The organism is Vibrio sp. B183 (genome assembly GCF_000740665.1).
In the GTDB taxonomy this organism is placed as follows: Bacteria; Pseudomonadota; Gammaproteobacteria; order Enterobacterales; family Vibrionaceae; genus Vibrio; species Vibrio coralliilyticus.
The window spans coordinates 173015-230685 of the sequence record NZ_JPQB01000026.1 but is presented as its reverse complement, the minus strand read 5'-3'; the positions used below and the strand labels follow the sequence as shown (position 1 = coordinate 230685).

General features: G+C 46.9%; 49 protein-coding genes (2 of these 49 running past the window's edge). 33 read left to right on the top strand and 16 right to left on the bottom strand.

Annotated features, from left to right (window positions below; all coding sequences use genetic code 11):
• The 4 genes from IX95_RS23020 to IX95_RS23005 all read right to left on the bottom strand — a co-directional run.
• A protein-coding gene (locus tag IX95_RS23020) for an aspartate aminotransferase family protein (protein ID WP_038164319.1) crosses the window boundary here: on the bottom strand, positions 1-837 show its 5' portion. It extends 378 nt beyond the left edge of the window; the window shows 837 of its 1215 coding nt (coding positions 1-837); its start codon is at positions 835-837; its stop codon lies off the left edge, out of view.
• 391 nt (positions 838-1228) lie between these two features.
• Positions 1229-1807: an aminodeoxychorismate/anthranilate synthase component II gene (locus tag IX95_RS23015; RefSeq protein ID WP_038164317.1), complete on the bottom strand. Its 579-nt coding sequence runs from the start codon at positions 1805-1807 to the stop codon at positions 1229-1231.
• 268 nt (positions 1808-2075) lie between these two features.
• Entirely contained in the window at positions 2076-2771 is a 696-nt protein-coding gene (locus IX95_RS23010; RefSeq protein ID WP_235202662.1) for an Imm49 family immunity protein, read from the bottom strand.
• Between the two features lie 454 nt (positions 2772-3225).
• A complete protein-coding gene (locus IX95_RS23005) occupies positions 3226-4083 on the bottom strand; it encodes an immunity 49 family protein (RefSeq protein WP_038164312.1) in 858 nt (285 codons plus the stop codon).
• A gap of 411 nt (positions 4084-4494) precedes the next feature.
• Here IX95_RS23005 and IX95_RS23000 point away from each other — a divergent pair, with 411 nt between their 5' ends.
• Positions 4495-4875, top strand: coding sequence for a hypothetical protein (locus tag IX95_RS23000; protein ID WP_038164311.1), 381 nt, complete (start codon positions 4495-4497; stop codon positions 4873-4875).
• A 53-nt stretch (positions 4876-4928) separates the two neighbouring features.
• On the opposite strand, the gene IX95_RS22995 is transcribed toward IX95_RS23000, so the two are convergent.
• The gene (locus IX95_RS22995; protein WP_038164309.1) at positions 4929-7526 is read right to left on the bottom strand and encodes an ExeM/NucH family extracellular endonuclease; all 2598 of its coding nucleotides are present in this window, start codon (positions 7524-7526) and stop codon (positions 4929-4931) included.
• Between the two features lie 348 nt (positions 7527-7874).
• A complete protein-coding gene (locus IX95_RS22990) occupies positions 7875-8384 on the bottom strand; it encodes an FxsA family protein (protein ID WP_038164307.1) in 510 nt (169 codons plus the stop codon).
• 319 nt (positions 8385-8703) lie between these two features.
• Here IX95_RS22990 and aspA point away from each other — a divergent pair, with 319 nt between their 5' ends.
• The 15 genes from aspA to IX95_RS22915 all read left to right on the top strand — a co-directional run bounded on the left by aspA (position 8704) and on the right by IX95_RS22915 (position 26468).
• On the top strand, positions 8704-10155 hold the full coding sequence (aspA, locus tag IX95_RS22985) for an aspartate ammonia-lyase (RefSeq protein WP_006963249.1): 1452 nt from the start codon (positions 8704-8706) through the stop codon (positions 10153-10155).
• 169 nt (positions 10156-10324) lie between these two features.
• Positions 10325-11632, top strand: coding sequence for an anaerobic C4-dicarboxylate transporter (locus IX95_RS22980; RefSeq protein ID WP_038164305.1), 1308 nt, complete (start codon positions 10325-10327; stop codon positions 11630-11632).
• Between the two features lie 477 nt (positions 11633-12109).
• Positions 12110-13558: a YfcC family protein gene (locus tag IX95_RS22975; protein ID WP_038164303.1), complete on the top strand. Its 1449-nt coding sequence runs from the start codon at positions 12110-12112 to the stop codon at positions 13556-13558.
• Between the two features lie 608 nt (positions 13559-14166).
• Complete coding sequence (gene arcA / locus IX95_RS22970) at positions 14167-15387, top strand: arginine deiminase (protein WP_006963252.1); 1221 nt, start codon at positions 14167-14169, stop codon at positions 15385-15387.
• A 59-nt stretch (positions 15388-15446) separates the two neighbouring features.
• Complete coding sequence (gene arcC, locus IX95_RS22965; RefSeq protein ID WP_038164301.1) at positions 15447-16358, top strand: carbamate kinase; 912 nt, start codon at positions 15447-15449, stop codon at positions 16356-16358.
• Between the two features lie 124 nt (positions 16359-16482).
• Positions 16483-17493 (top strand): ornithine carbamoyltransferase, encoded by a 1011-nt coding sequence (locus tag IX95_RS22960; RefSeq protein ID WP_006963254.1) that lies wholly within the window; start codon positions 16483-16485, stop codon positions 17491-17493.
• Between the two features lie 489 nt (positions 17494-17982).
• Positions 17983-18912, top strand: coding sequence for an aspartate carbamoyltransferase (gene pyrB, locus IX95_RS22955; RefSeq protein WP_006963257.1), 930 nt, complete (start codon positions 17983-17985; stop codon positions 18910-18912).
• A 16-nt stretch (positions 18913-18928) separates the two neighbouring features.
• Positions 18929-19393: an aspartate carbamoyltransferase regulatory subunit gene (pyrI, locus tag IX95_RS22950; protein WP_038164298.1), complete on the top strand. Its 465-nt coding sequence runs from the start codon at positions 18929-18931 to the stop codon at positions 19391-19393.
• Positions 19394-19679: 286 nt separating this feature from the next.
• Entirely contained in the window at positions 19680-20168 is a 489-nt protein-coding gene (locus tag IX95_RS22945; protein ID WP_038164296.1) for an arginine repressor, read from the top strand.
• A 149-nt stretch (positions 20169-20317) separates the two neighbouring features.
• The gene (locus IX95_RS22940; RefSeq protein WP_038164294.1) at positions 20318-22108 is read left to right on the top strand and encodes a protein-disulfide reductase DsbD; all 1791 of its coding nucleotides are present in this window, start codon (positions 20318-20320) and stop codon (positions 22106-22108) included.
• Positions 22109-22285: 177 nt separating this feature from the next.
• Positions 22286-22921 (top strand): response regulator transcription factor, encoded by a 636-nt coding sequence (locus IX95_RS22935; RefSeq protein WP_006963261.1) that lies wholly within the window; start codon positions 22286-22288, stop codon positions 22919-22921.
• A gap of 106 nt (positions 22922-23027) precedes the next feature.
• Positions 23028-23654 carry a MarC family protein gene (locus IX95_RS22930; protein WP_006963262.1) on the top strand — a complete coding sequence of 209 codons (627 nt, stop codon included), beginning with the start codon at positions 23028-23030 and terminating at the stop codon, positions 23652-23654.
• Between the two features lie 220 nt (positions 23655-23874).
• Positions 23875-24138, top strand: a complete 264-nt coding sequence (locus IX95_RS22925; RefSeq protein ID WP_006963263.1) for a DUF4212 domain-containing protein — start codon at positions 23875-23877, stop codon at positions 24136-24138.
• 12 nt (positions 24139-24150) lie between these two features.
• Positions 24151-25878 (top strand): sodium:solute symporter family protein, encoded by a 1728-nt coding sequence (locus tag IX95_RS22920; protein ID WP_038164292.1) that lies wholly within the window; start codon positions 24151-24153, stop codon positions 25876-25878.
• Between the two features lie 107 nt (positions 25879-25985).
• Positions 25986-26468 (top strand): hypothetical protein, encoded by a 483-nt coding sequence (locus tag IX95_RS22915; RefSeq protein ID WP_006963265.1) that lies wholly within the window; start codon positions 25986-25988, stop codon positions 26466-26468.
• Between the two features lie 100 nt (positions 26469-26568).
• On the opposite strand, the gene IX95_RS22910 is transcribed toward IX95_RS22915, so the two are convergent.
• Together IX95_RS22910 and IX95_RS22905 are read right to left on the bottom strand one after the other, a co-directional pair.
• Positions 26569-29997, bottom strand: a complete 3429-nt coding sequence (locus tag IX95_RS22910) for a PAS domain-containing hybrid sensor histidine kinase/response regulator (protein ID WP_038164290.1) — start codon at positions 29995-29997, stop codon at positions 26569-26571.
• Between the two features lie 113 nt (positions 29998-30110).
• Positions 30111-31286, bottom strand: a complete 1176-nt coding sequence (locus tag IX95_RS22905) for a 3-phenylpropionate MFS transporter (protein ID WP_038164288.1) — start codon at positions 31284-31286, stop codon at positions 30111-30113.
• Between the two features lie 195 nt (positions 31287-31481).
• Between IX95_RS22905 and IX95_RS22900 the strand changes: the two genes are divergently transcribed.
• The 10 genes from IX95_RS22900 (at position 31482) to IX95_RS22855 (ending at position 42516) form a co-directional block, all read left to right on the top strand.
• On the top strand, positions 31482-33308 hold the full coding sequence (locus IX95_RS22900; RefSeq protein ID WP_038164286.1) for a DUF294 nucleotidyltransferase-like domain-containing protein: 1827 nt from the start codon (positions 31482-31484) through the stop codon (positions 33306-33308).
• A gap of 2 nt (positions 33309-33310) precedes the next feature.
• Positions 33311-33943: a 3'-5' exonuclease gene (locus IX95_RS22895; protein ID WP_006963269.1), complete on the top strand. Its 633-nt coding sequence runs from the start codon at positions 33311-33313 to the stop codon at positions 33941-33943.
• A 202-nt stretch (positions 33944-34145) separates the two neighbouring features.
• A complete protein-coding gene (gene acs / locus IX95_RS22890) occupies positions 34146-36098 on the top strand; it encodes an acetate--CoA ligase (RefSeq protein ID WP_038164284.1) in 1953 nt (650 codons plus the stop codon).
• 293 nt (positions 36099-36391) lie between these two features.
• Positions 36392-36841: a type II 3-dehydroquinate dehydratase gene (gene aroQ / locus IX95_RS22885; protein ID WP_006963271.1), complete on the top strand. Its 450-nt coding sequence runs from the start codon at positions 36392-36394 to the stop codon at positions 36839-36841.
• Positions 36842-36923: 82 nt separating this feature from the next.
• Positions 36924-37391 (top strand): acetyl-CoA carboxylase biotin carboxyl carrier protein, encoded by a 468-nt coding sequence (gene accB / locus IX95_RS22880; protein WP_038164282.1) that lies wholly within the window; start codon positions 36924-36926, stop codon positions 37389-37391.
• A gap of 15 nt (positions 37392-37406) precedes the next feature.
• On the top strand, positions 37407-38750 hold the full coding sequence (gene accC / locus IX95_RS22875) for an acetyl-CoA carboxylase biotin carboxylase subunit (protein WP_019276812.1): 1344 nt from the start codon (positions 37407-37409) through the stop codon (positions 38748-38750).
• Positions 38751-38887: 137 nt separating this feature from the next.
• Positions 38888-39775 carry a 50S ribosomal protein L11 methyltransferase gene (prmA, locus tag IX95_RS22870; RefSeq protein WP_038164279.1) on the top strand — a complete coding sequence of 296 codons (888 nt, stop codon included), beginning with the start codon at positions 38888-38890 and terminating at the stop codon, positions 39773-39775.
• Between the two features lie 139 nt (positions 39776-39914).
• The gene (dusB, locus tag IX95_RS22865; RefSeq protein ID WP_038164402.1) at positions 39915-40877 is read left to right on the top strand and encodes a tRNA dihydrouridine synthase DusB; all 963 of its coding nucleotides are present in this window, start codon (positions 39915-39917) and stop codon (positions 40875-40877) included.
• Between the two features lie 72 nt (positions 40878-40949).
• Positions 40950-41246 carry a DNA-binding transcriptional regulator Fis gene (fis, locus tag IX95_RS22860; RefSeq protein ID WP_000462885.1) on the top strand — a complete coding sequence of 99 codons (297 nt, stop codon included), beginning with the start codon at positions 40950-40952 and terminating at the stop codon, positions 41244-41246.
• Between the two features lie 283 nt (positions 41247-41529).
• Positions 41530-42516 carry a sensor domain-containing diguanylate cyclase gene (locus tag IX95_RS22855; protein WP_019276815.1) on the top strand — a complete coding sequence of 329 codons (987 nt, stop codon included), beginning with the start codon at positions 41530-41532 and terminating at the stop codon, positions 42514-42516.
• Here the strand turns inward: IX95_RS22855 and zntR are convergent.
• A complete protein-coding gene (gene zntR / locus IX95_RS22850; RefSeq protein WP_038164274.1) occupies positions 42513-42947 on the bottom strand; it encodes a Zn(2+)-responsive transcriptional regulator in 435 nt (144 codons plus the stop codon). The two genes, IX95_RS22855 and zntR, sit on opposite strands and share 4 nt — an antisense overlap.
• Before the next feature lie 273 nt (positions 42948-43220).
• Here zntR and purH point away from each other — a divergent pair, with 273 nt between their 5' ends.
• Together purH and purD are read left to right on the top strand one after the other, a co-directional pair.
• A complete protein-coding gene (gene purH / locus IX95_RS22845; protein WP_038164272.1) occupies positions 43221-44813 on the top strand; it encodes a bifunctional phosphoribosylaminoimidazolecarboxamide formyltransferase/IMP cyclohydrolase in 1593 nt (530 codons plus the stop codon).
• A 280-nt stretch (positions 44814-45093) separates the two neighbouring features.
• Positions 45094-46383 carry a phosphoribosylamine--glycine ligase gene (gene purD, locus IX95_RS22840; RefSeq protein WP_038164271.1) on the top strand — a complete coding sequence of 430 codons (1290 nt, stop codon included), beginning with the start codon at positions 45094-45096 and terminating at the stop codon, positions 46381-46383.
• 46 nt (positions 46384-46429) lie between these two features.
• Here the strand turns inward: purD and IX95_RS22835 are convergent, their stop codons facing one another.
• Positions 46430-47125: a DUF1481 domain-containing protein gene (locus tag IX95_RS22835; protein WP_038164401.1), complete on the bottom strand. Its 696-nt coding sequence runs from the start codon at positions 47123-47125 to the stop codon at positions 46430-46432.
• Positions 47126-47170: 45 nt separating this feature from the next.
• Complete coding sequence (gene hupA / locus IX95_RS22830; protein ID WP_006963283.1) at positions 47171-47443, bottom strand: nucleoid-associated protein HU-alpha; 273 nt, start codon at positions 47441-47443, stop codon at positions 47171-47173.
• A gap of 352 nt (positions 47444-47795) precedes the next feature.
• Here hupA and IX95_RS22825 point away from each other — a divergent pair, with 352 nt between their 5' ends.
• Positions 47796-48896, top strand: a complete 1101-nt coding sequence (locus tag IX95_RS22825) for a CNNM domain-containing protein (protein ID WP_038164269.1) — start codon at positions 47796-47798, stop codon at positions 48894-48896.
• Between the two features lie 32 nt (positions 48897-48928).
• Here the strand turns inward: IX95_RS22825 and IX95_RS22820 are convergent, their stop codons facing one another.
• Positions 48929-49516: a YjaG family protein gene (locus IX95_RS22820; protein WP_006963287.1), complete on the bottom strand. Its 588-nt coding sequence runs from the start codon at positions 49514-49516 to the stop codon at positions 48929-48931.
• A gap of 70 nt (positions 49517-49586) precedes the next feature.
• On the opposite strand from IX95_RS22820, the gene IX95_RS22815 reads away from it, so the two are divergent.
• The 4 genes from IX95_RS22815 to IX95_RS22800 all read left to right on the top strand — a co-directional run bounded on the left by IX95_RS22815 (position 49587) and on the right by IX95_RS22800 (position 54861).
• On the top strand, positions 49587-50507 hold the full coding sequence (locus IX95_RS22815) for a D-2-hydroxyacid dehydrogenase (protein WP_038164267.1): 921 nt from the start codon (positions 49587-49589) through the stop codon (positions 50505-50507).
• Entirely contained in the window at positions 50507-51088 is a 582-nt protein-coding gene (locus tag IX95_RS22810; protein ID WP_038164265.1) for a uracil-DNA glycosylase family protein, read from the top strand. The genes IX95_RS22815 and IX95_RS22810 overlap by 1 nt, the downstream gene beginning before the upstream one ends.
• Positions 51089-51287: 199 nt before the next feature.
• Positions 51288-53921: a phosphoenolpyruvate carboxylase gene (gene ppc, locus IX95_RS22805; RefSeq protein WP_038164399.1), complete on the top strand. Its 2634-nt coding sequence runs from the start codon at positions 51288-51290 to the stop codon at positions 53919-53921.
• 400 nt (positions 53922-54321) lie between these two features.
• A complete protein-coding gene (locus IX95_RS22800; RefSeq protein WP_006963298.1) occupies positions 54322-54861 on the top strand; it encodes a PadR family transcriptional regulator in 540 nt (179 codons plus the stop codon).
• Positions 54862-54926: 65 nt separating this feature from the next.
• On the opposite strand, the gene cysE is transcribed toward IX95_RS22800, so the two are convergent.
• The 4 genes from cysE to IX95_RS22780 form a co-directional block, all read right to left on the bottom strand.
• A complete protein-coding gene (gene cysE / locus IX95_RS22795) occupies positions 54927-55748 on the bottom strand; it encodes a serine O-acetyltransferase (RefSeq protein WP_006963300.1) in 822 nt (273 codons plus the stop codon).
• A 59-nt stretch (positions 55749-55807) separates the two neighbouring features.
• Positions 55808-56842, bottom strand: coding sequence for an NAD(P)H-dependent glycerol-3-phosphate dehydrogenase (gpsA, locus tag IX95_RS22790; protein WP_038164262.1), 1035 nt, complete (start codon positions 56840-56842; stop codon positions 55808-55810).
• A 150-nt stretch (positions 56843-56992) separates the two neighbouring features.
• Positions 56993-57460, bottom strand: coding sequence for a protein-export chaperone SecB (gene secB, locus IX95_RS22785; protein WP_019276827.1), 468 nt, complete (start codon positions 57458-57460; stop codon positions 56993-56995).
• 152 nt (positions 57461-57612) lie between these two features.
• Positions 57613-57671, bottom strand: partial view of a rhodanese-like domain-containing protein gene (locus tag IX95_RS22780; RefSeq protein ID WP_038164260.1) — the 3' portion only. The gene runs 376 nt beyond the window's last position; 59 of the gene's 435 nt are visible here — the last part of the coding sequence; its start codon lies beyond the right edge, outside the window; its stop codon occupies positions 57613-57615.

Below are 57671 nucleotides of genomic sequence, written 5' to 3'. Positions count from 1 at the left end.
AGTTCCTACTTTCAGGTGCTTAGACAGTTCAGTGGTGGTTAGCATTGCGCCGATAGGGAAACCGCCACCGAGCGATTTTGCTGTGCTTAGGATATCTGGAGTGACACCCAGACCTTGGTAAGCGTAGAAGTGACCCGTACGGCCGTTACCTGTTTGAACTTCATCAAAGATAAGCAGTGCATTGTGCTTGTCACACAGTTCACGAACCGTTTGAACAAACTCATCTGTTGGAGAAATGATACCGCCTTCACCTTGAAGAGGTTCCATCATGATGGCACAAGTACGGTCAGAGATATGTTCGCGTAGCGCTTCTACATCGTTGTAAGGCAAATGAGTAACATCACCAGGTTTAGGACCAAAACCATCAGAATAAGCCGCTTGGCCACCAACCGTTACCGTAAAGAAAGTACGACCGTGGAAGCCTTGTTTGAAAGCGATGATTTCAGATTTCTCAGGACCAAACTTGTCAGCTGCGTAACGACGCGCCAGTTTCAGAGCTGCTTCGTTTGCTTCTGCACCTGAGTTAGCGAAGAACACTTTTTCTGCAAAGCTAACGTCTGTCAGCTTCTTCGCTAGGCGAAGTGCAGGTTCGTTTGTCATGACATTACTTAGATGCCATAGTTTTTGGCCTTGCTCCGTCAGAGCATTAACCATTGCAGGGTGACAATGACCCAAACAGCTCACGGCGATACCACCAGCAAAGTCGATGTACTCTTTGCCTTCCTGATCCCAAACACGAGCGCCTTCGCCCTTGACTGGAACCATTTCCATTGGGTTATAACAAGGTACCATCACCTCATCAAACAAACCGCGTTCTACTTTATTTTCGACTGTCATTGCACATTCCCTCTCGATACCGCATGCCAGGTAATTTTTGCATCCTTGCTTTCATTAAACGAAAGCACATATTGTTTTGCATTTAAGCAATTTCGGCATTGTATTTACATTTAATTAACCATTTCAATAGTGAATTATTCTTTTTACTTCACTGCTGAAAGTCTGTTCTGCATTAGCTTTGAGTATTTATGCATTAAGCCACTGCTTTTATGAAGCAATATATTCTTATAACAAAGATAAGCTGTAGTTAAGCATAGTAATAACAAGGGCGGAGAGTTAGGCAGGACAACGCCTGCGAATAGTTTTTCACATAATATCCGCACGCAAGAATATGAAAGAAATGTTAAAAAAAGTGATCCCAGTCAGGATTTATTGAGGCAATAAAAGAGGATTAGCGACGTAAAAAGTTGGCAAGTAACTCATGCCCTTGCTCAGTTTTGATCGATTCTGGGTGAAATTGCACCGCATCAATAGGCAAGGTTTTGTGCTGATAGCCCATGATTTCATCCATCGAGCCATCTTCAAGCTCCGTCCAAGCGGTGAGCTCAAAACACTCTGGCAGTGTGCCGTGTTGTACCACCAGTGAATGATAGCGCGTTACTGTGAGAGGGTTATTCAAGCCAGCAAAAACGCTGCGGCCGTTGTGTCGGATTGGGGATGTTTTCCCATGCATCACCTGACGAGCACGCACCACTTCGCCACCAAACACCTGAGCAATCGCCTGATGGCCTAAGCACACTCCCAGTATCGGCAGTTTACCGGCAAAGTGTTCTATCACCTCTAAGGTTATCCCCGCTTCATTAGGTGTACACGGCCCCGGAGAGATCACCAGATGGCTAGGTTTCATCGCTTCAATCGCTGCAATATCTGTTTCATCGTTACGCACAACCTTTACCTCTGCACCCAACTCGCAAAAGTACTGGTACAGGTTATAAGTAAAGGAATCGTAGTTATCGATGATTAACAGCATGGGTCTGGATTGGTGTTGATAAAATTGCTTGTCAGGGGCGGTATTGTGCAATACCAAGACGGAAAGGCAAGCAATAACTCCGCAAACGATAAAAATAACGCCAGCATAAGCTGGCGTTATGGGTTTACAGTACGTAATTAATCTCTATGTAAATTGATTCGCACATATATGGGGCAATCTAGTATTATACCGATTCCAAATTCTACCGCTGTACACCTAGCAACACTGCCTGTTGCTTGGCCGTATTTTCCATTCCATTTACTGACAATCAAAATTCATCATTACTACCAAAAACTTCCGCTTTGCTCTTAAAATCAGGGCTTATGTCCCCTTTTACCATCCACTCTGGCATATATAGAGTATCGACGCTTGGCTCAAGCCCCCAACGGTGATAAGCCAAAGAAGCAAGAGCAGTGATTAGCATGGCAATCCATTGCTCAGAGGCATAGGCATTGTCATGTTGCGGTTCATCCCTCATCCAGTATGTTTTATGATCCTTTAGGGCTTCTTTTAGTTTCTCCGGGTATAAGGTTTCCCTGTCAGAACTGTACATCGCATGAATCAAAGAGATTAGCGGCAAGTAGCGATATTGCACCTCTTCGACTCTGTGATCGACTCCTTTTCTGGTGGAACCAATTGCCTGAGGGTCAAAGACTTTTTGTGCCGCATCCTTTAGTAGCGTTTCTATATCAGATTCTGGATGCAAGACACCTTTCAATAACCGTAACATGGCTTTATCAAATTGCTTGTCTGCAGAGCTTGCGGTAAAAATATCCGCATCAATGAAAGAATCATTCATTTCGCATAGCTCAAAGGCACCATTGTAATCTTGAAGAATTAATGCCGCTGAGAATGGGATGACCCAATCATCTAAGCCTAAGCCGCTATCGTAAACCTTACCAACCGCAGAATAACAATGCTGGTTGACATTGATTGGTACCTGCGTGCCTGAATTAAATGTCATTCGAAAATATGCTTGCCCTAAGTGGTAGATGAGTTTCAGGTGCCACTCTAAATACGACTTTGGCTCCCCCTTAAGAAGGCGTTTTCCCAATACTTCTAGGTGCCACCCCTGCTGAGTAATGCAATTAAACTGATATCTTCCCGGTTCTAGACCCTCAAGGTCATCCCTGCACGGGGTCATATTTATCAACGGTTCTAACCACTGCCCTAATTTTATTGGGGAGTAATCATCTCCCCAATCTCGTTGACAGTACTCAATCACATGGTGATCTAATGTACATTTATTCATCTGGTTTAAATGCCTTCTCTTTATACTGTATCCGAGTTCCATTGCCTTTATTAAAAGCCGTCATCGATGAGCTTATACGAGCGATTAATAAATGAGGTTTGTCATTTGCTAATACTCAATCCTTAGACTTTTAGCTGGCTTACTTAGCGCTCAAACATTGAAGCAGCTAACTCAGGTATATGTAGCTAGGGAGATAACCGCACTCAAAATCTAGCGTCAAGCCATACTTCTCATATGCATACTTGGCCGCAGCCAGTAATGGCATAGCAACATAACCTTGAGCTCTTTGACTAAAGTCCTTGTCATGAGTCCACCATTCTTTGTGCATTTCCAAAGCACGATACATAGCGTTACGATAGGCGTCTTGATCTTGCTGGTGCACGTTTTTCATCACATCAAAAAAGCCAAGCGTGATCGTAATAGCATGAAAAGGTGCCCATTTACCTTGAATTAAGCTCTCTTTACTATCAACAAGAGCGGTCAGTTGATTGATTGCACCAGAAATATCTTCACTGTCTTTTAGCCCCAGCATATGCAAGACAATTTCACAATGGTGTGATTGCAGTTCAGCACGATGGAACACCTGATCACTGTTAAGTAAGCCCATGAGCAAGTTTAAATCTTGGTGACGCCCCGTAACAATCGCTAAATAGATCATTTCTAGCCATTCCGGAGAAGGGATCGATTGTATTTTCCCACTCGCAGGGATAGCGAAATCTACCCCTTGATAAGTGAAAGGAACGATCTCTCCCGCTGGCTGAACAAAAGTACGTTGCCATAACATTAAGTATTGCTGAGCAGTAAATAAATGATCGCTGACTTCTAGCTTGGAAACTGAAGGTAAGTGGTGGCCTATAGCAAATAGTTTAACAAAGTTGCTGTAACCCGTTTCAAAACCAAAATAGCTCTTGTCAGTATCGTCTAATGCCGACTGATTTGTTTTTAAAAGGCGCTTTAATGTAGCGTTATACACCCTTTCCTCACCTTTTAGGTTGTTTACATGAACTTTCAATTTATTTTTCATAATGGTGATACAATCTCAAATTTCACATTATTCGAACGTTTTATACTACCGTGTGTATTAAAGATAAGCTCAGTACTTCGATATTCTAAAATAATTACAGTCTCCGCTCATTTTGTAATCATTCAGTAGCGCTAAAGTCTCTCCTAACTCATCAGCTTGCTCCTTATAAGCTTTATCATTTTGATATTTCTTGCTTTTCAATGCACTGTTATACCACTTCTACATATGTGACCAAATCGCTTTATGGTAAACATCACACCATTGTTGAACAGCAATGATGATGCCTTATAACATCCAAGTTCACACTTATTTTAGTTTTATAAAATTATCACTACACATTGATATGACTTATAAATAAAATCCACTCTTCCTTAAGGTTTATCCTTAATTTCATATCAGCTGAGAACAATAATGAAACTAAAACATATCGCAGTGGCTTGCCTTTCAGCATTGGCTTTGAGCGCTTGTCAAACCACTAAAATCGAAGACTTAAAGACTACTGCAGACCAAAAAACTATTAATAAAGCAAAAGAACGGCTAAGTGAATACGAATGGTTAGAAGTCAGCGACAATGGTGTAATAAGCTACACAGAGGCATTGAGTGGGGAAGGTGGCAGATGGAAAACTTCACACGTTAAAGAGTTAGGTTATCGTTTGGCATGTGAAGACCTGCGTTGGTTTGTTGAATCCGGAATGATCGTCCGTGTTTATTACCGCGGTTCAGGTGGATACCTTGGCGATTATGATAAGGAACGATGTGAAACAGAAATTCCCTCCAATATATACGAATAAAAAAACCGCCACTGAATGTGGCGGTTTTTACTTGGTCTCTATAAAAGATTAGCTTATTTACGACGACGCCATAATGCTAAGCCAAACAATGACATTAGCGCACCAAAGCCGAACGAACCTGCCATGTTCAGTTCTAGGACTGCTGGATCGTGGTCAGAAGAGCGGAAGTGATCGTTGTATTTTGGCAAGTCACCTTTGTACTCGTCGTTGTAATCAAATAGCGTCGATTCGCCGCCATTGATATGCCAGTCTGTCGCATCCACAAAGTGCTTCTTCAGACTTGGGCTGATTAGCAGGTGGTCTAGCGCGCCCACTTCATCATTGTACGAGTAGCTCCAGCTATTTGGGTGCTTCGTCGCAACAGCATTGATGTAGTTGTACCCTTCAGTAATCACCGCACCGTTGTCACCAAACTGCTCTGTGTCACCAATGAAGGTATTACGTGCCGCTTTGATCTGCTTACCGTATTTCTCTTCACTGTAATCCGTCAGAACTAGCATCGGATCTTCCATACCGTAAGAATTCAAGTCACCAAGAATCACTTTATGACCTTTGATCTCTTTCAGCGCGTCGCCCAGTGCAACCGCCGCTGCAACACGGAAGTTTTCACAAGAACCTTGTTGGTCAGCATCGACACCGCCCTGACCACCTTGGTCAACAGGTGCTGCGTCTTCCCAACATTTAGAACCTTTCGATTTGAAGTGGTTGATGGCAACCGTGATCTTCTCATTAGTTCCTTTGATCTTGAACGTTGGCGCTAGAGAGTTACGCTGATAGTTCTTACCATCTTCGATCACTTTACCGTCGTCATCTAGTACTTCAGGCGCTTGCTGACTTGGCATCTCGATAACGCGTACTTCTTTCAGCTTCGCTACTTTAGAACGGTAAATAACGCCTGTTGTGATAACGTCAGTACCAATTGAGTCGTTCTCATCCGTCACTTTATCGCCATTGCTGTCAACGGCAACGAAGTCGTAACGGTCTTTCTTCTTATCGATACGCTGGTTTAGCTGCTCAACAAGCTGACGAATAGCACCACTGTCACCAAAGCCATTGTTTTCGATTTCCATCAAACCAATGATATCAGCGTCAAGGCGTAGAATTGCGTTAACAATCTTCGCCTGTTGAACTTCAAACTCTTCAAAGCTGTCTGCACCACGGTTGTCGCCGTGCTGGTTAGCGTCACCACCAAATGGGGAGTTGAAGTAGTTGAGTACATTGAATGTCGCGATACGAAGATCGCCTTCTTCCATATCGATGCCTTCAGTACGAGGATCGTTACGTACGAAGTTATCGTTAGTTAGCGTGTTAGTGGCAATCAGACGGTAATCACCGTAGCTGTAGCTTAGAACACCTTCTAGGCCAACGATGGTATCGTCGATGCGGATGTAGTCTTCTGTGGAACCATTCTGGTCAGCATCAGTGCGGCCAAAGTCTGGGTAGTAAGGAACCGTGCCGTTAGCTGCTTTTGCATCAGACTCAATGAACAGGCGACGCTCTGCGTTTTCAGTGCTCTGCTGTTTCGCTTCGTCAGAACCTGCTGCAAAGTTCTGGTTAGGGTGCATGTTGATGCGGCCTTGAGCTACAACCATGTTGTTACGACGCGATGCGTAATCGTAACCAAAGGTGCGAGTCACGCGCATATCCAACGCTTCAGTCGTCTTAACCAGCATGCCTTCATAGCGCTCTAGCGTCTGATCGAAGTTAGCGTCATCTGCCATCACTTCAATCGCCGTCGCTGCTGGAGCAGATTGCTCACCTTGCTTAACCCAGTTGTTGTTTTCCGCTTTTAGTTGCGTCAGGTTGTAGTTCTCTTGAACTTTACCTTTCACACAAACCACATCACCAGGCTGAAGATCAGAGCTTGACTGGTTAGTATGAACGAACAAACCTTCCGATGTTTTCGGGTTGTAGTCATCTTCCAGTGCTTGTAGATAGAAGCCCTTTGTTAGACCTGTGGTCACTGCACTAACCACACCTTTGACGAAGAAGTCTTCATCTGTGATGTATGGGTAGCCATTGATGAATGGAGACGTATCACCTTCACCTTGAATTTCTTGAATCGATGTAAAGACAGGTTCAGCACCATCTCGAGTACAAGCGAACGGCTCTGGAGTCTCACCGCCATCTAGTACACCTAGACCTTCGATGCTGTCTTTTGCCAGCGATGACCATTGAGAAGCGTCATAAGTAGAAGAAGGCGTCATCGCATCAACATTACGTACTAGAGTGACATCTTTTGCGAAATCTGAGCCGCCCATGTTACCCAATACGTCATGTACGTTGCCGTCTTTAAGTAGCGCAACCGGATCATTACCGTTAAATCCGATTACTGAACCATTTAGGATGTCGCTTACTGCTTTGATTTCATCACTTGAACTTGTGTGTGCAACAACCAGAACGCTTTGCGCTTCCAGTACACGACCATCTAGAGCCAGTTTGCTGCCCCACTCACCGCCGCCGTTGGTCGATTTCGCTAGCTCATAGCCATCCAGCGTCACTGCTGAATCGCCAGTGTTGGCAATCTCAATAGCTTTATTGTTACTGCTACCTTCAACGTACTGAGAAATTACGATATCCGCCATTGCTGGAGCGGAGAGAGCACTTGCGACCACTGCTGCAAGTAAGGTTGGGGTTAGTTTTTGTTTCATTCTGTCCACCTTGCATCGCTTTCCGTGTTGTATAGGGTTGAGAAAGCGTGTTCCAAATCACCTTTTCTATTGAGAAAAGACTTATAAAGCACGACAAGTGTTTATCTTTTTCATGAAACTAAAAACAACATTCAGTGACAGTGAGATTTCGATCTCATAGATATGCTGAATATTTGAAGAGACTTCAAAGTTTAAACATAAGGTGAAACGTTTGTTGCACAAATGAGAATAGATCGCTGATTTAGTTTAGCTTTTGCTTATAAATAGAATTAAAGCTCTAGAGGCAAATACAAATAAAGGCGCTGCGATTGCGCCTTTATTGATCAAGTGTTCGCGAGGTTTTATCCGTTAATTGAGGCGATTATTATCGTCTCCATCCTTACGCTCATATTCCCCTTCAAACGTATTACCGTCTTTAGGTTGTTGATTAAACGGATCTTGATCAAAAGGGCCTTGGAAGTTTCCAGAACCGAAACCACCTTGAAAGCCACCACCAACAGACTGCACCGTCATCTTACTCATAAGGTATTTTGCCATCGCAGCGCGTGGTGCCGGTAATAACACCAACATGCCGAGCGCATCGGTCATAAAGCCCGGTGTCAGCAGTAGTACCCCTGAGACCGCTAGCATCACACCTTCAAGAATTTGCTGAGCAGGCAGCTCGCCTTGCTGCAAGCGGTTTTGCACTGACATTAAGGTCTGCAAACCTTGGCTACGTACTAAAGACGCACCGACAAACGCGGTGATCAGTACCAGTGCGATCGTCGGCCACAATCCTAAGTAACCGCCAACCGAAATAAACAGGCCTATTTCAATAATAGGAACGAAAATAAACATCAATAATAAGATAGGAAACACGCGCCCTCCTTTGTTAAGCCCAGTGTAAGCCCAAAGCTGATTCAAGCTCAAATTAAAGCTGTAAAAAAGAGTGATAGAAACCTCAATAAACCACTACTACTTTGTGGTTATTAATACCCTGTTCATATCTTGCAAAAGTTTAACTAAACAAAAGCAAAAAAGGTGATCAAGCTACTATTTTTATCCGCTGGGTGCAGTATCATGAGCCCCATAAGTCAGGACGGATTTTACAGCCAAAAATTCTGACGAAAGGATTCTTACACTGCAGAATGGCTAGCATTTTACTTTATCATCAGAATAATTATCTAAGGATCCTGTGATGGCTACCCTAACTGATACTCCAAGCACTGCAGCTGCAGCCACTCGTATCGAAGAAGACCTACTTGGCGAACGCCACGTTCCTGCCGACGCTTACTACGGCATCCACACGCTACGCGCTATCGAAAACTTCAATATCTCTAATGTTACGATTTCAGACGTACCTGAATTTGTCCGTGGCATGGTTATGACCAAGAAAGCCGCGGCGTTAGCGAACAAAGAGTTAGGCGTTATTCCTAAAGATGTAGCGAAATACGTGGTTGAAGCGTGTGATTTGATCCTTGAAACAGGTAAGTGCATGGATCAGTTCCCTTCAGACGTCTTCCAAGGCGGTGCAGGCACATCAGTCAACATGAACACCAACGAAGTGATCGCCAACGTCGCACTTGAGCTGATGGGCAAGGAAAAAGGTCAGTACGAATTCGTTAATCCAAATGACCATGTTAATAAGAGCCAGTCGACTAACTGTGCTTACCCAACAGGTTTCCGTATCGCCGTTTACAACAGTGTTCACACTCTGATTGAAGCGATTGAATACCTGAAAGGTGCATTTGAGCTTAAGAGCCAAGAGTTCAAAGACGTGCTTAAAATGGGTCGTACTCAGCTTCAAGACGCGGTACCAATGACCGTAGGTCAAGAGTTCCACGCATGGGCTGTGACTCTGAATGAAGAAATCCGTGCCCTTGAGTACACTTCAAAGCTACTGCTTGAAATTAACTTAGGTGCCACTGCGATCGGTACCGGTTTGAACGCAGCTGAAGGCTATCAGAAACTGGCAGTGAAACACTTAGCTGACGTGACTGGCCTAGACGTAGTCCCAGCAGAAGATCTGATTGAAGCAACTTCAGACTGTGGTGCTTATGTAATGACACATGGCGCGCTGAAGCGTTTGGCGGTCAAGCTGTCTAAGATCTGTAATGACCTGCGCCTGCTATCTTCTGGCCCACGTTCAGGTCTAAACGAACTTAACCTCCCAGAGCTTCAAGCAGGCTCTTCTATCATGCCAGCTAAAGTTAACCCTGTGGTACCAGAAGTGGTCAACCAAGTCTGTTTCAAAGTACTGGGTAATGACAACACTATCTCATTTGCCGCAGAAGGTGGTCAGCTACAGCTAAACGTGATGGAACCTGTCATCGCGCAAAGCATGTTCGAGTCCATTTCTCTACTGTCTAACGCGTGTGTCAACTTGCGTGATAAATGTATCGATGGCATCACGGTCAACAAAGAGATCTGTGAAGGCTACGTTTACAACTCAATCGGTATCGTAACTTACCTGAACCCATACATTGGCCACCACGAAGGTGACATCGTCGGTAAGATTTGTGCAGAAACGGGTAAAAGCGTTCGTGAAGTAGTGCTAGAGCGTGGCTTACTGACCGAAGAAGAGTTGGACGATATCTTGAACGTTGAAAACTTTATGCATCCTAAGTATAAAGCGAAACGCTACGAATAAGATTGCTACCAAGGAGGGCCCAATAGGGCCCTTTTTTAGGCACTAATACGGTTAACCACAACTTTATCAGGGTTAACTCATTCAGTGGCTCCCTCCTTCCATTATCTAAACGTTTAGACACTGAGTGTTTAGATAATCGAATTTAAGTTAACAATATGAGGTATCTATTATGGTAGCGGTCGAACTGTTAGTCGTTCTGCTCTTTATCTTTTTAGGAGCAAGAATCGGCGGTATTGGCATCGGCTTTGCGGGCGGTGCAGGCGTTATCGCATTGTCATTAATACTTGGCGTACCGACCAGTCAGGCATACATTCCTGTTGATGTTATTCTGATCATTATGTCGGTTATCACAGCAATTGCTGCAATGCAAGTTGCCGGTGGTATGGATTGGTTAGTACAACTGGCAGAAAACTTCTTGCGCAAGAACCCTGAGCGCATCACCTTTTATGCGCCTATCGTCACTTTCCTAATGACATTAATGGCGGGTACAGGCCACACGGCATTTTCAACGCTACCGGTTATTGCGGAGGTCGCAAAAGGTCAGGGCGTTCGTCCATCTCGCCCTCTCTCTATTGCTGTGGTCGCATCACAAATCGCGATTACCGCTTCACCTATCTCAGCGGCGGTAGTGGCATTCGCTGCGATGCTGGCACCAATGGGGGTTGACTACCTGACACTGCTTGCGGTGTGCATCCCAACCACCTTCATCGCTTGTATGATTGGCGCCTTTGTCGCTAACTTCATGGGCAGTGAACTGAAAGACGATCCGATTTATCAAGAGCGTTTAGAGAAAGGCCTGATCAAACTCGCAACGGAAAAACAGCGCGACATTTTACCAACCGCGAAAACAGCTACGTACATTTTCCTTGCGGCAATTGGCTTCGTGGTTTGCTATGCGGCAGCCATCTCTAAATCAGTAGGTCTGATTGTTGACCCAGCACTTGGGCGTAACGAAGCCATCATGACAGTGATGCTAGCAGCGGCAGCAGCTATCGTTCTATTCACTAAGATTGACGCTTCAAAGATTCCTAACGCCTCGACTTTCCGTTCGGGCATGACCGCTTGTGTATGTGTTCTAGGTGTGGCTTGGTTAGGTTCAACCTTCGTCAATGCACACGTGGATGGCATTAAAGAGGTCGCAGGTGCGTTGCTGGCTGATTACCCATGGATGCTGGCCATGGTTCTGTTTTTTGCCTCTATGTTGCTTTACTCACAAGGCGCAACCACGGTCTCTCTGATGCCTGCTGCCCTTGCAATTGGTGTTGCTCCACTAACAGCAGTCGCGTCTTTCGCCGCAGTTAGCGCTCTGTTCGTTCTACCTACTTACCCAACGTTGCTTGCTGCAGTAGAAATGGATGACACAGGTTCAACTCGCATCGGTAGCTACGTATTTAACCACCCATTCTTCATCCCAGGTGTGGTAACCATTGCGTCAGCCGTTGCATTAGGCTTCACTTTCGGTGGCCTACTGATCTAATTAAAACGGTAAAAATAAAGGGAGCTTGTGCTCCCTTTTTTTAATTTTGTTCTCAATAAAAAATCTCACATCACAGTTTTATTTTGACTTTAATCAAAAGATCTTCCAAAAAATGCTCCTGAATGAAAATCCGAATCAATGAATAAAATTCCTTATTTTATTTATTCATCATCAATCATGACCCAAATAACTTGCCCTTACCTCTGGTAAAGGAATAGAAATCCATTTTAATTAAACAAATACCCTTGCGTTCTGAACTTGTTTAAAAACCAACAAAATAACACTGAATATTTTTGTGAAGATCACCAAAGTTAGAAAACTCATCAATAATTAAAATAACCTCCAAGAGCTATTCGTAATCAGCTCAAAATAATTATCACAATTCCAATAACTTAATATTTGTGAGTTTATATTTATAACTCTAGTCGCTGATTCACTTTTATTTGTTATTCAACAAGTAAGAGTAAGGAGATCACCATGACCACCCAAACTGTACCTACCGAAGAAAAAAAAGGCGGCTTCTTTGCCAACTTTAAGTTCCCTTCCGCTTACACGATTCTGTTTATTTTAATTGCACTGGTCGCGATGCTGACCTGGATTGTACCTGCTGGCCAGTATGATCGCGCAATGAATGAAGATTTGGGTCGAGAAGTCCCTGTAACTGGTACTTATCAAGCTGTAGAAGGCAACCCTCAAGGTGTCATTGACGTACTACTAGCACCGATTGACGGCTTCTATGACCACAATAGCTACGAAGCCGCCGCAATTGATGTTTCTCTGTTCATCCTTGTCATTGGTGGCTTCCTAGGGCTAGTGACAAAAACGGGCGCCATCGATGCTGGGATTGAGCGCGTAACACAGCGTCTTCAAGGCCGAGAAGAGATGATGATTCCCATTCTAATGGCTCTGTTTGCTGCCGGGGGAACCGTCTACGGCATGGCCGAAGAATCCTTGCCATTCTACACCCTGTTAGTACCGGTGATGATGGCTGCGCGCTTCGACCCACTGGTTGCCGCAGCCACTGTGCTACTTGGCGCGGGCATTGGTGTATTGGGCTCCACCATCAATCCATTTGCCACCGTCATTGCTGCTAACGCTTCTGGAATTCCGTTTACCGATGGCATCATGCTACGTGCCTTAATGCTGGTGATCGGCTGGGTCATTTGTGTCGCCTACGTGATGCGCTATGCCCGTATGGTGCGTGAAGACCAGAGCAAATCGATTGTTTACGATAAATACGAAGAGAACAAAGCGCATTTCCTTGGTAATCAAACTGGCGAATCTCTTGAGTTCACCACCACACGTAAAGTCATTTTAACCATCTTCGGCGGCTCATTCGGTGTGATGATCTATGGTGTCTCTGTTGCTGGTTGGTGGATGGCAGAAATCTCAGCCATGTTCTTAGCGGCAACAATTTTAGTCGGACTCGTCGCACGTATGAGCGAAGAAGAGTTCACCAACAGCTTTATTGATGGTGCTCGTGACCTACTTGGCGTAGCGCTGATCATCGGTATTGCGCGCGGGATTGTAGTTGTCATGGACCGCGGCATGATCACTGATACCATCTTGTACTCAGCGGAGCAGATGGTGACCGGTCTGTCGTCGGTCGTGTTCATTAATGTCATGTTCTTCCTTGAGATATTGCTATCTTTCCTTGTGCCTTCCACCTCTGGTCTGGCAGTACTCACTATGCCGATTATGGCTCCACTCGCAGACTTTGCTGGTGTCGGACGCGACCTAGTCATCACGGCTTATCAATCGGCTTCTGGCTTGGTCAACCTCGTTACTCCCACTTCGGCAGTCGTTATGGGCGGCCTTGCCATTGCCCGGGTGCCTTATGTGCGCTGGGTGAAATGGGTGGCACCATTGCTAGCCATTCTGACGCTATTCTGTGTTGTGATGATCAGCATTGGTGCGCTTATCTAACCTGCTCTTTTCCTTACACTCGCTCACAGGATGTGAGCCCCCAAAGCCGCCTTAGTGCGGCTTTTCTTTTGTCTGTTCAGCTGAAAATTAGAAAAACTATTCCTATCTATAATTTTCATTTATCCAATATTAATTCCCTCAAACAATCCTAGGCATTTAATATGTGATCGACATTAAATTTATTATCAAAAGTTTTGTTATAAAACGAATAGTTCAACACTTAAAAGCAATTATCTAGAAAGTTAGAGTGCATAATTTCAATCTAATATACTCTTTGTAAATAATTTATATTTGAATATTTTTCCTTGGTAAGGATATTAATCAGACACTCAACCTCAACTTATGCATAAACTTCCCTTTTAAATGGTTAAATAGGGGGTTCACATACCAATAACAACTGCATAGATATTGTTAATCCCCTTGAAAACACTGGCTTTAGGCATAAAAAACGAACTGTGATTGATCTCTAAGATTCCTACCCAGACAAGCGTAATATGAATTCCAGAAACAAAATAAGTGAATAAATAAATTCGCTCTTCTATTCCCTACAAATTAAATATTAGTTTTTAAGTTTTAAAACTAATTAAAAATATAAGAGAGATACGATCATGAGTAAGTTATACGTAGGTTCTGAAATCGGTCAATTACGTCGCGTTCTGGTGCATCGCCCAAGACGAGCACTGACTCACCTGACGCCTTCCAACTGCCACGATCTGCTATTTGATGACGTACTTGCCGTCGAGCGAGCAGGTAAAGAGCACGATGTGTTCACTCAAACTCTGCGCGACCAAGGTGTGGAAGTGTTACTGCTTACTGACTTACTTGCAGACACGCTGGCGGTAGCAGAAGCCAAAGACTGGCTGCTAAGTCGTCAGGTATCGGATTACCGTTTAGGTAAAACTTTTGCCAATGACGTTCGTTGCTACTTAGGTGACTTACCCAATGTTGAGCTGGCTAAGATTCTTACCGGTGGTCTTTCTTATGCTGAAATGCCGATGAAATCCTCATCTATGATGCAGGGGCTTCATGCACCAACAGATTTCATCATTGAGCCATTACCAAACCACCTATTTACCCGCGACACTTCTTGCTGGGTCTATGGCGGTGTCTCTATCAACCCAATGGCTAAGCCAGCCCGTCAACGTGAAACCAACCACGTTCGTGCTATCTACCGCTGGCACCCAAGCTTTGCTGGTCAGGACTTCATCAAATACTTCGGTGATGAAGAGAAAATCTACGACAACTCCACCATTGAAGGCGGCGATGTCTTAGTCATTGGTAAAGACGCCGTGCTGATTGGTATGTCAGAGCGCACAACCGCTCAAGGTGTTGAGCATCTTGCTTCTGGCTTGTTCAAACATGGTCAAGCTAAACAAGTGATTGCGATGGAGCTGCCAAAACATCGTTCATGCATGCACTTAGACACAGTCATGACTCATATGCGTGAAGATACCTTCTCTGTTTACCCAGAAGTGATGCGCAAAGATGTCAAGTGCTGGAGCCTGACTGGCGATGCATCTGGCGCTGTGAATGTCAAAGAAGAAGGTTACTTCGTGACGGCTATCGAGAAAGCACTTGGCGTCGACCAACTCAACCTTATCACCACTGGCGGTGACAACTTCAACGCAGAGCGTGAACAGTGGAACGATGCTAACAACGTTCTCACCGTTAAGCCTGGTGTCGTGATCGGATACGAAGGAAATACCTACACCAACGAGAAGTACGACAAAGCAGGCATCACAGTATTGCCAATTCCTGGCGATGAGCTGGGTCGTGGCCGCGGCGGTGCACGCTGCATGAGCTGCCCAATCGAACGTGATGGTATTTAAGTAACGGATAAGTTGGCGAGAGCGACTTAGCTCTCGCCCTCAGCAGAGAGATTAAAGCAATGACAAAACAAACTGTAGTTGTCGCACTTGGTGGAAACGCCCTACTTCGCCGCGGTGAACCATTGGAAGCCGAAGTACAGCGTCAGAACATCGAAATTGCCGTCAAAACCATTTCGGAAATTGCTCAGGAATACAACGTCGTACTTGTACACGGTAATGGCCCACAGGTTGGCTTACTGGCGTTACAAGGTTTGGAGTACAAGAAGGTAGCACCATACCCACTTGATGTTCTGGGCAGTGAAACGCAAGGCATGATTGGTTACATGTTGATGCAAGAGTTCAAAAACCAAATGCCGAACATCAACGCCACTTGCATGCTAACTCAGATGACAGTGGACCCCAATGATCCGGCATTCGCTGACCCAACCAAACCCATCGGCCCGATTTATGAAGAAGCCGAGGCACGTGAACTGGCAGAGAAGTACCACTGGACCATCAAACCAGACGGTCAGCACTTTCGCCGCGTCGTGCCTAGCCCACAACCAACAGGCATCATCGAACACGAAGCGATCACCAAGCTCATCGACGAAGGCCACTTAGTGATTTGTACTGGCGGTGGCGGCATCCCAGTCAAAAAAGAGAATGGCAAACTGGTCGGTGTCGAAGCGGTGATTGATAAGGATATGTCCGCAGCATTCCTTGCCAAGCAGCTAAATGCAGACGCCCTGCTCATCCTCACTGACGCAGATGCGGTTTACCTCGATTGGGGCAAGCCTACTCAACATGCGCTGCGCAGCACTAACCCAACCGAATTAGCACAGTACCAATTTGACGCTGGCTCAATGGGGCCAAAAATCGAAGCGTCATGCGAGTTCGTCAAGCAAGGTGGCAAAGTGGTCGGTATCGGCTCACTGGAAGATGGTTTACGCATTCTTCAGGGCACGGCAGGCACCAATATCACCAAAGGCTAATTACCAGCAGTCCTGACTTGAGTCAGGGCTGAGATGAAACAAACAATCACTCAAATTCATTACTGCACTTTCTTACCTCTTTCCCTGCAACGAGAAAGTGCACATCGATAAGAAGGAAAACATCATGGCTTTCAACCTACGCAACCGTAACTTCCTAAAATTATTAGACTTTACTCCGCGTGAAATTCAACACATGTTGGACCTATCCGTGGAGTTGAAAAAAGCGAAATACAACGGCTACGAGCAACCTCGTCTGAAAGGTAAAAACATAGCTCTGATCTTCGAGAAAACGTCGACTCGTACCCGTTGTGCCTTTGAAGTTGCGGCTTTTGACCAAGGCGCTCAAGTATCTTACTTAGGCCCAACAGGCTCTCAGATTGGTCACAAAGAATCGATGAAAGATACTGCACGCGTTTTAGGCCGCATGTACGATGGCATCGAGTACCGCGGATTTGGTCAGGAAATTGTCGAAGAGCTAGGCGCTTACGCAGGTGTACCAGTATGGAATGGCCTGACCGATGAGTTCCACCCGACGCAAATTCTCGCTGACTTCCTAACTATGATGGAACATGGCCGTGGCAAACAGCTACACGAAATGAAGTTTGCCTACCTAGGTGATGCGCGCAACAACATGGGCAACTCTCTGATGGTTGGCGCCGCTAAGATGGGCATGGATATTCGTCTCGTCGCGCCTAAGCAGTTCTGGCCAGAAGAAGCACTTGTCGCACAGTGCCGTGAGATTGCTGAAACAACCGGTGCGAAAATTACCCTGACTGAAGATGTTCAAGAAGGCGTTCAAGGTTGTGACTACTTGTACACGGATGTGTGGGTATCGATGGGCGAAGCAAAAGAAGCATGGGCAGAGCGTATCAACCTCATGCTGCCTTACCAAGTCAACATGGAAATGATCAAAGCAACAGGTAATCCTCATGTGAAATTCATGCACTGCCTACCTGCCTTCCACGGCGAAGATACCACGGTAGGTAAACAGCTTGCTGAAGAATACCCAATGCTTAAAAACGGCTGTGAAGTGACTGATGAGGTGGTTGAATCTGACTACTCTATTGTGTTCGACGAAGCTGAAAACCGTATGCACACCATCAAAGCGGTGATGGTAGCTACACTAGGTGACTAATATCATCGATTAAAAGTAATCATACTCAAATTAGACTGAGTATTGTTTGCAGGGAAATGCGGGTGGCGTTCATCATGTATCAAAAAACATGCTGAATAAAGCCCGCATTTTTTTTCACACTTAAGGACTCATCATCGCTCTCAATGCAAGACAGCACAACCGCTGCAAACGTGCCGCTAAAATGGGCGAAATACGCATAAAAATCCAATTTATGAATACTTTACGCAAACGATTGCGTTGGCTTTTTTTGTCCGTATAATCCTCCGCAATTTGTATTCGGAGGATCAAAATGAACCTGTCAGCAACCACTCAATGTTGGCTTAACTTATGCCCTGACTCAGGGACATGTGTGGTTTCATTTTATTCTATCGATCCTTTTCAAGCCTCCTATTTAGGAGGCTTTTTTTTGTCTGAAATTTACATCAACCCATGGATTAGCAATCTACAAGGGTTGGACAAACTCACCCATTGAGACGAGGAAACACTGCTATGGCGCATTCGTTATTTAACAAGCACATTATCTCCATTCCTGAGCTCAGCCGCAGCGAGCTAGAGCTTATCGTCGACACCGCGGCTAGGCTAAAAGCCGAGCCAAACCCGACACTGCTTAAAAACAAAGTAGTGGCCAGCTGCTTCTTTGAACCTTCCACTCGCACTAGGCTGTCATTTGAAACGGCTGTGCAGCGCCTCGGTGGCACAATCATTGGCTTCGACAATGGTGGAAACACGTCACTGGCGAAAAAGGGGGAGACACTGGCCGACTCAGTTCAGGTGATTGCTTCTTATGTCGACGCCTTTGTGATGCGCCATCCACAAGAAGGCGCAGCGCGTTTAGCGTCCGAATTTTCCAATGGCGTACCTGTGGTCAACGGGGGTGACGGCGCGAATCAGCATCCAACTCAGACTCTGCTGGATTTGTTTTCTATCTACGAAACCCAAGGCACGCTCGACAACCTCAATGTCGCGTTTGTGGGTGACCTTAAATACGGTCGTACTGTCCACTCTCTGACTCAGGCACTGGCTAAGTTCAACAACGTTCGCTTCTTCTTTATCGCTCCTGAAGCATTGGCGATGCCCGATTACATCTGTGAAGAACTCGAAGAAGCAGGCATCAAATTCAGTATGCACAACAACATCGAAGACGTCGTACCAGAGCTTGATGTCCTGTATATGACGCGCGTACAGAAAGAGCGCTTTGATGAGTCCGAATACGCTCACATCAAGTCAGCGTTTATTCTCACCGCCGATACGCTGAAAGAGGCGCGTGAAAACCTGAAGGTACTTCACCCGTTACCACGCGTCGATGAAATCACAACAGACGTCGATAAAACGCCACACGCTTACTACTTTGAGCAGGCTGAAAACGGTGTCTATGCCCGTGAAGCCTTGCTTGCCCTTGTTCTTAGTGAAACCCTTTAATTGCAGGAGAATTATCATGGTGAAAGAAACTCAACTACAAGTAGAAGCCATTCGTAACGGCAGTGTGATTGACCATATTCCTGCTAACGTCGGCATTAAAGTGCTCAAACTTTTTAAAATGCACAAGACCAATCAGCGCATCACCATAGGTCTCAACTTACCTTCTTCGGCGCTCGGCGAGAAAGACCTCATCAAGATTGAAAATGTCTATTTGACCAAAGAGCAGGCCAACCAATTGGCTCTGTATGCGCCGAAAGCCACCGTGAACCAGATTGAAGAATACCAGGTGGTCAACAAACTGACTTTAGCGCTCCCAGAACATATCCATAGTGTCTTTGAGTGCCCGAACAGCAATTGTATTTCGCACGGTGAACCTGTCGAAAGCCACTTTAAAGTCCAGCAAAAGCAGAGTCACGTTCAGCTAAAATGCCATTACTGTGAAAAAGTATTCTCACGCGAAATCATGGCAGAAGCGCGCTAATCAGCTCTGGCAACCGCTATTTAAAAATGCTGTGGATATTTATTCCCATTTGAGAATAAATATCCACACACCACAGAATTATCAACCAATAGAATCGCTAATTAATAGTTTTTAATTGGTGATCCCTTTCAAAAAGCCACACTTTGTTTGGTGTTAAAATACTCCCGAATCAAATCTTTAAGTCACCTCAGAAGTGACCGCTCAATGTCTGAAGGCACTACTAGGGAATGAAGTGCTGAAGGTCGCAAGGAAGAGTTATCTCTACGTCATGTTTTAAGGAGTTCGCATGAGTGAAACTCTAAATCTCGCTTCGGTGGATTACACTGAAGACAAAACCCTGACCGCAGCCTGTAAACGCCTGCTTCAACAACAGAGCTTTACCACTCAGAATGAGTTGCGCGAAGCACTGGTTGATATCGGCTTTGAAGGTATCAGCCAATCTACGGTCTCTCGTCTGCTGTCTCAGCTCGGGGTGGTTAAGGTCCAGAACGCCTGTGGTAAAAAGGTGTATTGCATTACCGTTGAAACCGCGCCCGTGCGTGTTGAGTCATCGATTTCTTCGCAGATTGAATTCATTACCCATAATCAGGCGATGGTGGTGGTTAAAACTCACCCTGGCAGTGCCCAGCTCGTCGCACGATTGGTCGACATCGACCCACACACCGAAATCCTTGGCACAGTCGGTGGCAACGACACCGTCCTCGTGATACCAAAAGACACCGATCATATTGATGCCTGCGAACGAGTGGTTCGTGCTCGACTCGGTGTGGTTTAAGTCTTTCCTATATCATCTCAACTTAAGTCAGGTATCGGCCTGACTTAAGCTTTTGAATTGGCGATATTTGTCGGAGTATGAAACTTATTCCCCCTTTCCCCTGTCTGATTGAGTTAAAATGATGAAAATTTAACTCAAGTGACTTTTCTATGCGTGCCGTCTTTTCACTGATTTTATTATGTCTGACTGTAGCTTCTGCCCCTGCTATGGCGCTTTTCGAGCAGTCTAACTCTGCGCCAAGCTTCGGAAATCAAAGCAATACGTTTGTCCCTGTCGATCAAGCTTTCCCGTTTAACGCCTATCAGCAAGGCGATAAGGTCTTCCTCGACTGGCAAGTCAAACAGGATTACTACCTCTACCAGCACCGTTTATCGGTCAGCGGCGAAAATGTCACGGTAGGCGAGCTGAAAATGGAAGACGGTCAGCCCTACAAAGACGAATTTTTCGGTGAGGTCAACATCTATACCACGCCTTTGTTTGTCGAAGTGCCTTTGGCCGATTATCAGGATGGCGCGCGTCTGATTGTCCAGTATCAGGGCTGTGCAAAAGCCGGATTTTGTTACCCGCCAGAGACCCGCGTGGTTGACTTAACCAGTTTCCAATCCAGTGCTGGTGACCAATCGGCGCCATCAGGTAACACAAGCTCCGCCCCAACAGACACTCCAGCCAAACCCTCACAGCCAGTTTCTAAGGAATCGAGCCTAGCATCTAGCCTAAGTGATAGCTGGTGGACACCCTTATTGTTTTTAGCACTGGGTGTTGGCCTTGCGTTTACGCCATGCGTGCTGCCAATGTATCCCATTTTGACCAGTATTGTGCTTGGCAGCGGCAAACTGAGCCACGGCCGAGCATTAGGCTTAGCGTTTATTTACGTTCAAGGGATGGCGCTCACTTACACCTTATTGGGATTGGTTGTCGCCTCTGCGGGTATGCAGTTTCAGGCTGCCATGCAACACCCGTACGTCCTGATTGGTTTGAGCGTCATGTTTGTCGCCCTAGCGCTGTCGATGTTTGGTGCCTACACCATTCAGCTGCCAAGTGCGGTGCAGACGTGGCTGAATAACTTAAGTAACAAACAACAAGGCGGCAGCTCGCTCGGCGTGTTTGCGATGGGTGCGATTTCTGGATTGGTTTGTTCCCCTTGCACCACAGCGCCGCTTTCAGGCGCACTGCTCTACGTCGCACAAAGCGGTGACTTACTCACGGGCGGCGTCGCACTGTACGCTCTCGCTTTGGGCATGGGCATCCCGCTAATGCTGGTTGCGGTATTTGGCAACAAACTGCTGCCAAAAGCCGGTAACTGGATGGACAGAGTAAAAACCCTGTTTGGCTTTATTCTGCTTGCTGCGCCAATCTTCTTACTTGAACGTATCCTGCCAGAAACGTGGGCGACCGGACTGTGGTCCGCACTTGGTCTAGCCGCTTTTGGCTGGCTGTACCATGTCAAAAATTCACTGCCATTTGGTGGCTGGAAACAAAGTGCGGTCGGTATCATTGCGGTTCTTGGCTTATTCGCCTCAGCGCAACCCGCACTCAACTACTGGTTTGGTGGTCATACAGAACAAGCGAAGCCTAGTATTCAATTTACACGCATTAGCACCGTGGATGACCTCAACAGCCAGTTGGAACAAGCTAAGCTGGCAGGCAAACCTGTGATGCTCGACTTCTATGCTGACTGGTGTGTGGCATGTAAAGAGTTCGAAAAGTACACCTTCCACCAGCCTGATGTGGAAGCGAAGCTACGTAATTTTGTGCTGTTACAAGCCGATGTCACCAAGAACCTACCGCAAGACATCGAAATGCTAAAAGAGATGAATGTGCTTGGCCTGCCAACCATAGAATTCTGGGACGCCAGCGGCCAACATGTCTCCAACGCCAGAATAACCGGATTTATGCAGGCAGCGCCGTTTTTGCAACACATCAACGCCCACAGCCTGTAAGCACCATCTGATTAACTTCACGCCAGTCTAACGACTGGCGTTTTTGTATCTCGTTTATTTATATGCAATTTGGCAATAAAACCCGATACAGTTCAGACTTTTAGGGTATGGATATTGTCCATACTCTCAAAGGTGACAATAATTCCTGTAAGCAAACTTTCAATAGCAGTTAACGTCATGGACTCGACCTACACCATTATCATCGCCGACGATCACCCTTTATTTCGTAATGCACTGTTTCAGTCTGTGCACATGGCGGTTAGTGGTGCCAATTTATTGGAAGCGGACTCCCTTGATGCGCTTCTGGCAGTCCTTGCCAAAGAAGACGAGCCCGATCTTCTGCTGCTTGATTTAAAAATGCCTGGTGCCAACGGGATGTCTGGGCTGATTCAGCTACGAGCAGAATACCCAGACATGCCAATTGTGGTCGTGTCTGCCAGTGAAGAACCATCCGTCGTTACTCAAGTCAAGAGCCACGGTGCTTTTGGTTTTATCCCTAAGTCGAGTGACATGCGAGAATTGGTCAGTGCATTGAATCAGGTCTTGAGCGGCGAACCTTTCTTCCCAGAAGGCTCCATCACCAACAACGCAGCTTGTAATGACTTAGCAGAGAAAATTGCCACTTTAACGCCACAGCAATACAAAGTACTCGGAATGTTATCTGATGGTCTGCTAAACAAGCAAATTGCCTATGAGTTAAATGTTTCTGAAGCAACGATAAAAGCCCACATGACCGCGATCTTTAGAAAGTTAGGTGTTAAAAACCGTACTCAGGCTGTGATTTTACTTCAGCAGCTAGAATCTGAATCTTAATTTTCTTTTTCACCCTATCTCGATCATTTATCTGCTAAGATAGTCAAGTCGGTCACCTGATCGACTTATTCATCCCTCTGTTTCACTAACTCTGGGAGTCAAATCATTGCTTAGCGTATTGATCACTCAATTTGTCGTTCTCTGGGCCGTCATCGATCCGATTGGTTCCGTTCCGGTCTATCTATCCCAAACTCAACACCTCACTGCCAAACAACGTCGTTTAGTGGCGCTCAAAGCGGTAGGTATCTCAACAGGCGTACTTCTGTTCTTCCTCATTGCAGGTCAGCTGCTGCTGGATGCAATGCAGATTCCTCTACCTGCATTTCAGGCAGCCGGTGGCTTAGTACTCTTGCTGTTCGCTCTAACAATGATTTTTGGTGAATCTAAGCCTGAACAGGAAACTAAGCTTTCTGAAGAAGTCAGCCACTCCGATCTGGCTGACTTAGCCGTCTACCCACTCGCGATCCCTTCAATTGCCTCTCCCGGTGCAATGATGGCGATCGTGATGCTGACCGACAACCACCGTTATTCTTTGGTCGACCAAGGCATCACCGCAGCGGTGATGGTGAGTGTTCTGTTGATCACCTTACTCCTGCTGCTTGGCGCGACACATATCCAGAAATGGATTGGCAATGTCGGCGCTGCGATCATCAGCCGAGTCATGGGGTTGATCCTTGCAGCAGTGGCTTTAAACAACCTGTTATTGGGTATCAAAGACTTCTACCTTGGTTGAATTATTTTATAAAGTCATCAACAAATCATTAGACCTTAGGCTAATTTAACACCACATTAACATCACAGAAATCTATCATTCAAATGTCAAGCGCCTGATTTTTAGGCGCTTTTTGTTTTTTCTCACGCGACTAAAGTTGAAAAGAGTTCTTGCCAGCGCCTTGCTAATGTAGATGGTGAAACATTTATTTAACAACGAAACCAATCGTAAGGAGGCGGCAATGGCGTTTGAAAGTCAGGAACGAGCCAAAGCCTACTGGGACAAAAACGTAAAACTGATGATTAGCTTAATGGTTATCTGGTTTGTCGTTTCTTTTGGCTGCGGCATTCTATTTGTCGACGAGCTTAACCAATTTCAGATAGGTGGTTACAAACTGGGGTTCTGGTTTGCACAACAAGGTTCCATCTATACCTTTCTAGGCATTATTTTCTACTACGCGTGGAAAATGCGCCAAATCGATCGCGAATTTGATGTGGACGAGTAAGGAGCAGTTCAGATGGATTTGAAAACAATCACTTATCTCGTTGTAGGTGCCACTTTTATCCTTTATATCGGTATCGCAATTTGGGCACGTGCGGGATCAACTAAAGAGTTCTATGTTGCAGGGGGCGGGGTTAACCCGATCGCCAACGGCATGGCAACCGCCGCGGACTGGATGTCTGCTGCTTCCTTCATTTCAATGGCAGGCCTTATCGCTTTCATGGGCTACGGTGGTTCTGTATTCCTGATGGGCTGGACAGGCGGCTATGTACTACTCGCTCTGCTTTTAGCACCTTACCTACGTAAATTTGGTAAGTTCACGGTACCTGAGTTCGTTGGTGAGCGTTTCTACTCCAATGCTGCACGTATTGTTGCGGTTGTGTGTCTGATTATCGCGTCAGTGACTTACGTAATTGGTCAGATGAAAGGGGTTGGTGTTGCCTTCGGTCGATTCCTTGAAGTGGATTACTCCACGGGTCTACTGATCGGTATGTGTATTGTATTCATGTACGCGGTAATGGGCGGCATGAAAGGCATTACCTACACACAGATTGCTCAGTACTGTGTACTTATTCTTGCGTACACCATTCCAGCTATCTTTATCTCGCTCCAGTTAACGGGTAACCCAATTCCACAAATCGGTCTCGGCAGTACCATGGCCGGAACGGATGTCTATCTGCTCGATCGGCTTGATCAGGTGGTGACCGAACTCGGCTTCAGTGAATATACCACCCAAGTACGTGGCGATACCTTGAACATGTTCGTCTACACCATGTCTCTGATGATTGGTACTGCGGGTCTACCGCACGTTATCATCCGTTTCTTCACGGTACCGAAAGTACGTGATGCGCGCACTTCTGCAGGCTGGGCGCTAGTCTTTATCGCGATTCTATACACGACTGCACCTGCGGTATCTGCAATGGCTCGTCTAAACCTAATGGATACAGTTAATCCGGCTCCAGGTCAGAATCTTGCTTACGATGAACGCCCTGACTGGTTCAAAAACTGGGAAAAAACTGGTCTACTTGGCTTTGATGACAAGAACGGTGATGGCAACATCCAGTACACATCAAATGCTGAAACCAACGAGCTGAAAGTCGACCGTGACATCATGGTATTGGCTAACCCAGAAATTGCCAAGCTACCTAACTGGGTTATTGCACTGGTTGCCGCGGGTGGTTTAGCCGCTGCTCTGTCTACCGCTGCCGGCCTGCTACTCGCGATATCTTCGGCAATATCTCATGACTTAATCAAAGGCGTGATAAATCCGAATATCTCTGAGAAGAAAGAGCTACTGGCGAGCCGGATATCCATGGCGGTCGCAATTGCTGTCGCTGGTTATCTGGGGTTAAATCCTCCTGGCTTTGCAGCAGGTACGGTGGCACTGGCCTTCGGTCTGGCCGCATCGTCCATCTTCCCAGCCTTGATGATGGGTGTTTTCAGTAAGAACATCAACAAGGAAGGCGCGATTGCCGGTATGATTGCAGGTATCACGATCACTCTATTCTACGTATTCCAGCACAAAGGCATCCTGTTCATCGCTGACTGGAAGTACCTAGAAAGCTGGGGCAGCAACTGGTTCCTAGGTATCGAACCTAATGCCTTCGGTGCTATCGGTGCGCTATTCAACTTCCTAGTTGCATTCGCAGTATCGAAAGTCACAGCAGAAACACCACAAGAAGTGAAAGATTTGGTCGAACACGTTCGTGTTCCAGCAGGTGCTGGAGATGCGGTAGATCACTAATCTACACTTAACTATTAAAGCCCCTCACGGGACGACCCGTCCGGGGCTTTTTTATTGCTCTTAATTCAGTTACCGTAGTTTCGAAATGTTGTCGCAAGGAAGCCAAGATGTTCAAAAATAAGCACTTTATTGTCGCTCTTTTGATTGCACCGATTCTGTCCATTATTGCCTATTTCGGCACTGACATGGCAGTCAGCGAAAAACCCCATGCCGCCAAAGAAGGCCAGAGCTACAAACTGGTCAGCAAATCAAACTGCCGCTACACCAGTGGTTTGTGCGATATGGAAAATGGAGACTTTAAGGTCAAGTTCCGCTCAGAAAAGCTTACTGATGAAAATCTTGAGTTATCACTTCATTCAGCCCATTCTCTCGAAGGCGTTAAGCTTTCTTTGGTCGACAGCCAAGAGCAGAACGCGCAACCAATCAATATGGAACCTGCCGATCAAGCAGGGCAAAACTGGTATATCACGTTACCTAAACCCACATCAGCAGACAGCTGGTTGAGAGTGGCGATTCAATCTGACGGCACGCTGTATTATGGGGAAACACAAACCGCATTCGTGAAATACGAAACACTGTTTACTGAGTAAACCGAAATTAGAGTAGCTAAAAGGGTTGACGTGAAGCGTCAACCCTTTTTATTTAAACGCACTGAGTCATATTCAAACGCACGACAGGATGCTTGTAAGCCTAGACCCGATTCAGAATCGCTCTAAGTTTGAGCGGTTTAACTGGCTTAGGAATAAAGCTAAATCCGTTAGATTTAATGCCATCCATCATGTCGTTGGTTCGGTCAGCACTGATGATCACCCCTTCAAAGCTATCTCCCAAGCGCAGGCGACACTGTTGGAGAACTTCAAGCCCTGTACGGCCATTATCGAGACGATAGTCGGAGAGAACCACGTCCGGCAGCCAGTCTTCGTCTAGACACTTCAGACTGGTGACAATATCGGTTGCCGTGCGCACGTTACATCCCCAACGCGCAAGCAAGTTTTCCATCCCGACCAAGATTTCCGGCTCATTATCAACACAGAGTACATTAAGGTGGCTGAGGTCAGAGACAGCAGCAGAAGGCGTAGCTTGCGGCTGGACCAAAGCTTCCGCACTGCGATTGAGCGTGATAGAGAACACGCTTCCTTTACCAGGCCATGAACGCATGGATATTTGATGACCAAGTACGTGGGCGATACCTTTCGAAATCGCTAAACCAAGCCCAAGCCCCTGATCCGAACGAACCTGACTGCCGCGGGTAAACTCTTCAAAAATTTCCTGCTGTTTGTCTTCATCGATACCGGTGCCGTTATCCCACACTTCAATCCTCGCCTGTTGACCTACCCGTCTTACCCCAAGCACCACCTTGCCTTTGGGGTTGTAACGGAAAGCATTGGTTAGGAAGTTCTGCACCACCCTGCGCAGTAGTTTCGGGTCAGATTGAACAATCAGCTGGCTTGGAACCATCTCAAACTCAATCCCCTGCTGTTTTGCCAATGCACTGAATTCAGCGTTTAGATTGGAGAGAACGTCATTAATTGCAAAGCCATGCACATTAATATCAAGCTTACCCGACTCCAACCGAGAGATATCAAGTAAGTCACCAATCAGATCTTCAGCGGCCTCCAAGGCGCTTTCAATATGCTTAGAGAGACGCTTGGTTTCCTCTTCTTGTGCCACCTCAGACAGTGACGAAGCAAACAAGCGGGCGGCATTGAGTGGTTGCATCAAATCATGACTGACCGCCGCAAGAAAGCGCGATTTCGACTGAGATTCATGCTCGGAGCGTTGAGTGGCAGAGACCAGCTGTTTGTTGAGTTGCTCCAGCTCTTGAGTCCGTTCATGGACCCGCTCTTCCAAACTTTCGTTAGCGTCTTTCAGTGCCTGTTCCGCATCACGGAACACCGTGATGTCAGTAAAACTCATCACAAAGCCACCGCCGGGCATCGGGTTGCCCTGCACTTCAATAACCCGACCATCAGGTCGAACTCGTGAAGAAGTGTGGCGGGTACCTTGTTCAAGGTGATAGATACGGCGACGGACATGATCTTCTGGATCACCAGGACCACATAGCCCCTGCTCAGCATTATGACGAATCACATCCGCGATCGGCCTGCCCACCTGAATCAACCCTTGAGGAAATACAAACAGTTCCAGATATCGTTGGTTCCATGCCACCAGACGAAGCTGCTTATCCACCACCGCAATGCCTTGTCCAATATGCTCAATCGCCCCTTGGAGAAGCCCGCGGCTAAAGTCATACAACTCAGAGGCTTCGTCAACAATGGTCGCGACTTCTTCCAGTTGCATGTTGCGCCCTTGTAGGGCAGAGGTCAGGACCAACTTTGCTGAAGAGGCGCCAAAGACGCCAGCCAACACCCGTTCCGTGTGGCGGATTAAACTGGCGGGTGCCTGCTGATTTGGCAGCATAGTTTCGTGTTGCTGGGCCCAGTATTGCTCAAACGCAATACGCACCCTTTGTCGACCAACAAATCGCGCAGCTAGCATTTCCAGCTCTCCCACCGTCACGCGGCTTTGGTAGAGGCTGATGTTCTCACTTTCTGGCATTGGCGTACCGACAAAAGACGCCGACTGCAAACGCTCACTCAGACTTGAACGCGTCATTAATGAGACCACTACATAGCACAGCGCGTTGATCGTCACGCTGAGGACAATTCCCCAGTCAGAACCTTTGATACCTGCTGATTGTAAAGCCTCTGGTGGTGTCACGAGCCACAGAAGGAAATTACTGTTGGCATCGCCAGCCAACATATCGGTCTGACTCATCAGGGTGATAAGCCATAAACCAAAACCAAACGCGAGGCCAACGTAGACCCCTTTTCGGTTGCCGTTACGCCAGTACATTCCTCCCAGTAGTGCGGGGGCAAACTGAGTAATCGCTGCAAATGAAAGAAAACCAATCGCTGATAGAGAGTGGATGTTGCCCAGAGCCTGATAGAAACCCCATGCACCAAGTAACAACAGTAAAATCAAACCACGTCGGATAACCAATAATAGGCCGGAGAAATGGCGGTGATTTCGCTGAGCAAGCTTCATCCGGCGCAGCAACAGCGGCATCACCAGATCGTTCGACACCATGATGGCTAAAGCAATGGTCGAGACAATAACCATTCCGCTAGCGGCAGACGTGCCACCGAGAAAAGCCAGCAAAGCAATATCCTGAGCACCTACGGCCATCGGTAAGCTAATCACATACGTATCCGGGCTCGCACTACTCAGCAGCCCCTGCCCTACCCAAGCAATAGGCAAAACAAAGATTCCCATCAGCACCAGATAAACAGGGAATAACCAGCGCGCCGTATGCAAGTCCTGTGCGCGCTCGTTTTCCACTACCATGGTATGGAACTGACGCGGCAGACAAACAATCGCCATCATGGTCAGCACAGTGTGAATTAATAATGTCGGTAGGTTTGGTGATTGATAGGTGTCAGAGGCAATCGACATCAGCTCGATGTCGCTGCGATTGAGTGCCAAATAGAGGATGAAACACCCAACTGCGAGGAATGCCACCAGCTTGACGATCGACTCAAATGCTATCGCCATCATCATTCCGCGATGGTGCTCTGTGTTGTCGATGTGGCGCGTACCGAACAACATGGTAAATATCGCCAATGCACCAACCACAAACCAAGATACATCCATGCCCCGAGCGTTAAATGCTTCCGGTAATTCCGGAGAGACGATCTCCAACCCCATGGTAATACCACGCAGCTGTAAGGCGATGTAGGGCAAGATCCCCGCCACGGCAATCAGCGTGACCGCGACGGCTAAACCCTGAGATTTACCATAGCGAGCAGCGATAAAGTCGGCAATCGATGTGATGTGTTCGCGCTTAGCGGTAATGATCAAGCGAGCTAGTACTCGCCATCCAAGGGTGAAAACCAAGATAGGTGCAATGTAAATCGGGAGGAATGACCACGGATTATTACTGGCCTGCCCCACCGTGCCATAGAAGGTCCACGACGTACAGTAGACCGCAATCGACAAACTGTAGATCCACGGCCGCCAGCGAGCTAGCCAACGATGCTGCTTATCGCCATACCATGCGATGAGAAAGAGGAGTCCGAGGTACATCAGTGATACGGTGATCACTAGCCAGCCTTGCATCTGATTTCCTTATCGAATTGAATTCCGCAGCTTTGTTTATACAAACAAAAACCTCTCCATATTGGAGAGTTTTCATTTAACTAAGGAAGCGAATCGAACTCAAACAGTTCCGCTTAATTCTGTGCTTTAACGTCGATAACCGCGACCCGTTCGCGTTTTGGTTCAACACGAATAAACAGGGCCAGAATACCCATCACCGCCATCGCCCAAAACACGTTCGCGCCCCAATTCTCATACCCCCAACCACTCAAGGCGGTCATCAGAGCGATGAATGCACCGAGCGGAATCGCATTGTACAGTGCTTGCAGGGCAACCATTTTTCTTGGCTCCGAGTGCTGGATGTATTGAATAGCAGCAATGTGCGCGACGGCAAACGTCACACCGTGGAGTAATTGGATTAAGACAAGCCCGATCAGAACCGTGGTCGAAGCGGTCAACCCCCAGCGAACCACGACTCCAATAGCAGCGACTAAAAACAGTGCACGTAACGACCAACCGGCAAACAGGCGTTTACTCAAGGCGAAAACTGCCACTTCCGCCACCACGCCTAAGCTCCATAAATAGCCGATTATATCTTCAGAATGCCCGGCTTCTTTCCAGTATATTGAGCTAAAACTGTAGTAAGCGGCATGACTGCCCTGAATCAAAGCCGCCAGAGCGAGGAACTTCAAGACGGAAGACTCCTTTAGTAGCTCGGTCAGTTTCGGTCTTTCTGCCTGCTCTTCTTCCGTCTTGACAGGCATCGGGTTGGTGTTGCGCATCCCAACTAAAATGGCAAAAAATACCCCCGCTAGCGCGGTATACAAAATCATATCAGTGCCGAATTTGGCCACTAGATAGCCGACCACCGTAGAGCCTGCAATAAACGCAACAGATCCCCACAGTCGAGCACGTCCATAATCGAGCATCTTAAGCCGCGCATAGTAGTTCGCCATCGCATCAGACAGCGGCACAATCGGACCGCAGCAAAGGTTAAACAGCACAGTGGCACCCGCCATCAACCAAAAACTACCGCCCGTAAAGAAGTGAAAACCGATAAAAATTAGGGCTGCAATGCTCAACCAGCGCAGCGCGGGCATCAGGTGCTCAACTTTATGGATACGTGGCGTTAGTACCATATTGGCGACACAACGAGTCGCAAAACCAATTCCAACTAATAAGCCGATATCTGTGGCTGAAACGCCCTGTTCCTCAAACCACAACGCCCAGAATGGCAAATAGACACCATAGGCAAAAAAGAATCCGACAAAGTATTGAGATATCCAGCCGTAGGGAGACGGATTGAGCATTATGACCTCTGAATGCGATATGAGAGCGGATGCTGCATTATCTCTGCTTACTTGCTGAATAAAAAGGGAAGATTACTCACCAATCTGTTTCCGCACAGCCATCCTAAATTAGAGTAATTCGACCAAAGTCGTCTGGCACTTAAAAGGAAACTTGTCACACTTAAAGCATGGTTTCTTTTCTCACACGGGTCCGGTATGCCAGATAAATTCAACATGCACTCTCCACCGTTTGATCGCCTCGACGAACGGCAGCAGAACAAGCTGCGTGCTTCACTGGATGTGGCGTACTACCGAGATAAAGAAGTTTTGCTGGCAACCGACGGGGACAGCCAGCACCTGCATATTCTGATTAAAGGCGCTGTTGAGGAGCGCAGTGCTAATGGAGAGGAAGTATTCGCCCATTACGCCAATGATGACTTGTTTGATGTACGCGCGCTGTTTGAAGGTAAAGTCCGCCACCACTACGTCGCGCTGGAAGATACACTCACGTATCTGCTGCCTAAAGCGGTCTTTCTTGAGCTATACAACGAAAATGGCCAGTTTGCGGCCTATTTCGATAACAATCTCGCCAAGCGACAGCAGTTGATTGAAGCTGCCCAGCAGCAACAGAATCTGGCCGAGTTTATTCTCACTAAAGTTGATCGTGATATCTATCACCCTCCGATGATTCTTAGCCCTGAGCAGCCGCTTAATGAGGTCACGCAGGTATTAAAGCAGAATGGAATTGATGCCGCTTTGGTCAGGCTCCACGATGATGATCCTCGTTTGACCAACAATCCAAATCAACTGCCTTTCGCTATCGTCACCCGAACCAACATGCTGCATGCCGTAATGCTTGACGGTCATCCGCTGGATACTCAGGTCAGCGCGATTGCAACCTTTCCGGTGGTTCACGTCGACGATGGCGACTTTCTGTTTAACGCGATGATAAAGATGACCCGTCAGCGTATGAAGCGGGTCATGGTGGCAGATGGTAAAGAAGCGGTCGGTATGCTGGATATGACCCAGATTCTCAGTGCCTTTTCTACCCATTCTCATGTATTAACTTTGAGCATAGCCCGCGCTTCCAGCATCGAAGAACTGGCATTGGCATCCAATCGCCAACGTCAGTTAGTCGATAGCCTTTTAGGAAACGGCATTCGTACCCGTTTTATCATGGAGCTGATTTCTGCGGTCAACGAGCAAATTATCGAAAAAGCGTTTGAGCTGATTGTTCCTCCTGCCCTTCACGATCATTGCTGTCTGATCGTTTTAGGCTCAGAAGGGCGCGGGGAACAGATCTTAAAAACCGACCAAGACAATGCATTGATTATCAGAGACGGATTGGACTGGCCTCAGTGCTACACAGTTATGGCTCAACTGACCCACACTTTACAACAACTAGGCTACCCACTTTGCCCGGGTAACGTGATGGTCAACAATCCGAAATGGGTAAAAAGTCAGAGTAACTGGCAGACAACGTTAACACGCTGGTCTAAACCTTCTTCTGCCGAGCACGTAATGGATCTGGCTATTTTCACCGATGCCCACGCGGTCGCGGGCAACAAAACGTTACTCACTCCTGTACGACTACACCTCAAAGGGCTGATGCTGAATAATATGCTGGCGCTACAGGACTTCACTCGGCCCGCCTTGCAGTTCTCTCTACCTCTCACTCTTTTTGGCAACGTCAAATCGGATAAACAAGGAGTCGATCTGAAAAGTGGCGGTATCTTCCCAGTCGTTCACGGGATTCGCACCCTAGCACTGGAATATGGCTTAGAAGAAAACAACACCTTTGATCGGATTGAAGCGTTGCGTAACAAGTGCATCTTAGAGCCGGAAACTGCGGATAACCTCAATGAAGCTTTGAAGCTGTTCTTCAAACTCCGCCTGAGCCAACAGGTCGCGAATCAACATAGTCACAACCGCATCAACCTCAAACTGCTCGAACGCACGGAACGTGACTTACTGCGACACAGCCTACATGTGGTCAAAAAATTCAAACAGTTCCTTGGCTACCACTATCAAATTCGGGACTAATAATGAACTGGATTCAGCGCCGCTACTGGTATCACAAATTGAAGGGTTCGCCTTATCAACCCCTATTTGCCTCAGTCCAAAAGGGTGAGTACGTCTCGCTCGACTGTGAAACCACCAGCTTAGATCCAAAGCGCGCCGAGCTGGTCACCATCGCAGCGACCAAAATCATCGACAACCGCATTATCACAAGCCAACCTTTCGAAGTAAGATTAAGAGCTCCCCAATCGCTGGATTCTAATTCGGTCAAGATCCATCAGATTCGCCATTCAGATCTGGCCGATGGTATCGATGAAAAACAGGCACTGACACAGTTACTGGCTTTTGTCGGCAATCGGCCACTAGTGGGATACCACATTCGCTACGACAAGAAGATTCTTGATCTGGCGTGTAAACGTCATCTGGGATTTCCTCTCCCCAACCCCTTGATTGAAGTCAGCCAGATTTACCACGACAAACTGGAGAAACACTTACCTAACGCCTATTTCGATTTGAGTCTGGAAGCCATTTGCAAACATCTCGATTTACCGATGCAGAGTAAACACGACGCTTTGCAAGATGCTATCTCAGCGGCGCTGGTGTTTGTTCGCCTGACCAAAGGAGACTTACCGAGCTTGAGTCTGCCCTATACCCGCTAACGGATTCCTACGATCCAACTCTCAAAATCAAACATAGCCTCCTCAATACTAAGCAGAATCAGGCCTCTCATCCTAAAGTCTAATTGTCGAATTACGCTCGGTGCTAGAAAGTTACGGATATAGGGAATTTCGACAAACGTGGAAAACGTTTTAAACGAACACTTGCTCAATTCGTTCTGAATTAAGCCCAAGGAGAAAAGCAATGAGTGAAGCCCATATTTATCCGGTAAAAGAAAATATCAAAACAAATACCCATGCGGATAATGATACCTACCTCGCCATGTACCAACAGTCTGTCTCTGACCCAGAAGGATTCTGGAGTGAGCACGGTAAGATTGTTGATTGGATCAAACCCTTCACCAAAGTTAAAAACACTTCATTTGACACAGGCCATGTCGATATTCGCTGGTTTGAAGATGGTACACTCAACGTATCTGCAAACTGTATTGACCGCCACCTAGCTGAGCGCGGTGACGACGTGGCAATCATTTGGGAAGGTGATGACCCAGCAGACGATAAAACACTGACATTCAACGAACTGCACAAAGAAGTGTGCCGTTTCTCTAACGCTCTAAAAGAGCAAGGTGTACGTAAAGGCGACGTCGTGTGTCTTTACATGCCAATGGTACCTGAAGCGGCTGTTGCTATGCTGGCTTGTACTCGTATCGGTGCAGTCCACACGGTTGTTTTCGGTGGTTTCTCTCCAGAAGCACTATCGGGACGTATCATTGACTCAGATGCCAAAGTCGTTGTCACTGCCGATGAGGGCGTGCGCGGTGGTCGAGCGGTTCCACTGAAAAAGAACGTCGATGAAGCATTGACCAATCCAGAAGTGAAAACGATCGATAAAGTACTAGTGCTTAAGCGCACTGGTGGTGATATTGACTGGCATGAGCATCGTGATGTTTGGTGGCATGAAGCAACGGCATCTGTTTCAGATGATTGCCCACCAGAAGAAATGAAAGCGGAAGACCCACTCTTCATCCTCTACACATCAGGTTCAACCGGTAAACCTAAAGGTGTTCTTCACACCACAGGCGGTTACCTAGTTTACGCCACCATGACCTTCAAATATGTCTTCGACTACCAGCCTGGAGAAACCTTCTGGTGTACCGCTGACGTAGGTTGGATCACAGGTCACACTTACCTAATCTACGGCCCTCTAGCTAATGGTGCAAAAACTATTCTGTTCGAAGGAGTACCAAACTACCCGAACACCAACCGCATGAGTGAAGTCGTTGATAAGCACCAAGTCAATATTCTTTACACTGCGCCAACTGCTATTCGCGCGTTGATGGCAAAAGGCAATGAAGCGGTAGATGGCACTACCCGTGACAGCCTGCGTATCATGGGCTCAGTGGGTGAACCAATTAACCCTGAAGCATGGGAGTGGTACTACAAGACGATTGGTAATGAGAAATCTCCGATTGTCGATACTTGGTGGCAAACCGAAACCGGTGGCATCCTTATCACTCCACTACCAGGTGCTACGGCACTAAAACCTGGCTCTGCAACTCGTCCATTCTTTGGCGTACAGCCTGCGTTAGTCGATAACATGGGTAACATCATTGAAGAAACCGCAGCTGAAGGCAACTTGGTGATCCTTGATTCATGGCCAGGTCAAATGCGTACCGTATACGGCGACCATGAACGCTTTGAGCAAACGTACTTCTCTACTTTCAAAGGCATGTACTTCACCAGTGACGGTGCTCGTCGTGACGAAGACGGCTACTACTGGATCACAGGTCGAGTTGATGACGTACTCAACGTCTCAGGTCACCGTATGGGTACCGCAGAGATTGAATCGGCATTGGTTGCCCACGATAAGATTGCAGAAGCAGCGATTGTTGGTATCCCGCATGATATCAAAGGTCAGGCAATTTACGCTTACGTTACTCTTAATGATGGTGAGTTCCCATCAGCAGAGCTGCACAAAGAAGTGAAAGACTGGGTACGTAAAGAGATTGGCCCAATCGCCACGCCAGACGTGCTGCACTGGACAGATTCTCTACCGAAAACTCGCTCTGGTAAGATCATGCGTCGTATCCTACGTAAGATAGCCACTGGTGATACCAGCAACTTAGGCGATACCTCAACACTGGCCGATCCAAGCGTTGTTGATAAGTTAATCGCCGAAAAAGCAGAACTTGCATAGAAATAGCAAAACAAGACTAAGCCGCCACATTTGTGGCGGCTTTTTTATTTGTTGGAACATATCTAGCGAGCTGAAGTCCAAGACAAAGCAGTCAAATTTGTTACCTTGGTAGCAGTTTTTCATCTCAGAAACGGGAGATTAGACCAGTAAATTGCTGCTAAATGCGCTGAATTGGCTATAATCTGGGTCTATTTTAAAGATCCAGCGTAAAATTTGACAATATAATCACGCTGAATCGGCAATATTATGGGAAGATTCCAGTTCATATCATGAAGTAGGAAGATGGCAGCACAATGACAGCTAAATCACGCATTCTTGTCTTAAATGGTCCAAATTTAAATCTGTTGGGTCTACGCGAACCGGGTCACTATGGTTCTCAAACCCTACCACAGATTATCGACACTTTAACCGAGCAAGCCCACAAAGCTGGTGTTGAACTAGAGCATCTGCAATCAAATCGCGAATATGAACTGATTGAGAAAATCCACGAATCTTTTGGCAAAGTTGATTTCATTATCATCAACCCTGCAGCCTTCACACATACTAGTGTTGCTCTGCGAGACGCCCTGCTCGGCGTTTCTATCCCATTTATTGAAGTACATTTATCCAACGTGCACGCACGCGAGCCTTTCCGCCATCACTCTTATCTCTCAGATAAGGCACAAGGTGTGATTTGCGGCCTAGGTGCACAAGGTTATGAATTCGCTTTGTCTGCTGCCGTAAACACATTGCAGGCACAGTAGCTTAATTACTATCACAGTAAATGAACACACTCTGCAGCTCACAGAGAGCTGTCTTATTCACAAGATAAAAGAGAAAGAAAAGATGGATATCCGTAAAATCAAAAAGCTTATCGAGTTAGTTGAAGAATCTGGCATTGCTGAGCTAGAAATCTCTGAAGGTGAAGAGTCGGTACGAATCAGCCGTAACGGTTCAGCGGCACCAGCTCCAATTCAATACGCAGCAGCACCAGTTGCAGCGGCACCAGCAGCAGCTCCTGCGGCGGCACCGGCAGCAGCACCTGCTCCAGCAGCAGAAGCAGCGCCAGCAGTACCAGCGGGTCATCAAGTTCTTTCTCCAATGGTCGGTACTTTCTACCGTGCTCCAAGCCCAGACGCGAAAGCATTCATCGAAGTAGGTCAATCAGTAACCGCTGGCGAAACTCTATGTATCGTTGAAGCAATGAAGATGATGAACCAAATCGAAGCAGACAAATCTGGTGTAGTTACTGCAATCCTAGTTGACGATGGTCAGCCAGTTGAATTCGACCAACCACTTGTTGTTATCGAATAATAGAGGCTGTCTCTTATGTTAGATAAATTAGTCATCGCGAACCGAGGCGAAATTGCGCTTCGTATTCTTCGCGCATGTAAAGAATTAGGCATCAAAACCGTTGCCGTACACTCAACAGCAGACCGTGATTTGAAACACGTTCTTCTTGCTGACGAAGCAATTTGTATCGGTCCAGCTCGCGGTATCGATAGCTACTTGAACATCCCACGTATCATTTCTGCAGCAGAAGTAACGGGCGCGATCGCTATCCACCCAGGTTACGGCTTCCTGTCTGAGAATGCAGACTTTGCAGAGCAAGTTGAGCGTAGCGGCTTTATCTTTGTTGGTCCGAAAGCGGAGACTATCCGCATCATGGGTGACAAGGTTTCTGCTATCACAGCAATGAAAAAAGCGGGCGTTCCTTGTGTACCAGGTTCTGACGGCCCTCTAAACGATGATGAAGCTGCGAATAAAGCGCACGCTAAACGCATCGGCTACCCAGTCATCATCAAAGCCTCTGGTGGCGGCGGTGGTCGTGGTATGCGCGTGGTTCGCTCTGAAGCTGAGCTAGTAGAAGCTATCGCGATGACGCGTGCAGAAGCAAAAGCAGCATTCAACAACGACATGGTTTACATGGAGAAATTCCTAGAAAACCCACGTCACGTTGAAGTACAGGTGATTGCTGATGGTCAAGGCGGTGCTATCCACCTAGGTGAACGTGACTGTTCTATGCAGCGTCGTCACCAGAAAGTGGTTGAAGAAGCGCCTGCTCCGGGTATCACAGCAGAAATGCGTAAGTACATTGGTGAGCGTTGTACGCGTGCTTGTCTGGAAATCGGTTACCGCGGTGCGGGTACGTTCGAGTTCCTTTACGAGAACGGCGAATTCTACTTCATCGAAATGAACACACGTATTCAGGTAGAGCACCCAGTAACAGAAATGGTGACGGGCGTTGACCTGATCAAAGAGCAGCTTCGTGTTGCAGCAGGCCAGCCTTTGTCATTCACTCAGGATGACATCAAGATCCGCGGCCATGCGATTGAGTGTCGTATCAACGCAGAAGACCCTGAGCGTTTCCTACCTTCACCTGGTAAGATTGAGCGCTTCCATGCACCAGGCGGTATGGGCGTTCGTTGGGAATCGCACATCTACACGGGCTACACAGTACCACCGCACTATGACTCAATGGTCGGTAAGCTGATCACATTCGGTGAAAACCGTGATGTTGCCATTGCTCGCATGAAGAACGCACTCGGTGAGATGATCATCGAAGGCATCAAGACCAACGTTCCGCTGCAAGAAAGCATCATGAACGACGAAAACTTCCAACACGGTGGTGCGAACATCCACTACCTAGAGAAGAAACTCGGTCTGCAGTAATTCGATTACTGACACGATACAAATGCTCACTTCGGTGAGCATTTTTGTTTTCAGCGCACTCTGGACTCAAATAACCCCCCGAGTTCTGCTACACTCTGCGCAAATTTAAATCTAACTATCTAGACGAGCACATACCCATGCCTTGGATTCAAATCAAACTCAATGCGACCAACGACAACGCTGAGCAAATCGGCGACATGCTAATGGAAGAAACAGGAGCACTGTCTGTAACCTTCTTAGACGCGCAGGATACGCCAGTATTTGAACCTTTGCCGGGAGAAACTCGTCTATGGGGTGATACCGATATTCTCGCTCTGTACGACGCAGAAGCGGATACTAAGTTTATTATTGACCAGACCAAGAACAGCAACTTGCTACCAGAAGGCTTTGCTTACAAAGTGGAGCAGTTGGAAGACAAAGACTGGGAACGAGAGTGGATGGACAACTTCCACCCGATGAAGTTTGGTGAGCGTTTATGGATCTGCCCAAGCTGGCGAGACGTCCCAGAGCCGGATGCGGTCAACGTGATGTTAGACCCTGGCCTCGCTTTTGGTACTGGTACTCACCCAACCACTGCGCTGTGTCTGGAGTGGCTGGAAGGGCTAGACCTATCGGGTAAAACCGTGATCGATTTTGGTTGTGGGTCTGGCATCTTAGCGATCGCCGCGATCAAACTCGGTGCTGAAAAGGTCATCGGGATCGATATTGATCCTCAGGCTCTCATCGCTTCAAAAGACAACGCCGAGCGCAATGGCGTTGCCGATAAGCTCGAAGTTTTCCTACCTCAAGATCAGCCAGAGGGCCTGATCGCTGACGTCGTCGTCGCGAACATCCTTGCAGGTCCACTTCGTGAGTTGTCGCCGATTATCAAGTCTCTAGTCAAACCGAACGGTGAACTAGCGATGTCTGGCGTGCTGGATACACAAGCAGAAGATGTGGCGAACTATTACCGTGATGAACTTCACATTGATCCTATCAAGGAACAAAGTGAATGGTGTCGCATCTCTGGTCGAAAGCAAGGCTAGATAAGACTTTCAGGGCTAATTGTTTGAAATTCATACAAATTACAAAAACAATTTGTAAATGCTCAAATATTAGTCTTTTCACAGCGGAAAAAAATGCGTAAAATGCGCGCCCTTGCTGGTACTAAGCTGTGAAGACGTTTTGAAAATCGGAAATCATCAACTTAAGAATAATCTCATCGTCGCCCCAATGGCGGGAGTGACCGATAGACCGTTTCGAGAGTTATGCCTCCGCTATGGTGCTGGGATGGCCGTCAGTGAAATGATGTCCTCAAACCCAAAGCTATGGAAAACGTCAAAGTCCAAGCAGCGCATGGTGCATGAAGGTGAATCGGGCATTCGCTCTGTACAGATTGCGGGTGCGGATCCACAACTGATGGCCGATGCTGCTCAGTTTAGCGTTGAAAACGGTGCGCAAATCATCGATATCAACATGGGCTGCCCAGCAAAAAAAGTGAATAAGAAGCTTGCCGGTTCTGCACTGCTTCGCTTCCCAGATATCATCGAAGATATCCTGAAAGCGGTAGTCAATGCAGTCGATGTCCCAGTGACACTCAAAACCCGAACAGGCTGGGACCCAGATAATAAAAACTGTGTCCAAATCGCTAAATTAGCCGAAGACTGCGGCATACAAGCGCTTGCTCTGCATGGCAGAACAAAAGCCTGTATGTACAAAGGTGAGGCCGAATATGACAGCATCAGAGCGGTCAAGCAGGCAATTTCGATACCGGTTATCGCAAACGGTGATATCGATAGCCCAGAGAAAGCCAAGCGCGTACTGGAGTACACCGGTGCAGACGCTCTGATGATTGGACGTCCCGCCCAAGGTCGTCCATGGATTTTCCAGGAAATCCAACACTTTTTGGAAAACGGCACCACGATGCCTGACCTTCCGTCCGCGGAAGTGAAAGACATTCTGCTGGGTCATGTGAATGCGCTCCACGATTTTTATGGAGAGTTCTTAGGGCCGCGAATCGCGCGTAAGCACGTAGGTTGGTACCTAAAAGAGCATGAGCAAGCAAGTGAGTTTCGCCGTGTCTTCAACGCGATTGAGGCAGCAGAGCTGCAACTTGAAGCGTTAGAAGAGTATTTTGATAAAGCCTAACTATTTGAAGCTACCGCTTCAGATACGATGGCTAAACGTTGCATCATAATTAAGAGAAGAGCTAGACCGAATATGTTCGAACAAAATCTGACTTCAGAAGCATTAACAGTAACTACAGTAACGTCACAGGACCAGATTACTCAGAAACCATTACGTGACTCTGTTAAAGCGTCTCTTAAAAACTACTTGGCTCAACTAAACGGCCAAGAAGTCACAGAACTATACGAATTAGTTCTAGCTGAAGTTGAACAGCCACTACTAGATACCATCATGCAATACACTCGCGGTAACCAAACTCGCGCAGCAACTATGATGGGTATCAACCGCGGTACTCTTCGCAAGAAACTTAAAAAATACGGCATGAACTAATACGTTCTGACGAATTTTGTTTTGAGAAAGCCGATTCCAAATGGATTCGGCTTTTTCCGTTTCTAGTCGCCATTAATTTATAAAATTCAATTAATTTGCACACTCACTGCTCAGCATGTTTTACTTTTGAGACTCCCAAAGAGCAGAGAAACCAAACGCATATTAAGTCTCACTTTCGTGCCATCTAACTGAGCAAATAGTAAGCAAACTGTGATCTATCACGATTGCCATCACTACCTGTCTAGATATAATGCGGTGTTCATCTGTTGTTGGATAAAACTATATGCTTGATAAGCAAAGGGAAGCATGGCTAAGCCTGATTCTGAATGAACTTCCTGACCGACTTTTCGTTTTAGAGCAGTCGGGGCGCTTTGTCGAGGGCTTTGGGGGAACGTTCCACTCCGTTCGCCTAGAAAAAAATGGTTACGCCAACAAAACGCTTCACGACATCCTTCCACAGGATAAAGCCGACCAGTTACTCAGCTACATAAAAGATGTTAGTGAGTCAGCCAAACCGCTGGTTGTGCAGTACAGTGTCAGCCCTATCGAATGCTTGCAACTGTCCATTGATGAGCTGGAAACACTAGATGGCCCTGAAGACATGTGGTTCGAAGCCACCATTAAGCCACTGTGCTTAGTCGATGGCACCCAGTATGTCCTGTGGCAAGAACGTGACATCACGAGCAACTATCGCCGCCAGGAAGAGCTAAAGCGCCTGTCCGAAACCGATGAGCTAACCGGCATCTTCAACCGCCGCGCCTTCCTTGAAGCTCTTGAGCAAGAATTACAAAGCTACAATGAGACTCAGCGTAATTTGTCGTGCTTGATGATCGATATCGATCACTTTAAAGAAATCAACGATCAAGTCGGCCACCTTTCGGGTGATGAAGTCATCACTCAGGTTGCCAGAATTTGCCAGAAACAGATTCGTGGCAGTGACTACATTGGTCGACTTGGCGGAGAAGAATTTGGCATTGTACTCTCAAATACGAATGCCATTCAGGCTTACGACATTGCCGAGCGCATCCGACAATCAATTGAAAGTGCCCCTTGCAGTGTCGACGGCCATATCATTCATCCAACCGTCAGTATTGGTATCGCAGAAGTCACCTCAGACATCTCTCATGTGAAAGAACTCTTGGTTCAGGCAGATAAAGCGATGTATTACTCTAAGCAGACGGGTCGCAATCAAGTCACGCTCTACCACGATAACTTGCCGGATATGAAGGTTCAGTCCGCGATTCAAGCCAAAATTCGACAGGCGAGTTAAGGCTCATCACAGCAAGTCGGTGGGCACTCTTCACTGCCCAGCGCCCCTAAAATCGAACAATGACTGGCATCGTCATCAATATGACCACAACACGCATCGTTGATTTTCTTCAATGCTTGGCGAATACGGCTCAACTCCGCAATCTTTTCATCAATCACTTCGAGCTTTGCCGAGGTGATGGCTTTTACTTCGGCACAACTGTGCTCGGTGGCTTCTAGCTTTATCTCCAGCAGCTCGCGAATTTCTTCCAGACTTAACCCTAGGTCTTTGGCTTTTAGGATAAAACCGACCTGTTTCTGATTTTCTTCGTTATAAAGACGATACCCTGATTCACTTCGTCCCATGGGACGGATCAGTTCATTTTTCTCATAGAAACGCAAAGTATCGGTAGTCACACCACAACGCTTTGCCAGTTCTCCAATCTGGAACATAACTTTCCTTATTAACTATCTCGTTACTTTTTAAGTTAAAAAGCACGGTTTTCATAATTATTTTTGAGATGCCAAACGATTGCGCGAGCTTTTTTGTAATAAATTAGTTAGAATGTGCGCCATCAAGTTTAGAGTCTAATATCTGTCCAGTCTCGACTGGCAAAAAGGTCTTTACCAAAACTGGCCAATATTTTATCCCTACGAGATAAAAACAAGTTCATTTTTGGCAAATATCTTTAGTTTTAACTCCATGACTTTGAGGAAGATGGAAGCATGAACAACGCTCGTCCAATTCGCCGCGCCCTAATCAGCGTATCAGACAAAACAGGTATTGTTGAGTTTGCCCAAGCTCTCGCTGAACGCGGTGTCGATATCCTATCCACAGGTGGTACTGCCCGCTTACTAGCTGAGCAAGGCATTGCTGTCACAGAAGTATCCGATTATACGGGTTTCCCGGAAATGATGGACGGACGCGTTAAAACGCTTCACCCAAAGGTTCATGGTGGTGTTTTAGGCCGTCGCGGTCAAGACGATGACGTGATGGCAAAACACGGCATCAATCCTATCGATATGGTTGTCGTTAACCTATATCCATTTGCTGAAACTGTGGCTAAAGAAGGCTGTACGCTTGCTGACGCGGTTGAGAACATCGATATCGGTGGCCCAACAATGGTTCGCTCTGCTGCGAAAAACCACAAAGACGTGACTATCGTTGTAAATGCACACGACTACGACCGCGTTATCGCAGAAATGGACGCAAACGAAACGTCTCTTACACTAGAAACACGCTTCGACCTCGCTATCGCAGCATTCGAGCACACCGCGTCTTATGACGGTATGATCGCAAACTACTTCGGCACTATGGTTCCTAGCTACGGCGAGAACAAAGAAGGTGACGAAGAGAGCAAATTCCCTCGCACATTCAATCAGCAATTCGAGAAGAAGCAAGACATGCGCTACGGTGAGAACAGCCACCAAGCAGCGGCTTTCTACGTTGAAGCAAACCCTGAAGAAGCTTCTGTTTCCACTGCTCGCCAAATCCAAGGCAAAGCCCTTTCTTACAACAACATCGCAGACACGGACGCAGCGCTTGAGTGCGTGAAAGAGTTCGATGAACCAGCGTGTGTGATCGTAAAACACGCGAACCCATGTGGTGTTGCACTTGGCGAAGACATTCTTGAAGCGTACAACCGCGCTTACCAAACTGACCCAACATCGGCATTTGGCGGCATCATCGCGTTCAACCGCGAACTTGATGCAGCAACAGCATCTGCGATTGTTGAGCGTCAATTCGTTGAGGTTATCATCGCACCATCTGTTTCTGCTGAAGCAATCGAGGTTGTTGCAGCGAAGAAGAACGTTCGCCTACTTGAATGTGGCGAGTGGGCAACTAAAACAACTGGCTTCGACGTAAAACGCGTTAACGGTGGCTTACTGGTTCAAGACCGCGACCAAGGCATGGTAAACCTAGACGACCTTAAAGTGGTTTCTAAGCGTCAACCAACTGAAGAAGAGCTGAAAGATGCCCTATTCTGCTGGAAAGTAGCGAAGTACGTGAAATCTAACGCGATCGTTTACTCGAAAGGTGACATGACGATTGGTGTAGGCGCAGGCCAAATGAGCCGCGTTTACTCAGCGAAAATCGCAGGCATCAAAGCGGCAGACGAGGGTCTACAGGTTGAAGGTTGTGTGATGGCATCAGATGCATTCTTCCCATTCCGTGACGGTATCGATGCGGCGGCAGAAGCGGGCATCAAGTGTGTAATTCAACCGGGCGGTTCTATGCGTGATGACGAAGTTATCGCAGCAGCGGACGAACACGGCATGGCGATGATCTTTACCGGTATGCGTCACTTCCGCCACTAATTTCCTCTTCGTATTTGGCACTGTGGCGTCGTTAGCGGCTTTCGCCCCTCGGTCACATAGCAGGCTATGTGACCGAGGATGGGCTCATTTGCTGCCTAGCCACATCACCAATTACTTTGAGCAAGACTTATAATTTTGTTTTTTAAATATTCCGATATTTGAAATACGTAGAGCAAGTCAGTGGCTTTAGTTCAAGGAAAATACGCGGAGCTTATGACCATAAGTGAGCATGTTTGACACAGAAATAAAGGCTCTGAAGCAGCTATAAGGATTTTAAAACATGAATGTATTGATTATTGGTGCCGGCGGTCGTGAGCACGCTTTAGGTTGGAAAGCAGCACAAAACCCAAACGTTGAGACAGTATTCGTTGCGCCTGGTAACGCAGGCACTGCGCTTGAGCCAAAGCTAGAAAACGTAAACATTGGTGTTGAAGCAATCTCTGAGCTGGTTGCATTCGCTCAAGAGAAGAAGATCGAGCTGACGATTGTTGGCCCAGAAGCGCCACTCGTTATTGGTGTAGTTGATGCTTTCCGTGAAGCGGGATTACCTATATTTGGTCCTACTCAAGCCGCTGCGCAGCTAGAAGGCTCTAAAGCGTTCACCAAAGATTTCCTTGCACGCCATAATATTCCAACTGCGGCTTACGCTAACTTCACTGAGATTGAACCAGCTCTTGCTTACGTTCGTGAACAAGGTGCTCCTATTGTTGTAAAAGCAGACGGTCTTGCTGCAGGTAAAGGTGTTATCGTTGCAATGACGCTAGAAGAAGCAGAAGACGCAATCAAAGACATGCTCGCTGGTAACGCGTTTGGTGAAGCTGGCAGCCGCGTGGTGATCGAAGAGTTCCTAGACGGTGAGGAAGCCAGTTTCATCGTAATGGTTGACGGCCAGAGCGTTCTGCCAATGGCCACCAGCCAAGACCACAAACGTGTTGGCGACAAAGACACTGGCCCTAACACAGGCGGCATGGGTGCTTACTCCCCTGCACCAGTGGTAACGCCAGAAATCCACGAGCGTATTCTTGAAGAAGTTATCTACCCAACCGTGCGCGGCATGGACGCGGAAGGTCACCCTTACACTGGCTTCCTTTATGCTGGTCTTATGATCGACAAAGACGGCACGCCAAAAGTCATCGAGTACAACTGCCGCTTTGGCGATCCAGAAACTCAGCCAATCATGATGCGTATGGAATCTGACCTTGTTGAGCTTTGTCTGATGGCTATCGACGAGAAACTTGACGAAGCCGAGTCTAAATGGGATCCACGTGCGTCTATCGGTGTGGTTCTAGCCGCTGGAGGCTATCCAGCAGACTACGCGAAAGGTGACGTAATTTCTCTACCTGCTGATGAAGTCGAAGGTCAGAAGATCTTCCACGCAGGCACTGCAAACAACGAAGCTGGCGAAATCGTAACTAACGGCGGTCGTGTTCTATGTGCAACGGCACTTGGAAATAGCGTATCAGACGCTCAGCAGCAAGCGTACACGCTGGCTAAACAAGTCAGTTGGACTGGAATGTTCCATCGCAATGACATTGGTTATAGAGCGATAGAGCGCGAACAAAGCAAATAATCGCTCAGTATCAAAAAAAGGCGCCTCTTAAGGCGCCTTTTGTATTTTAATCAGATAGCAGACTCGGCCTTTCAATACAGGAGTGATCTTCATCTGCCAGCATGAGTAAATCTTCAACAATAACTCGGTTTGTGCGTGTCGAACCAAGGAAAGCTACGTAGTTGTCCACTCCAGCTAAGCGGTTCACCACAAATGACGGCAGTGTCTGATTGAACTCCAATCGAGAGTAACTCTGACCAGAACAGGTTTCAAACGTCGAACCATCCCAGTAGCCTTGAATCAGCTCCTGACCTTTTTTATCCTGCTCTTTCGTCACGGTTGCCACAGTCATCGCATCATTTTTGTAGCGTTCGAGTTCAGCTGGCTTGACCGGAAGCACTTTGCCATCTAATCGGTACTGCTGATAAACCGCTTCACCGTCCTTATTGAAACGAACATGCACTCGGTATTTCACCAGCCCTTGTTCGCCTTTAAGCTGTTCGCCTTCACGAATCAGTTCTCTCAGCTCCCCTTCCGTCCAGCTGTAGTCGGTTTTATACCAACCGTAATCTCCTGCTGTGACATAGTCTGCGGCTGCGCTAGGAGAAGCAATCTTTTCCGTATACCAGTATAAGCTTGTGGCATCGCCCATGCTTTTCCCGCCTGTGTAATAAGCGAACTGTTCTAAGTTAGGAGTAGGAACGCTGGAAGAACAACCAACGATAAAAGAAGTGATTAGTGAAGAGAATAAACGTTTTTTCATGACAGTGATGCGCCAAGACAGAAGACTACCTTGGCGCATTATAAATTATTTCACTGCGTCTTTCAGAGCTTTACCTGAAACAAATGCAGGAACGTTTGCAGCAGCGATTTGGATCTCATCACCAGTTTTTGGGTTACGGCCAGTGCGAGCTGCACGGTGGTTTACTTTGAACGTACCAAAACCAATTAGTTGAACTTGGTCACCCTCTTTAAGTGCATCAGTCACACCGTCAAGAGTTGCTTCAAGAGCAGCTTTAGCTTGTGCTTTAGATAGATCTGCTTTCTCTGCGATAAAGTCGATTAATTGGGTCTTGTTCATTAGGTTTCCCTTCTCATATGTTATCGAATTCAACTCACTCTAAAGCATAAATGCCCCATCTGGCAAAGGTTTGTAAGCGATCTTTAGCTTTCATGACGTACTTTTAACCATAATATGAGTAATAACTCACAATTTGTTACCTTCCTCTCCTATGCGAAGGCTTGTTTTTAATCATAATTAACCTTATTTATAAAACGCGGATAGTCCACGAAGCCTGATATTGTGGGGCCTGAAGCGAATATAAAATACTCACACCAATAATGCCCAGGCATAGTGACTCATTTCATAATTGATAATTTTGATGGGTACATTGCAAAATTCGGTGGTGGTATAAACCTGATATAGGACATTTATGTTACTGCTAACCATCTACGTCTCTGTTGCGATTGGCGTATCCTTTATCTGCTCGGTCCTCGAAGCGGTTCTACTGAGTATTACTCCCAGCTATCTGGCACAACTGCGTCAGCAAGGCCATCCGGCCGCAGAGAAATTATCAAAATTAAAAGCGGATATCGACCGCCCACTAGCTTCAATTCTGACACTGAATACCATCGCTCACACTATCGGCGCCGCCAGTGCAGGAGCACAAGCTGCTGTAGTTTTTGGTAGCGAATGGCTAGGTGTATTCTCAGGTGTATTAACTCTGGGTATTCTTGTGCTATCGGAAATTGTGCCTAAAACCATTGGCGCAACATACTGGCGTCAGCTGTCTCCTCTTGCAGCCATAACGTTACGTTGGATGGTGTGGGCACTGACACCGTTTGTGTGGTTTTCAGAGCAGATCACTAAACGCCTTGCCCGCGGTCACCAAGCACCAAAGATGCGTGATGAACTCTCTGCGATGGCGATTCTGGCTAAAGAGAGCGGTGAATTTGCAGAAGGTGAGACGAAAATTCTTAACAACCTGCTTGGCATTCAGGACGTTCCTGTTACTCAGGTCATGACACCACGTCCGGTCGTGTTCCGTGTTGACGCTGAAATGAGCATCAATGAATTTCTTGCTCAGCATAAAGACACGCCGTTTTCTCGCCCACTGGTTTACAGCCAGTCCAAAGACAATATCATCGGTTTTGTACACCGCTTAGAGATGTTTAAACTTCAGCAGGCAGGTTGTGGCGAGAAACAGCTAGGGGCAGTGATGCGTCCGGTTCACGTCCTACTGAATAACTTGTCTCTGCCAAAAGCGTTTGAGCAGATGATGGCGAAGCGCCTCCAGTTAGCGATGGTTGTTGATGAATATGGCACCATTCAAGGAATCCTTACGCTGGAAGATATCTTCGAGCACTTAGTTGGGGAAGAGATCGTCGATGAAGCGGACAGAGCCACCGACATGCAAGAGCTTGCGTTTGAGCGCTGGGAAAAATGGAAAGAGACTCACGGCGTGATCGAAAGTCGCGATGACGATGAAGAAGATCAGGTTTCTGAACTACAAACCAAGAAAGAAGACCACTAATAAAATCGGGAGCCTATGGCTCCCGATTCACATTAAAGGCTGACGCCAATATTGCTGATACCATCTTCTCTCAGCTCAAAGCGAAGATCTTTAATCAGTTCAATGTCTCGTTCCTGAGCATCTTTCAGTGGACGGAAAATGGCCCACTGCACATCCCACTCTTCACAAACCGCTTCATTGTCTTTCTGATTATCATTAGTTATTTCGAGGCCAGTTTGCGCTTCTTCTAGCTGAGCAACCGTCTGTACCGACTGTTGACTGATTTTTTGCATGCTTTCAAATAAGTCATCGCGATCCAACAGGCCGTGTAGCAGGGTAGACAAACCAATACAGGCATCAATCGCGGGGTAGACACCATAAAAATCAAAATCTTCAGAACTTGGAATAATCTCTTCTAACTTCTCCAACTGGCGCTCATAATTAACCTTGGCACTCTTGACTGTTAGTTGCTCCCAAATGCTATCCAGAATATCGCGATAAATACGTGGCTCTGCAAATTCCGTGCTGTCACAAAACATCGCAAAATTAGGGTACATACGTTCACACAGACACGCCATAAAGGTAATCTGCTTCCAAGGTTCTAACTTCTCAAGACGAAGTTGAAGAGGGTTCTGTAGCATAAGGACTCATTGGTTCAGAAAAAGACAGCGGAAGTGTACTTGATAACCATAGTGGAAAAAAGCGAAGCCGATGAACAATTTCACCAACAAAGTCTATTTACTGACTGAGCATAACGAAACTTACCAGCAGCAGATCGACAAGCTGCAGTTACCGGATCTCGAGATCACCGACAATACAGAAGATGCTGCTATTTTACTCGCCTCTCCACCACTGGTCGCCAAGCGGCTTAGTGATTTTCCCAACGTAGAGTGGATGCAATCGATTTATGCTGGTGTCGATGCTCTCACCAACAACACCCCAAACTTTCTCCTGACCAATGTGAAGGGGATATTTGGTCAGCAAATCTCTGAATACGTTCTCGGCTACCTAATCCAACATTATCGCCACTTTTTGCACTATCAAGAAAGTCAGAATCAGGCCAAATGGGAACCCAAACCCTATCAATCTCTAAGCGCACTCACTTTATTGATTTTAGGGACTGGCTCGATAGGTAACCATCTCGCCAAAACGGCTCAGGCATTTGGCATAAAAGTGATCGGTATTAACCGCAGTGGTATTCCGTCCATGCATTCTCCTTTTGACGAAACTTACCATATTCAGGAACTAGACAGTGTACTGAGCCGAGTCGATGTGGTAGTTAACACGCTGCCCAGTACCAAAGAAACACATCATCTACTTAATCATCAGTCTCTCAGTCACTGCCAATCCGCCTTACTGTTCAATGTGGGCCGCGGCGATGTCGTCTGTGAGAATGGTTTACTTGCCGCTATAGAAGAGCAAGCCATTGCCCATGCCTTTCTTGATGTGTTTGAAAACGAGCCACTCGAAGCCAGTCATCCATTCTGGCACCACCCAGCGGTCACGATCACTCCGCATATTGCTGCTCTTAGCTTCCCTGAGCAGGTGGTCGAGATCTTTGCTGACAATTATCAACGTTGGCGAGATGGGTTTTCTCTACTGAATGAAGTCGATCTCGACAAAGGTTACTGATGCTAGAAGATCTGCTCCAACAAATTCGCCAATGCCGGCTGTGCGAGCCTAATCTACCCCTGGGAGCCAATCCCATTATTCAGGCGAGTAAAGAAGCCAAGCTACTGATCATCGGCCAAGCGCCAGGGACCCGAGTGCACAAAACGTCCATCCCTTGGAATGACCCGAGCGGTGACAGGTTAAGACAATGGCTTAAGCTTGATAAAACGGCCTTTTATGACGCGACCAAGATAGCCATCATGCCCATGGGGCTGTGTTATCCCGGCAAAGGCAAAAGCGGTGATCTCCCTCCAAGAAAAGAGTGTGCCCCGCAATGGCACAGTAAGGTGCTCGAACAACTGCCTAACATCGGTATGACGCTGTTGATAGGCCAGTATGCACAAAACTATTATCTGCAAGACAAACCGAAAACACTCACCGAAACCGTCAGAGCATGGCAGCAGTGGGCACCTCAATATCTGCCCCTACCTCACCCTTCTCCGAGAAATACTTTGTGGTTAAGGCGTAACCCTTGGTTCGAAGCCGAAGTGGTGCCTTTTATCCGCGAATACGTTCATGCTCATATAGGGATTGAACAATAAACGAGCTTTGAATTAGCTCGTATTTCTGTAATAAAGTTTCAACAAATATAGAAAAAATGGCCACGTCATCTCAGTTGCATTTATTTGCACAATATTTGCAATCTTAGCCTACAGCATTTGACTCACAGCGATATTTTTCGCTAGATTGTCTACTTAACAAGGAACAATGGATGTAATTTTTTTACAAGGCAGGATGACAATGAACGAGAAATACTCTGCGCTCAGAAGCAACGTGAGCATGTTAGGACACTTGCTCGGTAACACCATTAAGGACGCTCATGGTGATGCACTTCTGGAAAAAGTAGAAACGATTCGTAAGCTTTCTAAGTCTGCGCTTTCTGGCAATCAATCCGATCGTGAAAGCTTGATTGAGGAAATCAAAAGCCTACCCGATGAGCAACTGACGCCTGTTGCCCATGCTTTCAACCAATTCCTCAACCTGACGAACATGGCGGAGCAGTACCACACTATTTCACGTCATTGCGATGCACATGTCTGCGAACCAGACGCCATCAACAACCTGTTTTCCAAACTTAGCCAAAACGACATAAGCAAACTCGACACTGCTCAAGCGGTGCGAGATCTCAACATTGAGTTAGTGCTTACTGCGCACCCAACCGAAATCACTCGACGCACCATGATCAACAAGCTGGTCAAAATTAATAAGTGCCTGTCGAAACTAGAGTTAAACGACCTGTCAGCCAAAGAACGTCAGAAGACTGAACGTCGCCTCGAACAATTGATTGCCCAAGGTTGGCACTCTGACACCATTCGCCAGCAGCGCCCAACTCCTCTTGATGAAGCCAAATGGGGCTTTGCTGTCGTCGAGAACTCCCTATGGGAAGCGGTACCTGACTTTTTACGCGAATTAGACGGTCGTCTGCGTGGTTATCTTGAAGAAGGCCTGCCTATTGATGCTCGCCCTGTGCATTTCTCTTCTTGGATGGGTGGCGACCGAGATGGTAACCCATTTGTCACTCATACCATCACCCGTGAAGTCATGTTGCTATCACGCTGGAAAGCCGCTGATCTGTACCTCAATGACATCAATGAGCTGGTCAGTGAACTGTCGATGACTCGCTGTAATGACGCGGTACGCTCGCTTGCGGGAGAAGACGAACACGAACCTTACCGCGCCGTACTAAAACAGCTGCGTGCCTTGCTGACTGAAACCAAAGAAATACTGGATGCCAAAGTAAATGGTCAGAAGCTGGCTGTTAAAGCTCCCCTTCAACGTGTCGAGCAGTTATGGAAACCTCTTTATGCTTGTTACCAATCTCTTCATGAGTGCGGTATGGGCATCATTGCTGATGGCTCGCTTCTAGACACGCTACGCCGAATCAAGGCCTTTGGTGTTCACCTTGTGCGCCTCGATATTCGTCAGGAAAGTACGCGCCACTCCGATGCTTTATCAGAGCTGACTCGCTACCTTGGCATTGGTGATTACAACCAGTGGAGCGAACAGGACAAGATAGCGTTTTTGACCAATGAGCTGGCCTCTAAACGCCCACTTCTTCCACGTGACTGGCAACCATCCGAGCAAGTCCAAGAAGTACTCGACACCTGTAAGATTGTCGCCGCCCAGCCACGTGAAGCCTTTGGGGCTTATGTGATTTCTATGGCGCGCACGGCTTCTGACGTATTGGCCGTACATCTACTTCTGCAAGAAGCAGGCTGTCCATATCGCATGGATGTCTGCCCACTGTTTGAAACGTTAGACGATCTGAATAATGCCGAATCCGTGATCAAACAATTGATGGGCATTGATCTCTACCGTGGCTTTATCCAGAACCACCAAATGGTGATGATCGGTTACTCTGATTCTGCAAAAGATGCTGGTGTGATGTCAGCGGGCTGGGCTCAGTATCATGCGATGGAAGCACTGGTCAAAGTCGCGGAAGATGAAGGGGTTGAACTGACACTATTCCATGGTCGAGGTGGCACCATTGGTCGAGGCGGTGCGCCCGCTCATGCAGCTCTATTATCTCAACCACCGAAGAGCTTGAAAGGTGGCCTGCGAGTGACAGAGCAAGGGGAAATGATCCGCTTCAAGTTGGGATTACCTGAGGTCGCTGTCAATAGCTTCAATCTATATGCCAGTGCGATTTTGGAAGCCAATCTATTGCCGCCTCCTGAACCAAAACAGGAATGGCGCGATCTGATGAATGTACTTTCAGAGGTCAGTTGTGAAGCGTATCGAAGTGTTGTTCGCGGTGAACCTGACTTTGTTCCGTACTTCCGTCAGGCAACGCCAGAATTGGAGTTAGGTAAACTGCCTCTTGGCTCTCGCCCCGCTAAACGTAATCCAAAAGGTGGCGTAGAAAGCTTACGTGCGATTCCATGGATCTTCTCTTGGAGCCAAAACCGTTTGGTTCTACCGGCGTGGTTAGGTGCTGGCGAAGCGATTCAATACTCCATCGATAAAGGTCATCAGGCGCTACTCGAAGAGATGTGTCGTGAGTGGCCGTTCTTCTCCACTCGCTTAGGCATGCTGGAAATGGTGTACACCAAGTGTAACCTTGAGATCTCGCGTTACTATGATGAGCGCTTAGCTGATCCTAAACTGCTCCCTCTGGGTGATAAGCTGCGAGCTCAACTTCAGCAAGACATCAAAGCTGTGCTCAACGTTGAAAACAACGAGAACCTGATGCAAAGCGATCCGTGGGGTCAAGAGTCTATTCGCCTACGTAACATTTACGTCGAGCCATTGAACATGCTGCAAGCTGAACTGCTTTATCGCACTCGTCAGAGCGACGCGGCATCACCTGAGCTGGAAGAAGCATTGATGGTGACTATCGCTGGTATTGCAGCGGGCATGCGCAACACAGGATAAACTTGTAACAAAGTACAAAAAAGGCTGTCTTAACGGGCAGCCTTTACTATATCTGATTCTAAAAACGTCAAATCAAATAGCATTATTTAAACAAAAAAGTGGCAAAACTATCAATCAAGCAGGACAATAAACCAAAATATCCATTTATTGAGCAAATTATCAGTTTTTTGGGTTATTTTATCCTTCTATTCCACTTTATGCTTATTATTTAGATATACTAATGCTCCCTTGCGATACACAACAACATCTACATATCGCTCTAGGTGATAAAACGGCTTTTAAGGTGACATGGCCAACTTTGTTGGCGCTGCTTAAAGAAATTAACTGATGATAAGTGCCACAGAAGCACGACAGTAACTAAGCAGTTGTTAGTAGTTATTTGACCATTTGGATTGAAGACATGTCATTACCACACGTTATCCTGACAGTTCTAAGCACACGCGACGCAACTGGATATGATATCACCAAAGAATTTTCCGCCACTATTGGTTACTTCTGGAAAGCAAGCCACCAACAAGTTTACCGCGAGCTAAATAAAATGGCTCAGAATGAGTTGGTTACCTGCGTATTAGAACCTCAAGAAGGTAAACCAGACCGCAAAGTATATTCCATCACAGATTCAGGCCGTGTCGCTTTAGGTGAATGGTTCGATCAGCCAACAGCGCATCCAACAGTTCGTGATGAATTTTCAGCTAAGTTGATGGCTTGCGCCGTTCAACCTTCCGCACCTTATCGTGAACAATTGGCTGAACTGGTTGAGGAATCACGCAAGCTAGTGGCTCACTATCAAGAAATAGAAAACGCATACTATTCAACGCCTGCGACTTTGGATAAACAGCAGCGTTTAGAACGTTTAACGCTTCGCCGTAATCTATTGGTTCGCCAAGCGTGGATTGAATGGGCTGAAGAAGTACTCGCTGAATTAGCCTCTCTAGGCTAATGCGATAAAAAAGGGTTGAAGCCAAAACTTCAACCCTTTTTTGTTTTCTTATCAGCGGTTCAGCTTTAAATGCCATCTCCACCAATAAAGCTTTGTGAACGGCCGTTAAACTGTTGATCCATATCCAGTGAAGGCTTATCCGTTTTAGGGCGGCCAACAATCTTAGCTGGCACACCCGCCACCGTGGTGTGAGCAGGAACTGGCTGCAATACGACAGAGCAAGACCCAATCTTAGCGCCTTCACCCACTTCAATATTGCCAAGAATCTTAGCGCCCGCGCCGATCATCACGCCTTCGCGGATCTTCGGATGTCGATCTCCGCACTCTTTACCAGTACCGCCTAACGTCACATCTTGCAGAATCGAGACATCATTTTCGACTACCGCCGTTTCACCAATCACGATGCCCGTTGCGTGGTCGAGCATGATACCGTGACCAATTTTTGCCGCCGGATGAATATCCACCTGGCACGCCACTGAAATCTGGTTTTGCAGGTAAGTTGCCAGTGCGATGCGACCCTGGCGCCATAGCCAGTTCGCCACACGATAACCTTGCAAAGCATGGTAACCTTTCAAATACAGTAAAGGCATTGAGTACATGGAAACCGCAGGGTCTCGATTTACTGTGGCACAGATGTCACAAGCCGCCGCTTCTGTTATCGAGTGATCAGCGTTAAAAGCTTCTTCAACCACTTCTCGCACAGCCATCGCTGGCATAGACGCTGTATTCAGCTTGTTGGCTAAAATATAACTCAGTGCGGCTGCTAGGCTTTCATGCTTGATGATCGTCGCATGGTAAAAGCTTGCTAGCATTGGCTCTTGTTCTGAAAGCTCTCGCGCTTCGCGAACAATGGCTTGCCATACTTTCTGTTTTTCACAATGTTTCATTTCTCAACCCTTCACCTAAGCTTGCTTAAGTGTTTTTCGCTTTCCGTGTCTTTGGACGTTTACGCCTCTGATTTCTTATCACGAGCAAGCAAATCTTTTGCTGCCATGTGTGCATCTTTTCCTTGATACAACACTTGATAAATTTGGTCAACAATTGGCATCTCGACACCCATGCGCTGTGACAATAGCCAGACCTCTTTGGTATTACGATAGCCTTCGACGACCTGGCCAATCTCATCTTGAGCAGTATCCACATCTTTACCCTGACCTAGAGCTAGGCCAAAGCGACGGTTACGTGATTGGTTATCTGTACAAGTCAGAACCAGATCACCCAACCCCGCCATACCCATGAAGGTTTCTGGCTGCGCACCTAATGCAGCGCCAAGACGCGTCATTTCAGCAAGGCCACGAGTAATCAGAGCCGTTCGAGCGTTAGCGCCAAAACCAATACCGTCTGACATGCCAGCACCGATCGCAATAACGTTCTTAACTGCGCCACCCAACTGCATACCTGTAAAGTCACTGTTGGCATAGACACGAAACGTCTTGCTGCAGTGAATTTTCTCTTGGAGTTCAGAAACAAAACTTTCATCAGGGGAGGCCACTGAAATCGCCGTTGGCATGCCCATCGCCAGCTCTTTGGCAAACGTAGGTCCTGATAGCACAGCTAAAGAGTACCCTTCCCCCAACGCTTCTACAGCCACATCTTTCAGCAGACGCCCTGTCTCTGGCTCAAGCCCTTTCGTTGCCCAACATATACGTGAATCAACTCTTAAATGAGGCTTAATGTTGTTAAGCACGATGCCAAACACATGACTCGGTACCACAACCAGTAAATCGCGACTGGCCTGCACGGCTTTTTCTAAATCTGACTCAACAATCAGTGATTGTGGAAAATCAATATCTGGCAAGAATTCGTGATTCGCTCTATCCGACTGCAAACGTGCCATATGCTCAGGGTCATGGCCCCAAATCACCACATTCGCGCCATTTCTCGCCAGTGAAATAGCCAGAGATGTACCGTATGAGCCAGCACCAAGCACCGTCATAGCAATTTCTTTCCCGTAGCCGTTTTGAATGTCTGAGTCCGTCATTAATCCGCCCGATCGTATTAAAAATTTGGAAGTTGGAACTTCGAATGGTTTCAGTGTAAGGAACTATTGTAGGCAATAAACAAAAAATGCACATCACATCCTTTGATGCTCTGTGCATTTTGTTTATGCCGAGAAACAGCGGTAAAGCAATTAAGCTTCCGCAGTGCCTTCTTGCTGAGCTTGTTGCTGCAGGTAGTTCATAAACAGAGCGTCGAAGTTAACTGGCGCTAAGTTCAGTTGTGGGAATGTACCTTTAACCACTAGGCTAGAAATCGTTTCACGAGCATATGGGAACAGAATGTTAGGGCAGAATGCACCTAGACAATGCGCAAGCTGGCCTGCTTCCATTTTGTCAGCAGTAAAAATACCACCTTGTTGAACTTCACACAAAAACGCGGTTTCCTCTTCGTTCTTCACCGTCACAGTCAGACGTAGAACAACTTCATAAACACCTTCGCCCAGTTCACGGCTTTGAGTGTCTAGGTCTAGCTTCACATCTGGGTTCCACTCTTTCTGGAACATATTTGGCGAGTTCGGCGCTTCAAAAGATACGTCTTTAAGGAAGATACGTTGAATCGCAAAGTTTTGTGCGTCTTGTTGTGGTGCTGCTTCAGCCATTTTGAAATCCTTTAATAATCAAGTTGTCTGCTTGGAGACTAACCGAGAGAGCTTGCTATGACTAGGTTTCCGCTAAAATTCGTGGAAATGTTCACATCTCTCTATAACAAACGCTGATTTTTCAATCAGCGTTTTCAGTAAAGCCACTAAATTTATTTTTTGCCTTTAACCAAAGGCAAGTTTGCTTCATTCCAAGCAATCAGGCCATTCT

Bases quoted from the DNA above. Each gene is read 5' to 3' on its own strand.
- IX95_RS23015 (WP_038164317.1), bottom strand. From the start codon at position 1,807: ATGCTGTTAATCATCGATAACTACGATTCCTTTACTTATAACCTGTAC.
- IX95_RS23010 (WP_235202662.1), bottom strand. From the start codon at position 2,771: ATGACATTTAATTCAGGCACGCAGGTACCAATCAATGTCAACCAGCAT.
- IX95_RS23005 (WP_038164312.1), bottom strand. From the start codon at position 4,083: ATGAAAAATAAATTGAAAGTTCATGTAAACAACCTAAAAGGTGAGGAA.
- IX95_RS23000 (WP_038164311.1), top strand. From the start codon at position 4,495: ATGAAACTAAAACATATCGCAGTGGCTTGCCTTTCAGCATTGGCTTTG.
- IX95_RS22995 (WP_038164309.1), bottom strand. From the start codon at position 7,526: ATGAAACAAAAACTAACCCCAACCTTACTTGCAGCAGTGGTCGCAAGT.
- aspA (WP_006963249.1), top strand. From the start codon at position 8,704: ATGGCTACCCTAACTGATACTCCAAGCACTGCAGCTGCAGCCACTCGT.
- IX95_RS22980 (WP_038164305.1), top strand. From the start codon at position 10,325: ATGGTAGCGGTCGAACTGTTAGTCGTTCTGCTCTTTATCTTTTTAGGA.
- IX95_RS22975 (WP_038164303.1), top strand. From the start codon at position 12,110: ATGACCACCCAAACTGTACCTACCGAAGAAAAAAAAGGCGGCTTCTTT.
- arcA (WP_006963252.1), top strand. From the start codon at position 14,167: ATGAGTAAGTTATACGTAGGTTCTGAAATCGGTCAATTACGTCGCGTT.
- arcC (WP_038164301.1), top strand. From the start codon at position 15,447: ATGACAAAACAAACTGTAGTTGTCGCACTTGGTGGAAACGCCCTACTT.
- IX95_RS22960 (WP_006963254.1), top strand. From the start codon at position 16,483: ATGGCTTTCAACCTACGCAACCGTAACTTCCTAAAATTATTAGACTTT.
- pyrB (WP_006963257.1), top strand. From the start codon at position 17,983: ATGGCGCATTCGTTATTTAACAAGCACATTATCTCCATTCCTGAGCTC.
- pyrI (WP_038164298.1), top strand. From the start codon at position 18,929: ATGGTGAAAGAAACTCAACTACAAGTAGAAGCCATTCGTAACGGCAGT.
- IX95_RS22945 (WP_038164296.1), top strand. From the start codon at position 19,680: ATGAGTGAAACTCTAAATCTCGCTTCGGTGGATTACACTGAAGACAAA.
- IX95_RS22940 (WP_038164294.1), top strand. From the start codon at position 20,318: ATGCGTGCCGTCTTTTCACTGATTTTATTATGTCTGACTGTAGCTTCT.
- IX95_RS22935 (WP_006963261.1), top strand. From the start codon at position 22,286: ATGGACTCGACCTACACCATTATCATCGCCGACGATCACCCTTTATTT.
- IX95_RS22925 (WP_006963263.1), top strand. From the start codon at position 23,875: ATGGCGTTTGAAAGTCAGGAACGAGCCAAAGCCTACTGGGACAAAAAC.
- IX95_RS22920 (WP_038164292.1), top strand. From the start codon at position 24,151: ATGGATTTGAAAACAATCACTTATCTCGTTGTAGGTGCCACTTTTATC.
- IX95_RS22915 (WP_006963265.1), top strand. From the start codon at position 25,986: ATGTTCAAAAATAAGCACTTTATTGTCGCTCTTTTGATTGCACCGATT.
- IX95_RS22910 (WP_038164290.1), bottom strand. From the start codon at position 29,997: ATGCAAGGCTGGCTAGTGATCACCGTATCACTGATGTACCTCGGACTC.
- IX95_RS22905 (WP_038164288.1), bottom strand. From the start codon at position 31,286: ATGCTCAATCCGTCTCCCTACGGCTGGATATCTCAATACTTTGTCGGA.
- IX95_RS22900 (WP_038164286.1), top strand. From the start codon at position 31,482: ATGCCAGATAAATTCAACATGCACTCTCCACCGTTTGATCGCCTCGAC.
- IX95_RS22895 (WP_006963269.1), top strand. From the start codon at position 33,311: ATGAACTGGATTCAGCGCCGCTACTGGTATCACAAATTGAAGGGTTCG.
- acs (WP_038164284.1), top strand. From the start codon at position 34,146: ATGAGTGAAGCCCATATTTATCCGGTAAAAGAAAATATCAAAACAAAT.
- aroQ (WP_006963271.1), top strand. From the start codon at position 36,392: ATGACAGCTAAATCACGCATTCTTGTCTTAAATGGTCCAAATTTAAAT.
- accB (WP_038164282.1), top strand. From the start codon at position 36,924: ATGGATATCCGTAAAATCAAAAAGCTTATCGAGTTAGTTGAAGAATCT.
- accC (WP_019276812.1), top strand. From the start codon at position 37,407: ATGTTAGATAAATTAGTCATCGCGAACCGAGGCGAAATTGCGCTTCGT.
- prmA (WP_038164279.1), top strand. From the start codon at position 38,888: ATGCCTTGGATTCAAATCAAACTCAATGCGACCAACGACAACGCTGAG.
- fis (WP_000462885.1), top strand. From the start codon at position 40,950: ATGTTCGAACAAAATCTGACTTCAGAAGCATTAACAGTAACTACAGTA.
- IX95_RS22855 (WP_019276815.1), top strand. From the start codon at position 41,530: ATGCTTGATAAGCAAAGGGAAGCATGGCTAAGCCTGATTCTGAATGAA.
- zntR (WP_038164274.1), bottom strand. From the start codon at position 42,947: ATGTTCCAGATTGGAGAACTGGCAAAGCGTTGTGGTGTGACTACCGAT.
- purH (WP_038164272.1), top strand. From the start codon at position 43,221: ATGAACAACGCTCGTCCAATTCGCCGCGCCCTAATCAGCGTATCAGAC.
- purD (WP_038164271.1), top strand. From the start codon at position 45,094: ATGAATGTATTGATTATTGGTGCCGGCGGTCGTGAGCACGCTTTAGGT.
- IX95_RS22835 (WP_038164401.1), bottom strand. From the start codon at position 47,125: ATGAAAAAACGTTTATTCTCTTCACTAATCACTTCTTTTATCGTTGGT.
- hupA (WP_006963283.1), bottom strand. From the start codon at position 47,443: ATGAACAAGACCCAATTAATCGACTTTATCGCAGAGAAAGCAGATCTA.
- IX95_RS22825 (WP_038164269.1), top strand. From the start codon at position 47,796: ATGTTACTGCTAACCATCTACGTCTCTGTTGCGATTGGCGTATCCTTT.
- IX95_RS22820 (WP_006963287.1), bottom strand. From the start codon at position 49,516: ATGCTACAGAACCCTCTTCAACTTCGTCTTGAGAAGTTAGAACCTTGG.
- IX95_RS22815 (WP_038164267.1), top strand. From the start codon at position 49,587: ATGAACAATTTCACCAACAAAGTCTATTTACTGACTGAGCATAACGAA.
- IX95_RS22810 (WP_038164265.1), top strand. From the start codon at position 50,507: ATGCTAGAAGATCTGCTCCAACAAATTCGCCAATGCCGGCTGTGCGAG.
- ppc (WP_038164399.1), top strand. From the start codon at position 51,288: ATGAACGAGAAATACTCTGCGCTCAGAAGCAACGTGAGCATGTTAGGA.
- IX95_RS22800 (WP_006963298.1), top strand. From the start codon at position 54,322: ATGTCATTACCACACGTTATCCTGACAGTTCTAAGCACACGCGACGCA.
- cysE (WP_006963300.1), bottom strand. From the start codon at position 55,748: ATGAAACATTGTGAAAAACAGAAAGTATGGCAAGCCATTGTTCGCGAA.
- gpsA (WP_038164262.1), bottom strand. From the start codon at position 56,842: ATGACGGACTCAGACATTCAAAACGGCTACGGGAAAGAAATTGCTATG.
- secB (WP_019276827.1), bottom strand. From the start codon at position 57,460: ATGGCTGAAGCAGCACCACAACAAGACGCACAAAACTTTGCGATTCAA.